Raw genomic sequence first — 57,671 nt, forward strand, 5'->3', positions numbered from 1 at the left:
TATTAGGCTGATGTTTTTTTTTGTATTAAATTGTCGACGTGTTTATAAATCATGTTCATCTAAGTAATTTTTTAGTAAAATCTAGAGGAAAAAAAGCTTCTTAAAAGAATTGTTAAACATATATATATTTATACTGATAAATAATACTCACCAATTAGTCAACCTGTAGGTGAAAATAGAAGAGTAATAGCACTTATACTTAATGCATAAAATCGGAAACTATATTGATCTTTCTTGATCGCTACCAACTTATCCTTTCTTAATCGTACAAAAAAAGATTAAGAGCAAAGTAGTTTGGAAAAAATGATAAAGAGATAATAGTTGAAATTTTTTATGAAAGGAATATAATAATAGTCAAAGATAGTCAAAGTCAGTAAAGGTGGTAAATAGGTGAAAAACATATCAGATATCATTGAACAATATCTAATGCACTACTTTGACATATCAGATAAAGAATATGTCGAAATAAAAAGAAGTGAAATAGCAAATAAATTTGACTGTGTTCCTTCTCAAATAAATTATGTAATAAATACAAGATTCACTTTAGAAAGAGGATACGTAGTTGAAAGTAAACGTGGTGGAGGAGGGTATATTCGAATTATTAAAGTGCAATTTCATGATAAAGCGAGTGTAATTGATCAAATATTAGACAGCTTTAGTAATAATATTGCACAGTCTAGCTCTGAAGACTATATTCGCTTACTGCTTGAGAATAGTGTAATTACCCAACGTGAAGCCAAGATGATGCTAAGTGTATTAGACCGTTCAGTAATAATGGTAAATTTACCTTATCGAGATGAGTTAAGAGCAAGAATGTTCAAAGCAATGCTAAGAAGCTTAAAGTTTAAATAGAATATGGAGGTTGCCCAAAATGATTTGTCAAGAATGTCAAGAACGTCCGGCAACATTACACTATTCTAAAATTATTAATGGTGAAAAAACAGATATACACCTATGTGAGAAATGCGCAACTGAATCAAACAATAAATATATTTTTTCTGAAATAGGTGGTTATTCTGTAAATGATCTGTTGGCTGGATTGTTTAAAGGAAATACTGGTATTTATGAAATGAAGAAAAATAAATTTCATCAAGATTCACATATTGAATGTCCCAGATGTAAGATGACTTTTCAAAAGTTTACTAAGATTGGACGTTTAGGTTGTTCAACTTGTTATGAAACATTTATGGATCAGATGAAACCAATTGTTAAAAGAATTCATAGCGGTAACGTAACGCACACAGGTAAGTTACCTCAAAAGATAAATGGTGCTATCTCTTTAAAGAGAAAGCTACAAGATTTGAAGTCTCAAATGAAAAATTTTATTGATAGTGAGAATTTTGAGCAGGCAATTAAGGTCCGGGATGAAATCCGTGATCTTGAGAAAGATTTACAAGCCCTTCAAAAGGAGGTGGAGTAAATTATGTCTATTGACCGTATTATTAATGAGGCAATAAGTCCATGGATGAAACAAGAAGGTCCTGATGACGATATAGTCTTAAGCAGCCGTATTAGGTTAGCTAGAAACTTTAATGCGTATTTGTACCCATCGCTACTTAGCCAAGATAAGGCTAAAGAAATTTGTCATTTAGTTAAACATTATTTTGAAGGAAGTACAGCTTTACCAAACGGACCTTTTGAATATATTGAAATTAATAAGTTAGAACCAGTAGAGAAAAGGGTACTAATTGAGAAGCATTTAATAAGTCCTAATCTAGTTCAAGAGTCCGTACACGGCGCATGTATACTATCCCAAGATGAACAAATTAGCATAATGATAAATGAAGAAGATCATTTACGTATTCAGGCTTTATTTCCTGGGTTACAACTTAGAGAGGCACTTACTCAAGCAAATCATATTGATAATTATATAGAAAGTCAGCTTGAATATGCTTTTGATGAAACAATAGGCTACTTAACGAGCTGCCCTACAAATGTTGGTACCGGATTAAGAGCTTCAGTGATGATGCATCTTCCGGCGCTAGTCATAACAAAACAATTTAACCGATTAATTCCTACAATTAACCAACTTGGATTAGTTGTAAGAGGAATTTACGGTGAAGGTAGCGAAGCTTTAGGTAATATCTTTCAGATTTCAAATCAAATTACTTTGGGGAAATCGGAAGAAGAGATAATAGAAGATTTAACGACAATTGTACAACAACTGATAAAACATGAAAAATCAGCAAGAGACGCACTTGCTAGAACCTCCTTAATTCGCTTAGAGGATCGAGTTTTTCGTTCTCTCGGTACTTTGAAGTACGGAAGAATAATAGAGACAAAGGAAAGTGCTAAATGTTTATCAGACGTACAATTAGGGATTGATTTAGGATTAATTCAAGGTTTGTCTAAAAACTTTTTACATGAATTAATGATATTAACTCAACCAGGTATTTTACAACAATACGTAGGTGATCAACTTACTCCTGAGGAAAGGGATATTAAGAGGGCATCACTAATACGCGAAAGACTATCTGATAAAAATAATTAATTATATGGGAGGAACCAATTATGATGTTTGGTCGATTTACAGAACGTGCTCAAAAAGTATTAGCTCTTTCTCAAGAAGAGGCAATCCGAATTGGACACTCAAATATAGGTACAGAACATATTTTACTAGGACTTGTTCGTGAAGGAGAAGGTATTGCAGCAAAGGCATTACTTGCTCTTGGATTAAGTCCAGAAAAAGTACAACAAGAAGTAGAAACATTAATCGGACGCGGCCAAGGAGTAGCTCAAACAGTTCATTACACACCGAGAGCTAAAAAAGTAATTGAATTATCAATGGATGAGGCTCGTAAATTAGGCCATTCTTATGTAGGAACAGAACATATTCTATTAGGTCTAATTAGAGAAGGAGAAGGCGTAGCAGCAAGAGTATTAAATAATCTTGGTGTTAGCTTAAATAAAGCTCGTCAACAAGTCCTTCAATTGTTAGGTAGTAATGAAAGTTCGTCTAATCATCAAAATGGTTCTGCAAACCAAGCAAATACTCCTACATTAGACAGCTTAGCTCGTGATTTAACAGTATCGGCTAGAGAAGGCCGCTTAGATCCAGTAATTGGACGTAGTAAAGAAATTCAACGAGTTATTGAAGTATTAAGTCGCCGTACAAAAAATAATCCAGTATTAATTGGTGAGCCAGGTGTAGGTAAAACTGCAATTGCGGAAGGATTGGCTCAGCAAATTGTTAATAATGAAGTGCCAGAAATTTTAAGAGATAAACGAGTAATGACTCTTGATATGGGTACTGTAGTAGCCGGAACTAAGTACCGTGGTGAATTTGAAGATCGTTTGAAAAAAGTAATGGATGAAATTCGCCAAGCTGGTAATATTATTCTTTTCATTGATGAACTTCATACATTAATTGGTGCAGGTGGAGCTGAAGGTGCAATTGATGCTTCTAATATCTTAAAGCCATCATTAGCACGTGGTGAGCTACAATGTATCGGCGCTACAACAATTGATGAATACCGAAAATATATTGAAAAGGATGCTGCATTAGAGCGTCGCTTCCAACCAATTCAAGTCGACCAACCAAGCGTAGAAGAGTCAATTCAAATTCTTCAAGGTTTACGTGACCGATATGAGGCGCATCATAGAGTATCAATTTCTGATCAATCAATTATTGAAGCTGTAAAACTATCAGACCGATATATTACAGACCGTTTCTTACCGGATAAAGCGATTGACGTAATTGATGAGGCAGGATCTAAAGTACGCCTACGTAGCTTTACAACACCGCCAAATTTAAAAGAGTTAGAATTAAAGCTAGAGGAAGTTCGTAAAGAAAAAGATGCAGCTGTTCAAAGTCAAGAGTTTGAAAAAGCAGCATCATTAAGAGATTCTGAACAAAGACTACGTGAGCAATTAGAAGATACGAAACGTCAGTGGAAAGAAAAACAAGGCAAAGAAAATTCTGAAGTAACAGTAGAAGATATCGCAAATGTTGTGTCATCATGGACGAATATCCCAGTTACAAAATTAGCACAAACAGAGGCAGATAAACTGTTAAATATGGAAAGTGTTCTTCATAAGCGAGTAATTGGTCAAGAAGAGGCTGTTGTTGCAGTTTCTAAAGCTGTACGACGTGCTAGAGCGGGATTAAAGGATCCAAAGCGTCCGATAGGTTCATTTATTTTCCTAGGGCCTACAGGGGTAGGTAAAACAGAACTAGCGCGTGCATTAGCTGAAACAATTTTCGGTGATGAAGATGCTATGATTCGAATTGATATGTCAGAGTACATGGAAAAACACGCAACTTCTCGTTTAGTAGGGGCACCTCCTGGATATGTAGGATATGATGAAGGCGGTCAATTAACTGAGAAGGTTAGACGTAAACCTTACTCAGTAATTCTACTAGATGAAATTGAGAAAGCTCATCCGGATGTGTTTAATATCTTACTTCAAGTATTAGAGGATGGTCGTTTAACTGATTCAAAAGGACGTACAGTTGACTTTAGAAATACACTTGTCATCATGACATCAAACGTTGGAGCAAGTGCATTAAAAACAAATAAATATGTTGGATTCAATATTAATGATGGTGAAAAAGATTATAAAGATATGAAAGGGAAAGTATTGGAGGAACTGAAAAAAGCATTCCGTCCAGAATTCCTAAACCGTATCGATGAAACAATTGTATTCCATTCATTAGAGAAGAAACATATTAAAGAGATTGTTCACTTAATGGTTAATAGCTTAACGAAACGTTTAAAAGAACAAGAAATTGATTTAGAGTTGTCAGATACAGCGATCGATAAAATTTCTGATGAAGGATTCGATGCTGAATATGGAGCTCGTCCATTAAGAAGAGCAATTCAAAAACAAGTAGAAGATCGTTTATCTGAAGAGTTATTAAAAGGTAATATTGAGAAAGGTCGAAAGGTCGTTCTTGATGTACAGGATAACGAATATGTTATTAGACCAGCAGTTGAAACTGTAAATCAATAAGTATGTATAAAGTTCATCCCTTTTTGTGAAGGAATTTTGAACATTTGATTGTAAAGTTATCTAATTTGTGAAAAAGGGCGTGAAGCCCTTTTTCTTATATCAAAAAAGCGTTAGGATAGACTTAGAATACATACTCTATTAATATAGAAAATCATGTAACAAAAGAGGTATACATATGGCTAAAAAGAAAACTAAATTCGTGTGTCAATCATGTGGGTGCGAATCGGTTAAGTGGGTCGGTAAGTGTCCTGCATGTAACGAATGGAATACAATGGTTGAGTTTATCGAACAACCTCCTAGTTCTAGGAGATTAACTTTTAATACAAATGCTACAACAGAAGGAACTAGACCCATTTCGATTATGGAAGTGGAATTAGGTAATGAAACTCGTATTGGAACTTCCTTCGAAGAGTTTAACCGGGTATTAGGTGGTGGAATCGTTTTAGGCTCATTGGTCTTAATTGGCGGTGATCCTGGGATTGGTAAATCTACGATGCTCTTACAGGTTTCATCTCAATTAGCTAAAAAGGATCATAAAGTTTTATATGTTTCAGGGGAAGAATCTCAGAAACAAATTAAATTAAGAGCAGAACGTCTAGGTGTCGCTACTCAAAACTTATATGTTTTATCAGAGACCGATTTGTCTTATATTGCGAGATATATGGATGAAATGGCACCAGATTTTGTAGTAATCGATTCGATTCAAACAATCTATTTACAAGAAGTAACATCTGCTCCAGGTAGCGTTTCTCAAGTTCGAGAATGTACGTCGGAATTAATGAAAATCGCAAAGACAAAAGGTATTCCGATCTTCATTGTAGGTCATGTGACAAAAGAGGGTGCAATTGCTGGCCCACGATTATTGGAACATATGGTAGATGCAGTGTTATATTTTGAAGGTGAAAGACATCATACATATCGCATATTAAGAGCGGTTAAAAATCGTTTTGGATCAACTAATGAGACTGGTATATTTGAGATGAAAGAGCTAGGATTGGTGGAGGTACTAAATCCATCTGAAATATTTCTAGAAGAAAGGCCATTTGGAGTAGCTGGTTCAACAGTTGTAGCATCGATGGAGGGAACTAGACCGGTACTTGTGGAGCTACAGGCACTAGTTTCACCTACAAGCTTTGGGAATGCAAGACGTATGGCAACAGGTATAGACCATAATAGAGTATCTCTAATAATGGCCGTTTTAGAAAAGAGAATGGGGCTTTTGTTGCAAAATCAAGATGCTTATTTAAAAGTTGCCGGAGGTCTGAAGTTAGACGAACCAGCCGTGGATTTAGCAGTCGCAGTAAGTATAGCTTCAAGCTTCCAAGATAAGCCCACAAATCCTACAGATGTAGTAATTGGTGAGATTGGTTTAACTGGAGAAGTGCGAAGAGTATCTAGAATTGAGCAAAGAGTACAAGAAGCGGCAAAGCTTGGATTTAAAAGAGCAATAATTCCATCAAAAAATATTGGAGGATGGAGTTTTCCTGAAGGAATGGAAATAATAGGTGTTAATACAGTACATGAAGCACTAAAATACGTGTTAGGAGGGTAGAAATGGAAGATCAAAAACAAAAAGCTAAATCAATGTTGCCAGTTTTACAAATGATCTCTCCGGGTACACCTTTGCGTGATGGCATAGACAATGTACTTCGGGCACAAACTGGCGGATTAATTGTACTTGGCTTTAATGATGAAACAAAGGAAATGGTCGATGGAGGATTTCATATTAATGACCCTTTCTCTCCAGCAAGTTTATATGAATTAGCAAAAATGGATGGAGCACTTATTTTAAATGAAAGTGGGACAAAAATCCTATTAGCTAATGCACAATTAATTCCGGATCAATCGATCTTTACAAAAGAAACTGGTATGCGCCATCGAACTGCAGAGCGTGTTTCACGGCAGACCGGAAACTTAGTAATCGCTATTTCACAAAGACGTAACGTTATTACACTCTATAAAGGGAACTTACGGTATACTTTGCGAGACATTGGCGTAATTTTAACAAAAGCAAATCAGGCAATTCAAACCCTTGAGAAATATAAGATTGTATGGAATCAAGGGATTACTTCACTTAGCATTTTAGAGTTTGAGGAATTAGTTACTTTATTTGAAGTCGTAAATGTTTTACATAGCGTAGAAATGGTACTTCGAATAAAAAATGAAATTAATAACTATGTAATTGAGCTTGGTGATGAAGGAAGGTTAATCGAACTACAGTTAATAGAGATAATTTCGGACCTTGAGGAGGAGGCATTACTTTTAATAAAGGATTATCATTATAATAAGGAACAGGATCCAAAGACAATCTTGTTAAAGCTACAAGAATTAGCCAATGAAGAATTGTTAGAGGACCATGCCATTATTAAATTGCTTGGTTATCCAAATAACACGAATCTCGAGGAAATGGTAGAACCAAGAGGTTACCGAATGTTGATGAAAATATCTAGATTACCGCCATTAGTAATTGAAAATTTAACACAACGGTTTAAGCATCTTAAAGGGATCTACAAAGCTACCCTTGCCGAGTTAGATGACGTAGATGGCATTGGCGAAATTCGTGCGAAGAAAATCAAAGAAGGTTTAAAGCGAATTCAGGAGCAACTGTATATCAATAGACATAACTAAGTTATTTCGTCTAAGATAGAGTTGATTATATTTTTAGTTAACCTATAATATATAATTATTTATTTAAAGGAGGTGGCGAAGTGATAAAGAGGATCGTTCAAGTTATTTATATCTTTGTCGGAAGTACGCTAGGTTTAGTGCTTTTTCCACTATTAGATAAACTGTTAAAAACAGATATGCCTAATATTTTGCATAATTCATATGTGCAAGCTTTAAGTGGAGCAGTGATCTTTTTTATTTTATCGCTTTGGTTAGTTGATCCAACAGTAACATTTATCAAGTATATTGAGGAAAAATTATTAAAAGCTCCTATTTCAATGATTTTGTTTGGTAGTTTAGGACTTGTTTTTGGACTTATTCTGGCATTTCTTATTTCATTGCCAATTGACTCAATTAGATTGCAATACGTTTCATCAATTATACAAATAGTTGTTACGATTTTATTAGGCTATTTAGGCTTTCAAGTTGGAATTAAAAAAAGAGAAGAATTATTAAGTTTGTTTACCTTATCTTCAAGGTCAGCTAAGAAAAAAGCCGCTGAAGAACAGGAAATAGCTGAAATACCAGTAAAAATATTAGATACAAGTGTAATCATCGATGGTCGAATTGCTGATATATGTCAGACTGGATTCATCGAAGGAACAATTGTGATTCCACAATTCGTATTAGCAGAACTACAATATATAGCAGATTCTTCAGATACATTAAAACGAAATAGAGGACGAAGAGGATTAGATATTCTAAACAGAATCCAAAAAGAGCTTGCTATGAAGGTAGAAGTCTACGAAGGGGATTTTGAAGATGTTCCTGAAGTTGACGCAAAGTTAGTTAAGCTTGCAAAATTAAAAAGTGGTATTTTAGTGACGAATGATTTTAATTTAAATAAAGTAAGTGAACTTCAACAAATTAAAGTTTGGAATATTAATGACCTTGCGAATGCAATTAAGCCAGTAGTGCTACCTGGAGAAGTATTAACGGCATTTGTCGTAAAAGAAGGTAAAGAAAAACTACAAGGTGTGGCTTATTTAGATGATGGCACAATGATTGTTGTAGAAGACGGTAAAGAATCGATTGGAAAACGAGTAGAAACAGTGGTTACGAGTGTACTACAAACTTCTGCAGGACGTATGATATTTGCAAAAGTAAAGTAAGTTAGAGGGGTAAACGTAAAATGCAATATAAGGTCATCATTCCAGCAGCGGGATCTGGCTCTCGTATGGGTGCAGGCTTCAATAAATTATTTATTAAAATAATGAACTCACCAATTATTGAATTGACTTTAAAAGTATTTGGTGAAGATGAGCGTTGTAGTGAGATTATCTTACCAATAAAAGAATCAGAGAATCAGTTCTTTGAATCGTTAAATTTACCACACTTTATTAAGCAAAAAATAACCTTTGTAAAGGGTGGCTCAGAAAGACAGGAAAGTGTCTATAACGGTTTAAATTCAATAAAAGATACTGAGAGCTTAGTTTTAGTACATGATGGAGCAAGACCTTTTGTGACTAACTCGGTTATTAATCGGATTCTTAGTAAGATGGAGGAACATCAGGCGGTTATCTGTGCGGTTCCGATGAAAGATACAATAAAGAAGGTTGTTAATCAAGAAGTAGTTGAAACAATCGATCGTTCTACATTATGGGGAGTACAGACTCCCCAAGCATTTACATATAAATGTTTACTTGAGGCGCATCAAAAAGCAACCCGGGCTGGATATTTAGGAACTGATGATGCAAGCTTAGTTGAATGGAACGGAAGTAAAGTTTTTGTAGTAAATGGAGATTATAATAATATTAAAGTAACAACAAAAGAAGATTTGTTTTTTGCCGAAACAATCTATGAACAATATAGAGGTTAGAAGGTGCTTATATGTTTAGAATAGGACAAGGATTTGATGTCCATGCATTTGCGGAAAATCGTCCTTTAATTATAGGTGGAATAGAAATCCCGTATGAATTAGGTTTATTAGGTCATTCTGATGCTGATGTACTCCTTCATACTATATCGGATGCTTTATTAGGAGCTGTTGGAGAAGGAGATATCGGAAAACATTTTCCAGATACAGATCCAGACTTCAAGGATGCTGACTCTGCAAAGCTACTACAGCATGTATTTCAAATTGTAAAAGAAAAAGGCTATGAGCTAGTAAATGCAGACTGCACAATCATTGCTCAAGCACCAAAAATGGCACCATATATACAAGTCATGAGAGAGCGAATAGCAGAATTGCTTGAAACGACAGCCGATCGTATTAATGTAAAAGCGACAACAACTGAAAAGTTAGGTTTTACAGGAAGAAAAGAAGGAATTGCTTCCCAAGCAGTTGTATTGTTACAGAAGAAGGCTTAAACTAATAAAGTATATTAATTATTCAGTGGAGAGTGTCTATAAATGTCAAATAGAGTAAGAGTTCGTTATGCACCTAGTCCAACGGGTCATTTACATATTGGAAATGCACGTACTGCGTTATATGTCTATTTATTTGCTAAACATTTTAATGGTGATATGGTACTACGTATAGAGGATACTGATATTGAGCGTAATGTTGAAGGTGGCGAAGAAAGCCAAGCGAAATATTTACGTTGGTTAGGTATTGATTGGAATGAAGGTCCAGATAAAGGTGGCGAGTACGGTCCTTATCGTCAGTTAGAAAGATTAGACTTATACAAGCAATATGCTAATGAGTTAATTGAAAGTGGACATGCGTATAAATGCTATTGTACAGAGGAAGAACTTACAGCAGAACGTGAAGCACAAATAGCTTCTGGACTTCCAACTACACGTTACAACGGAAAATGTCGTCATTTAACAGACGAAGATCGAGCTGCTAAAGAATCAGCGGGTGCAGAATATACGATTCGTTTTGCAGTTCCTGCTAATGATACTTATGAGTGGGAAGATATCGTTCGTGGAAATATTAAGTTCGAATCGAAAGATATTGGTGACTGGGTTCTTGTTAAAAAGAACGGAATTGCTACTTACAACTACGCGGTAGTAGTTGATGATGCATTAATGAAAATTAGTCACGTACTTCGTGGAGAAGAGCATATTTCAAATACGCCTAAACAAATAATGGTTTATCGTGCATTAAATTGGGATGCTCCAGGTTTCGGTCACATGGCGGTTATCGTAAACGAAAATCGTAAAAAGCTTTCAAAACGTGATGAATCTGTCTTACAATTTATTGAACAATATCAAAACCTTGGTTACTTACCAGAAGCGTTATTTAACTTTATTGCTCTTCTTGGCTGGTCACCAGTTGGTGAGGAAGAAATTTTCAGCGAAGAAGAATTTATTAAAATTTTCGATCCTAGCCGTTTAAGTTCTGCTCCAGCTATGTTTGATAAGCAAAAACTAACATGGATTAACAATCGATATATTAAAGAGCAGCCGTTAGAAAAAGTAGTAGAAATTTCATTACCACATCTAATTAAAGCTGGTTTTGTTAATGAAGAACGCACTGCGGATGAAAATCTATGGGTAACAAATTTAGTTGCTTTATATCAAGATCAAATGAGCTTTGGTGCTGAAATCGTTGAATTATCAAGTTTATTCTTTAAAGAAGAATTAACTTTTGGTGAAGAAGAACAAACTGTTATTTCAGAAGAGCAAGTGAAGGATGTACTTTCAGCATTAGTTGAAGAGCTTAACGCATCTGAAGAGTTTACAGTTGATTCAATCAAAGCAGCAATGAAATCAGTTCAAAAGTCAACTGGTCATAAAGGTAAAAAATTATTTATGCCAATTCGTGTTGCGACAACTGGTCAATGTCATGGTCCGGAATTACCAGCTGCGATGACTTTATTAGGAAAAGAAAAAGTAATTGCTCGTTTACAAAAAATTATTGGTTAACATTTTGTTAAATTTGTAATATATATAAGTAATATTCATATAAGTAAAATGTTGATAGGGAAAAGTACATGTTTACTCGTTACCCAGAGAGAATCACAATGGTGAAAGTGATTTTAACGATATTCATGGAAGTGCCCCCTTGAGTCCTTAGCCGAAAAAATTATTTAGTAGGCTTAGGCGGTGGAAACCGTTACATTACATGAGTTGAGATAAATTATTTTATCTAAACAGAGTGGAACCGCGCTATTAAAGCGTCTCTGTGTATTTAATTACACAGGGACGCTTTTTGTTATTTAGAGACAAAAGATCAAGTTTTTAATAAATTCTTTAAGGGGAAATGAAGATGCTAAAGTACATGAAGGAAGATGTAGCGACGATATTTGAACGCGATCCAGCCGCTACTAGCTATTTAGAAGTAATTCTTACTTATGCTGGTTTACATGCATTATGGCTTTATCGGTTTGCGCATTATTTCTATCGGAAAAAATGGCACTTTATTGCAAGAAGTATTTCACAGTTTGCTCGATTCTTAACAGGAATTGAGATTCACCCAGGGGCTAAAATTGGTAGACGATTTTTTATCGATCACGGAGCAGGAGTAGTAATTGGAGAAACATGTGAAATAGGTGATGATGTTACAATTTATCAGGGAGTAACATTAGGAGGAACTGGTAAGGAAAAAGGCAAAAGGCATCCAACCTTATTAAGTGGAGTACTAGTAGCAACCGGTGCAAAAGTACTAGGCTCAATAACAATCGGAGAAAATGCAAAGATCGGTGCAAACTCAGTTGTATTAAAGGATGTTCCAAATAATACTACGGTTGTTGGTATACCTGGTAAGATAGTTGTTCAAGATGGAATTAGAGTTAATAATCAATTTGATCATTGTGATTTACCTGACCCAGTAGCAGATCGACTACTTCAATTAGAAGCGGAACTAGAAGAGTTAAGAAGTTTAATGAGAATATCTGAAAGGAAGTAAAACTATGGCAATTCAAATTTATAATACATTAACTAGGAACAAGGAAGACTTTAAACCTTTAGAAGAAGGTAAGGTCAAAATGTATGTATGTGGACCAACTGTTTATAACTATATACACATTGGTAACGCAAGACCTGCTATCGTATTTGATACAGTGAGACGTTATTTCGAATACCGTGGATATGAAGTGAACTACGTTTCAAACTTCACTGATGTTGATGATAAGCTAATTAAAGCAGCAAATGAATTAGGCTCAGATGTTCCAACAATTGCAGATCGTTTTATTAATGCTTATTTTGAAGACGTGCAAGAGTTAGGATGCAAAACAGCAACGAATCATCCTCGTGTAATGGATAATATGGATATTATTATTGAGTTTATTGATGAACTTGTAAAAAAAGGTTATGCGTATGAATCTGAAGGTGATGTCTATTTCAAAACAAAGGAATTTAATGGATACGGTAAACTTTCACACCAATCAATTGAGGACCTTCGTATTGGTGAAAGAATTGAAATAGGTGAAAAGAAAGAAGATCCATTAGATTTCGCTCTATGGAAAGCAGCTAAACCAGGTGAAATATCTTGGGAAAGTCCATGGGGGAAAGGAAGACCGGGCTGGCATATTGAGTGCTCAGCAATGGCTAAAAAATATCTTGGCGAAACAATCGATATCCATGCAGGGGGCCAAGACTTATCATTTCCACATCATGAGAATGAGATTGCTCAGTCTGAAGCATTAAGTGGGAAAACTTTTTCAAACTATTGGATGCATAATGGTTATATCAATATTGATAATGAAAAAATGTCTAAGTCTTTAGGTAACTTTGTACTAGTACATGATATCATTAAGATCATTGATCCAATGTTATTACGTTTCTTCATGTTATCAGTTCATTATCGTCACCCGATTAACTATAGTGAAGAAATTTTACAAGAAGCAAAAAATGGTTTTGAACGTATTAAAACTGCATACCAAAATAGTAAACACCGTCTAGAAAGTAGTACTAATTTAACAGAAGATGACGCTAAGTGGTTAAAAGAAATTGAAGACGAAAAAGCAGTATTTGTAAAAGTAATGGATGATGACTTTAATACGGCTAATGCGATTTCAGTTTTATATCAATTAGTAAAAATAACTAATCAATATTTATTAGAAACTCATACTTCTACGAATGTATTAAATCAGTTAGTAGCAACTTTTGATGAATTATCAAGTGTTCTTGGTATTACATTAGTTAAAGAAGAAGCGATGTTAGATGATGAAATCGAAGCGTTGATTCAAAAACGTACAGATGCACGAAAAAATCGTGACTTTGCTTTAGCGGATCAAATTCGTGATCAATTAAAAGAAATGAATATTATCATTGAAGATACTCCACAAGGCATTCGCTGGAAAAGAGGATGACTTCATGATTGAAAGTAGTCAAAATATAGATGTTAAACAACTAAACAGTTTAGCACTAGCATATATTGGTGATGCTGTATATGAAATTTATGTACGTCATCACCTCCTTGAAAAAGGAACTGTTAGACCTAATCAACTTCATCGAGCAGCAACAAAATTCGTTTCAGCAAAAGGACAAGCTAAAGTGATAAGAGAAATACTTTCAACTGATTTCTTGTCCGAAGAGGAAATTGCAGTTGTTAAAAGAGGGCGTAATGCAAAATCAGGTACCGTACCAAAAAATACTGATGTGCAAACGTATCGATACGCAACAGCGATGGAGGCATTAATTGGGTACCATTATTTATTAAAAAATGAAGATAGACTCAATACAATTGTACAAGTTGCAATTCAGTTTATTGAGAATGATAAAGGAGTATAACATGTCTGAGGAATTTATTATAGGGCGTAATCCAGTTATGGAAGCAATACGTTCAGGTCGTGATATAAATAAAATATGGGTTAGTGAAGGAGCAAATAAAGGTCAAATCCATAAGCTCTTAGAATTAGCCAATCAAAACAAAGTAATCGTACAAACTGCACCGAATAAAAAATTGGATGGAATGGTTAAAGGAAACCACCAAGGTGTAGTAGCGCAAGTAGCTGCATATGAGTATGTGGAAATTGATGATTTATTCGATGTAGCGAATAGTCGTAATGAGCAACCATTCTTTTTAATCTTAGACGAAATTGAAGATCCACATAATTTAGGTTCAATTATGAGAACAGCCGATGCAGTTGGCGCACATGGTATTATCATTCCTAAAAGAAGAGCGGTAGGTTTAACTTCAGCGGTTGCAAAATCTTCAACAGGCGCAATTGAATACATTCCGGTTGCTCGAGTAACAAATTTAGCAAGAACAATAGATGAATTAAAAGAAAGAGGAGTTTGGATATTTGGTACAGATGCAAAAGGTGCAGATGACTATCGAAACATGGATGGCCAAATCTCTCTTGGTTTAATTATTGGTAGTGAAGGTAAAGGTATGAGCAGAATATTAAAGGAAAAATGTGATTTCTTAATTAAGCTACCTATGGTTGGTAAAGTTACATCATTAAATGCGTCTGTTGCGGCAAGTCTATTAATGTACGAAATACATCGTAAGAGACACCCGCTTGGATCATAAAAAGAAAGAAATTCTGATTGTAGATGGATATAACATGATAGGAGCTTGGCCGAATCTTAGAAAACTTCGCGAAATTGATTTTGATAAATCACGTGATTTTCTAATTACGCAACTTGCTGAATATAAGGCATACACAGGTATGTATATAATTGTTGTATTTGATGCTCATTTTGTAAATGGGATTGAAAAAAACGACAAGCATTCAAAAGTTGAAGTGATTTTTACTCGGAAAAGCCAAACGGCTGATGAAAAAATTGAAAAACTTGCAATAGAGCTCCGTCATGTTAACCATCAAATTTATGTCGCGACTTCGGACTTTACAGAGCAATGGCAAATATTTGGACAAGGTGCACTTCGTATACCTGCAATGGAATTATATAGATCAGTTACTCAAAATAAAAAGATGATAAGTACTCAGATTAGTGAAATACCTGATCAAAGACTGACAATTAGTAAAACATTAAATTCGAAACAAACAGAAATTTTAGAAAAATGGCGAAGAGGGGAACGATGACTTATTGTTTCCTTCTTCTTTGTGCTGTATAATTTAATTAAATTGTTAGGTCGGAGGTGCTAATTTTGAACGTTGAACAGGAATTGAAGCTAATGATTGAGTATGGACCCTTAGAAGATGAGGTAATTCTCGAATATGTTCGAGAGGGTGATCAAGAAGCACTAACATTTTTAATTCAAAAGTACCGAAACTTCGTAAAAGCAAAATCTAGGTCTTATTTCCTAATAGGTGCTGACCGCGAAGACATTATTCAAGAAGGTATGATTGGATTATACAAAGCAATTCGTGACTACAAAGAAGATAAACTTTCTTCATTTAAGGCGTTTGCAGAATTATGCATTACAAGACAAATTATTACAGCAATTAAAACAGCAACAAGACAAAAGCATATTCCATTAAATTCTTATGTATCATTGGACAAGCCTATTTATGATGAGGAATCTGACCGCACATTACTTGATGTGTTAACTGAGACAAAAAACATGGATCCAGAAGAACTTGTTATAAATCAAGAAGAAAATGTGGACATAGAGCTTAAAATGTCTGAATTATTGAGCGATTTAGAAAGGAAAGTATTATCACTCTATTTAGATGGTCGATCTTACCAAGAGATATCAGAAGAGTTAAATAGACATGTAAAATCAATTGATAATGCTTTACAACGCGTGAAAAGAAAGCTTGAAAGGTATATGGAAATAAGAGAATTGTCAGTGTGATTTTGATGAAAGAAATCAGTTTGACAGTTTATAGTTCGCATGGTACATTCTAAATGGATAATTATATAGGAATTAGGTTGGTGTATCCATGAGAAAAAAAGTTGTCCTGTCGTGCACTAATTGCAATAATAGAAACTACTCCACGATGAAGAATTCCACTTCTATAGAACGTTTGGAGATGAAAAAGTTTTGTAAAACGTGCAATGAACATACCACGCATAAAGAAACGAAATAATTGAAATAAGATATATGTAAAATACGAATGTCCTTAATCGGTAGATAAACTAATGAGCATGCTTCGTTTTTAGGGGCAAGTTGGACGGTTCGTAAATCTCTAAACTAGTATATGGGGGTTGCATCAGTGGGTCGTATCGGTAAGTTTTTTCGCGAAGTAAAAAGTGAAATGAAAAAAGTTTCATGGCCTAAGCGTAAGGAATTAGTTAATTCTACGGTTACAGTATTAGCTACAGTTTTCTTTTTTGTAGTATTCTTTGCTGTAATTGATTCTGGACTTTCTAAACTAATTCGACTTATTCTTGAATAAGTTAAAACTAATTGTGCTATAATGAGTGATAATGTTTTAAAAAAAAGCCCGGTGACGGGTTTTTTAATTTGCAAAGAAAGTTGACCGGGGAGGGAAGGACAAGTAGTCCTCTAACATGGAAAAAAGATGGTATGTAGTTCATACTTACTCAGGATATGAGAATAAAGTAAAAGCTAATTTAGAAAAACGTGTAGAAACAATGGGAATGCAAGATAAAATTTTCCGTGTAATCGTACCAGAAGAATCAGAAGTAGAAATGAAGAACGGTAAAGAGAAAGTAACAAAGCGCAAAGTATTTCCAGGTTATGTGTTAGTTGAATTAGTGATGACTGACGATTCTTGGTATGTAGTTCGTAATACACCAGGAGTAACTGGTTTCGTAGGTTCAGCGGGGTCTGGTTCAAAACCAACACCGCTTTTAGAAGAAGAAATTACACATATTCTAAAACATATGGGTCTAGATGAACAAGTTATTGACTTTGATTTAGATATAAATGAAGTCGTTCGCTTAAAAGAAGGTCCATTTGCAAACTATACTGGTTCAATTAAAGAAATCGATTTTGAAAAGAAAAAAGTAACTGTATTAGTAGAATTCTTTAATAAAGAAACGCCAGTTGAACTGGATTTACATCTTGTAGAAAAATTATAATACAAGACCTTGCAATTTTATTTTGAAAGTGTTAGACTTTTAAAGGTCAATATGCATCGAAAAGATGGTATTAACTTCTGAATAAGAATATGCATGCAAGTGCAAAACGATATGAGTGGGAGGGTTTAATAACCCGTTACCACATCACGGACTTAAGGAGGTGTGTCTCGTGGCTAAAAAAGTAATTAAAATGGTAAAATTGCAAATTCCTGCAGGAAAAGCAAACCCAGCACCACCAGTTGGTCCTGCATTAGGACAAGCAGGTGTTAACATCATGGGATTCTGTAAAGAGTTCAACGCTCGTACAGCTGACCAAGCTGGTCTAATTATTCCTGTTGAAATCACTGTATTCGAAGATCGTTCGTTTACATTTATTACGAAAACTCCTCCTGCTGCTGTACTTCTTAAAGTAGCGGCTGGTATTGAGTCTGGTTCTGGTGAACCAAATCGTAAAAAAGTAGCAACAGTAAAACGCGACAAAGTACGTGAGATTGCTGAACAAAAAATGCCTGACTTAAATGCTGCTTCTGTTGAAGCTGCTATGCGTATGGTAGAAGGTACTGCACGTAGTATGGGTATCGTTATTGAAGACTAATCCCATCTTCAGTAAGGTGTGATTGAGGAGGTTGCGAACATCGTATGATGTGTTTTATCGCAACCTTTATTCGTGGGAGGAAAATCCGTTAAAACCACATTAGGAGGAATAGAACATGGCTAACAAAGGTAAAAAATACCAAGAAGCTATTAAATTAGTAGATCGTACAGCTGTTTACGCAGTAAACGAAGCTGTAGAACTTGTTAAAAAGACTACAACTGTTAACTTTGATGCAACAGTTGAAGTAGCATTCCGTTTAGGAGTAGATCCAAAGAAAGCTGACCAACAAATTCGTGGTGCAGTAGTTCTTCCACACGGTACTGGTAAAGTACAACGTGTATTAGTATTCGCTAAAGGTGAAAAAGCTAAAGAAGCTGAAGCTGCTGGTGCTGATTTCGTAGGCGATGCTGACATGATTAACAAAATCCAACAAGGTTGGTTCGATTTTGATGTAGTAGTAGCAACTCCAGACATGATGGCTGAAGTTGGTAAATTAGGACGTGTATTAGGACCTAAAGGTTTAATGCCAAACCCTAAAACAGGTACAGTTACATTTGACGTAACAAAAGCTGTTAACGAAATCAAAGCTGGTAAAGTTGAATACCGTGTTGATAAAGCTGGTAACATTCACGTACCAATCGGTAAAGTATCTTTCGAAAACGAAAAGTTAGTAGAAAACTTTACAACAATCTTTGAAACTATGTTAAAAGTTAAACCTGCTGCTGCTAAAGGAACATACATGAAGAACGTAGCAATCACTTCAACTATGGGCCCTGGTATCAAAGTAGATCCATCTAGTTTCTAAGATATAAAAACAAAGTTGACAATTCGACAAGAACTCTCTATAATGGAGATTGTCTTGCTAATTAAATAGACTACCGTAGACAGTAGGTGCTTACGCTTAATATCCTACCGAGGTGTATAACTGATAAATTCGTGCATATACAACCTCCATGTCTTTTTTTGAAAAATTCGTGGAGGTTTTGCTATGGTTACACTTTTGCGGTATACACACTAAAATCCACAGGAGGTGTAATAAATGAGCGCAGTATTAGAAGCTAAAAAACAAGTTGTATCTGAAGTGGCTGCAAAATTACGTGATAGTAAATCAACAGTTGTTGTTGACTACCGTGGTTTAAATGTTGCTGAAGTAACTGAATTACGTAAGCAATTACGTGAAGCTGGCGTTGAGTTCAAAGTTTACAAAAACACTTTAACTCGTCGTGCTGCTGAAGAAGCTGGTTTAGCTGATTTAAACGAATCGTTAACTGGTCCAAACGCAATCGCGTTTAGTATGGAGGATGTAATCGCTCCTGCTAAAGTAATCAACGATTTCGCTAAGAAACATGAGGCTTTAGAAATTAAAGCTGGTGTAATCGAAGGAAATGTTGCTACTGTTGAAGAAGTTAAAGCTCTTGCTGAACTTCCATCTCGCGAAGGTTTACTTTCTATGTTGCTTAGCGTGCTACAAGCACCAATCCGCAACTTCGCTCTTGCAACTAAAGCAGTTGCAGAACAAAAAGAAGAACAAGGCGCTTAATGCCAAGATCGCTTAAAATATATAATTTATAGGTATAAACAAGGAGGAAATTAACAATGACTAAAGAACAAATCATTGAAGCAGTTAAAAACATGACTGTATTAGAATTAAATGACTTAGTAAAAGCAATCGAAGAAGAGTTCGGCGTAACTGCTGCTGCTCCTATGGTTATGGCTGGTGGAGCTGTTGAAGCTGCTGCTGAGCAAACTGAATTTGATTTAGTATTAGCTAGCCCTGGCGACCAAAAAATTAAAGTAATCAAAGTAGTTCGTGAAATTACTGGTTTAGGATTAAAAGAAGCTAAAGAATTAGTTGACAACACTCCTAAAGCAATTAAAGAAGGAATCAGCAAAGAAGAAGCTGAAGAAATGAAAGCTAAACTTGAAGAAGTTGGCGCTAACGTAGAAGTTAAGTAATTTCTAAAAACTTTTTAGAAAAGCTCGCATTTATGCGAGCTTTTTTTGTACATATGGAATTACTTTTGGGAAGACTATTGTTAAGTTTATATGGAAGAAGGATTTATTATGGCAGATCATTATTTTACAAATCAACCGAATAGTAAAACTGATAAAAAGGTATTTTCATTTACTTTAAGAGGTAATGATTTGAGGTTTCAATCTGATTCAGGCGTCTTTTCTAGGAATGAAGTAGATTTTGGGTCGCGAGTTTTAATAGACTCTTTCGAATTCCCCGAAATTGAAGGGAATATTTTAGATGTTGGTTGTGGTTATGGTCCGATCGGGTTATCGATTGCGAAAGATGATGCTGGTCGTATGGTAGAAATGATCGATGTGAATTTACGAGCGATTGAGCTTGCAAAAGACAACGCGAATGTAAATAAAATAGAAAATGTAAAAATCTATGAAAGTAGTATCTATGAAAATGTTACGGGTGAATATGCAGCTATTTTAACAAATCCTCCAATTCGAGCTGGTAAAGCTGTGGTTCATGAGATTTTGGCCGGTGCTCATGAAAAAATACTTCCTGGTGGAGAGTTATGGGTAGTGATTCAAAAGAAACAAGGAGCACCTTCAGCACTTGAATTGTTAAAGGGGATCTTTGATGAAGTAGAGGTTGTAAAAAAAGATAAAGGATATTATATCATAAAAAGTAAAAAAGATTGACTCTAAATTTTGCTTGTGATAGTATTATTAAATGCCAATATATATTTATTTTCAAAAATGATTTTTTTGGAAATATGTATATTTCTATATTCTTTGGAAATGATAGTAAAATGACTGTCGTTAAGTTTAATAAATGGTTTTCATTTTGAAACCATTTTATTTTTTGTTTAACAAGTAAGGGAGTTTTTTTGCTTATTTGTTACTATTTTTTTGTATTAAATACTCTTGATTTAAGGGGTGAATATGTTGACAGGTCAACTAGTTCAATATGGACGACACCGCCAACGCAGAAGCTATGCTCGTATCAGTGAAGTTTTAGAGTTACCTAACTTAATTGAAATTCAAACAGCATCTTACCAATGGTTTTTAGATGAAGGTTTGAGAGAAATGTTCCAAGACATTTCACCGATTGAGGATTTCACAGGTAATCTATCATTAGAATTCATTGATTACAGTTTAGGTGAGCCGAAGTATGTTGTAGAAGAATCAAAAGAGCGTGACGTAAACTACGCTGCTCCACTTCGAGTGAAAGTTCGCCTATTAAATAAGGAAACTGGCGAAGTTAAGGAGCAAGACGTTTTCATGGGTGATTTCCCATTGATGACAGACACAGGTACATTCATTATTAATGGTGCTGAACGTGTAATCGTTTCACAATTAGTACGTTCACCAAGTGTGTACTATAGTGGGAAGATCGACAAAAATGGTAAAAAAGGTTTTACTGCTACAGTTATTCCTAACCGTGGTGCTTGGTTAGAGTACGAAACGGACGCGAAGGATGTAGTTTATGTACGTATTGACCGTACGAGAAAATTACCTGTAACGGTACTACTACGTTCGCTTGGGTTTGGTACAGACCAAGAGATTCTAGACTTACTAGGCGAGAATGAATACCTACGTAATACGCTTGAAAAAGATAACACAGATAGCACTGAAAAGGCGCTTCTTGAAATCTATGAAAGATTACGTCCAGGTGAACCACCTACAGTAGAAAATGCTAAAAACTTATTAATTACTCGCTTCTTTGATCCGAAGCGTTATGATTTAGCTAGCGTTGGACGCTACAAAATAAATAAAAAATTACACATTAAAAATAGACTGTTTAACCAACGTATTGCAGAAACATTAGTGGATCCAGAAACTGGTGAAATTATTGTGGAAAAAGGGACAACTCTTGATCGTCGTACTTTAGACCGCATTATTCCGTTCTTAGAGAAGAATATCGGTGAAAAAATTGCTCACCCTGCTGCTGGCGTATTAGATGAAGAGATTACTCTACAATCTATTAAAATTTACGCTCCAGTTGAAGGTGATGGCGAACAAGTTATTCAAGTAATCGGAAATGCTAATGTAAGTAAAAGTGTGAAAAATATTTCACCTGCCGACATTATCGCTTCTATTTCTTACTTCTTTAACCTGCTACATAACGTAGGTGACACTGACGATATTGACCATTTAGGAAATCGTCGTTTACGTTCAGTTGGAGAATTACTTCAAAACCAATTCCGTATCGGTTTATCTCGTATGGAGCGTGTAGTTCGTGAACGTATGTCAATTCAAGATACAAATGCAGTTACTCCACAGGCGTTAATTAACATTCGCCCTGTAATTGCTTCAATAAAAGAATTCTTTGGTAGCTCACAGTTATCACAATTCATGGACCAAACAAACCCTCTTGCAGAATTAACTCATAAACGAAGACTATCAGCTTTAGGACCAGGTGGTTTAACGCGTGAGCGTGCAGGCTTTGAAGTGCGTGACGTCCATTACTCTCACTATGGTCGTATGTGTCCGATTGAAACGCCTGAGGGACCGAATATCGGGTTAATTAACTCGCTTTCTTCTTATGCAAAGGTAAATCAATTTGGATTTATTGAAACTCCATATCGTCGTGTAGACCCTGAAACAGGTCGTCTAACTGATAAAATTGATTACTTAACTGCTGATGAAGAGGATCTATACGTTGTAGCCCAAGCGAATGCTCGTTTAGGTGATGACGGAAGCTTCTTAGATGAAGATGTAGTAGCTCGTTTCCGTGGAGATAACACAGTTGTTAAACGTGAACGTATCGACTACATGGATGTATCTCCAAAACAAGTAGTATCAGCTGCGACAGCATGTATTCCTTTCTTAGAGAACGATGACTCTAACCGTGCCCTAATGGGAGCGAACATGCAACGTCAAGCAGTTCCATTGTTAAACCCTGAATCTCCAATCGTAGGTACAGGTATGGAATACGTATCAGCAAAAGACTCTGGTGCTGCAGTAATCTGTAAACATCCTGGTATTGTTGAACGTGTTGAAGCGAAAGAAGTTTGGGTACGTCGCTACTCAGAAGTAGATGGACAAAAAGTTAAAGGTGACCTTGATAAATACCGTATGTTAAAATTCGTACGTTCTAACCAAGGTACTTGTTATAACCAACGCCCAATCGTAAGTGTTGGTGATGAAGTAGTAAGAGGCGAAATTCTTGCAGATGGACCTTCAATGGAAAAAGGTGAATTAGCACTAGGACGTAACGTATTAGTAGCATTCATGACATGGGACGGTTACAACTACGAGGATGCGATCATTATGAGTCGCCGTCTAGTAAAAGAAGATGTTTACACTTCAGTTCATATTGAAGAATATGAATCAGAAGCTCGTGATACAAAATTAGGACCTGAAGAAATCACTCGTGATATTCCAAACGTTGGTGAAGATGCACTTAAAAATCTTGATGAGCGTGGAATCATCCGAATTGGTGCAGAAGTAAAAGATGGTGACTTATTAGTTGGTAAAGTAACACCTAAAGGGGTTACTGAGTTAACTGCTGAAGAACGTCTTCTACACGCAATCTTTGGTGAAAAAGCTCGTGAAGTTCGTGATACATCTTTACGTGTTCCACACGGTGGAGGCGGAATTATTCTTGATGTGAAAGTATTCACTCGTGAAAACGGTGATGAATTACCACCAGGAGTAAACCAACTTGTTCGTGTATATATCGTTCAGAAACGTAAAATCTCTGAAGGGGATAAAATGGCTGGACGACATGGTAATAAAGGGGTTATCTCTCGTATCTTACCAGAAGAAGATATGCCATTCTTACCTGATGGAACGCCAGTTGATATCATGTTAAACCCATTAGGGGTACCTTCTCGTATGAACATCGGTCAAGTATTAGAGCTACACTTAGGTATGGCTGCAAGATATCTTGGCGTTCATGTTGCTTCTCCAGTATTTGACGGAGCGCGTGAGGAAGATGTTTGGGGAACAATTGAAGAAGCTGGTATGGCACGTGATGCAAAAACTGTACTATATGATGGACGTAGTGGTGAGCCTTTCGATAACCGTGTTTCTGTAGGTGTCATGTATATGATCAAACTTGCGCACATGGTTGACGATAAGTTACATGCTCGTTCAACAGGACCTTACTCATTAGTAACGCAACAACCACTTGGTGGTAAAGCACAATTTGGTGGACAACGTTTTGGTGAGATGGAGGTTTGGGCACTTGAAGCATACGGTGCTGCATACACATTACAAGAAATCTTAACAGTTAAATCCGATGACGTTGTTGGACGTGTTAAAACATACGAAGCAATCGTTAAGGGTGAAAACGTACCAGAACCTGGTGTACCTGAATCATTCAAAGTATTAATTAAAGAATTACAGTCACTTGGTATGGATGTTAAGATGATGTCTGCTACAGATCAAGAAATCGAAATGCGCGATACTGAAGATGATGATGATCAAGCTTCAGAACATTTAGCGATGGATATGGAATACGTAAAAGAATAAGTAATATATTGGGTAAAACCTTAGGACAGAAAGGGAGGTAGGCCCCTTGATAGATGTAAATAAATTCGAGTATATGAAGATCGGACTTGCATCGCCTGACAAAATTCGCTCGTGGTCATACGGGGAAATTAAAAAACCTGAAACAATTAACTACCGTACGTTAAAACCAGAAAAAGATGGACTTTTTTGTGAACGTATTTTCGGTCCAACAAAAGACTGGGAATGTCATTGCGGTAAGTACAAACGTGTACGTTATAAAGGTGTAGTTTGTGATCGTTGTGGAGTTGAGGTTACTCGTGCAAAAGTACGTCGTGAGCGTATGGGTCACATTGAATTAGCTGCACCAGTTTCACATATTTGGTATTTCAAAGGTATTCCAAGCCGAATGGGACTTGTTTTAGACATGTCCCCTCGTGCTCTGGAAGAAGTAATCTACTTTGCTTCTTACGTAGTAACTGAAGCAGGAGATACTCCTTTAGAAAAGAAACAATTGCTTTCTGAAAAAGAATTCCGTGCTTATCGTGAGCGCTATGGTCAAACTTTCCAAGCATCTATGGGTGCAGAAGCAATTAAAAAATTATTAAGCGATATTAACCTTGAAAAAGATGTTGACTCTTTAAAAGAAGAGTTAAAAACTGCTCAAGGTCAACGTCGTACAAGAGCAATTAAACGTTTAGAAGTGTTAGAAGCTTTCCGTAACTCTGGTAATGAGCCATCTTGGATGATCTTAGATGTGCTACCAGTAATTCCACCTGAATTACGACCAATGGTTCAATTAGATGGTGGGCGTTTTGCAACATCAGATCTAAACGATTTATATCGTCGAGTAATTAACCGCAACAATCGTTTAAAACGTTTATTAGACCTTGGTGCACCTAGCATCATCGTACAAAACGAAAAACGTATGCTTCAAGAAGCTGTTGATGCGTTAATTGACAATGGTCGTCGTGGCCGTCCAGTTACTGGACCAGGTAACCGTCCATTAAAATCTCTTTCTCACATGCTTAAAGGTAAGCAAGGACGTTTCCGTCAAAACTTACTTGGTAAACGTGTTGACTACTCTGGTCGTTCGGTTATCGTTGTAGGACCAAACTTACAGATGTACCAATGTGGATTACCAAAAGAAATGGCAATTGAATTATTCAAGCCATTCGTGATGAAAGAATTAGTAGAGCGTGGATTAGCACATAACATTAAGTCAGCGAAACGTAAAATTGAGCGTTTACACCCAGAAATTTGGGATGTGTTAGAATCAGTTATTCGTGAGCATCCAGTGTTACTAAACCGTGCCCCAACTCTACACAGACTTGGTATCCAAGCGTTCGAACCTACATTAGTAGAAGGCCGCGCAATCCGTCTACATCCGCTTGTATGTACTGCATACAACGCCGATTTTGATGGTGACCAAATGGCTGTTCACGTACCGTTATCAAGTGAAGCTCAAGCAGAAGCTCGTATTTTAATGCTTGCAGCACAAAACATCCTGAACCCGAAAGATGGTAAACCAGTAGTTACACCATCTCAAGATATGGTATTAGGTAACTATTACCTAACTCTTGAGCGTGCAGGCGCAGTCGGTGAAGGTATGGTATTTAAAGATATTAATGAAGCGTTAATCGCATACCAAAATGGTTATGTACATTTACATTCTCGAGTTGCTGTTGCAGCAAATTCGTTAAATAATGAAACATTTACTGAAGAACAAAATAACTCATTATTAATCACAACGGTTGGTAAGCTAATCTTCAATGAAATCTTACCTACTTCGTTCCCGTTTATTAATGAACCTACTCAAAGTAACCTTGAGAAGGAAACTCCTCAGATGTATTTCGTGGCTAAAGGCGCGAATATTAAAGAGATTATCGAAAGTAGAGAAGAAATTGCTCCTTTCAAAAAGAAAATACTTGGAAATATCATCGCTGAAGTATTTAAACGTTTCAAAATTACTGAAACATCTAAAATGCTTGACCGCATGAAGGATCTTGGATTTAGACACTCTACTAAAGCTGGTATTACAGTTGGTGTATCCGATATCATCGTATTACCTGAGAAGCAATTAATTATTGCTGAAGCGCAAGAAAAAGTAGATAAAGTTCTAAAACAATTCCGTCGTGGTTTAATCACAGAAGATGAGCGTTACGATCGTGTAATCGCAATTTGGAGTGATGCGAAGGATGTAATTCAAGGGAAACTGATGGCTTCCCTAAATAAACGTAACCCAATCTTTATGATGAGTGACTCTGGTGCCCGTGGTAATGCATCGAACTTCACTCAGCTTGCAGGTATGCGTGGTCTGATGGCCAACCCGGCTGGACGTATTATTGAGTTACCAATCAAATCTTCATTCCGTGAAGGTCTAACGGTACTTGAATACTTCATCTCAACACACGGTGCGCGTAAAGGTCTTGCCGATACAGCACTTAAAACAGCCGATTCAGGTTACTTAACTCGTCGTCTTGTAGACGTTGCACAAGATGTAATTGTTCGTCAAGATGATTGTGGTACTGACCGCGGTTTACATGTAAAGGCGATTAAAGAAGGTAACGAAATTATTGAAGGATTGTATGATCGTCTAGTTGGTCGTCATTTACGTGCAACTATACGTCACCCAGAAACAGGTGTATTACTTGCGCAAGAAAACGATTTAATTACTGAAGACTTAGCTCGAGAAATTATCGATGCAGGTATTGAAGAAGTTAATATCCGTTCTGCATTTACATGTAATACTAGCCATGGAGTATGTAAAAAATGTTATGGTCGCAACTTAGCTACAGGTGCCGAGGTTGAAGTTGGTGAGGCAGTTGGTATTATCGCTGCTCAATCAATCGGTGAGCCAGGTACACAGTTAACGATGCGTACATTCCATACTGGTGGGGTAGCAGGAGACGATATCACTCAAGGTTTACCTCGTATTCAAGAGCTATTTGAAGCGCGTAATCCTAAAGGTCAAGCAGTTATATCTGAAATTGATGGTATTATTTCAATTTCTACTGATGCTAAAGACAAACAAGAAATTATTGTTCAAGGCACAGTTGAATCTAGAAATTACCCAGTTCCTTATGGTGCTAGACTAAAAGTTCAAGAAGGTGAAAAGATTGAACGCGGTCAAGTAATGACTGAAGGTTCAATTGATCCGAAAGAACTTCTAAAAGTAAAAGGTACAAATGCTGTTCAAGAATACTTACTACGTGAAGTACAAAAAGTATACCGTATGCAAGGGGTAGAAATTGGAGACAAACACGTAGAGGTAATGGTACGTCAAATGCTGAAAAAAGTTCGTGTAATGGATGCGGGTGAAACTGATTTATTACCTGGTACATTATTAGAACTACACCAGTTTACTGAAGCGAATAAAGAAGCTTTATTTGCAGGTAAACAACCGGCTACTGCACGCCCATTATTACTAGGTATTACAAAAGCATCATTAGAAACAGACTCATTCCTATCTGCTGCATCATTCCAAGAAACAACGCGTGTATTAACAGACGCTGCGATTAAAGGAAAACGAGATGAGTTGCTAGGATTAAAAGAGAATGTTATTATAGGTAAGTTGGTTCCAGCTGGTACTGGTATGAATAGATACCGCAGAGTAGATCTTGTTAAAGATTTAAATGAATCAGTTGAAATAAACGAAGAAGTATTAGTTGAAAAATAAACTTAAAATATTTTAAAACTTGAGTTGACATCATTTGATGAAAAATGATAAGATATTCAAGGTTGCTCCTAGACAATAGCACTGCTAATCTAAGCAGGTTAGATCCGGGGCTAATTTAGGAATATACAGTTAAAACTGTTTTTGTGAGAAGGAAGTCTTCTTCCTTCTTGCAAAAACTTTGTTTTCAACTTATTATGAACCACCTGGATGTGTGGTCTTATAAATATTTGAAGGGAGGAAAACTCATGCCTACTATTAACCAGTTAGTGCGTAATGGACGTACTTCTAAAGTATGGAAATCAAAATCACCAGCATTAAATAAAGGTTTCAACTCATTAAAGAAAAAATCAACTGATTTATCAGCTCCACAAAAACGTGGTGTTTGTACTCGTGTTGGTACTATGACTCCAAAGAAACCGAACTCAGCATTACGTAAATATGCTCGTGTACGTTTAACAAACCAAATCGAGGTAACTGCTTATATCCCAGGTATCGGACACAACTTACAAGAGCACAGTGTTGTTCTTATCCGTGGTGGACGAGTAAAAGATTTACCGGGGGTACGTTACCATATCGTTCGTGGTGCATTAGATACTGCAGGTGTTGACAAGCGTATGCAAGGTCGTTCTAAATACGGAACTAAGAGACCAAAAGCAGCTAAGAAGTAATAAATAACAACTAGCCGAAAGGAGGAAATAACATGCCACGTAAAGGTCCTGTTGCAAAAAGAGATGTATTACCAGATCCACTTTATAATTCAAAGTTAGTTTCTCGTTTAATCAACAAAATGATGATTGACGGAAAAAGAGGAAAATCTCAAGCTATCTTATACGGAGCATTTGAATTAATCCAAGAACGTTCTGGTAAAGAACCAATGGAAGTATTCGAAGCAGCTCTTAAAAATATCATGCCAGTTCTAGAAGTAAGAGCTCGTCGTGTTGGTGGTTCTAACTACCAAGTACCAGTTGAGGTACGTCCAGAGCGTCGTACTACTCTAGGTCTACGTTGGTTAGTAAACTATGCTCGTCTTCGTGGAGAAAAAACGATGGAAGAGCGTTTAGCTAACGAAATTCTTGACGCAGCTAACAACTCAGGTTCTGCAGTTAAGAAACGTGAAGATACACACAAAATGGCAGAAGCGAACAAAGCGTTTGCTCACTACCGTTGGTAAGATTAAAAGCAATTTAGTTATTTCTGCACATAATGAATGTTGGTTAAGTCGTTCACCTATTTATTATTTAGCTTGCTAGATAAAGTAGGTGAACGTCGGATTACATAACTTAGGATCATAATTGTTCTTTGATTGTAGTGCTTGCTTAACTTAATAACATGAGGTATGTATAGGAATAACTTTTTCTTGTACTAAAAAATCCTAACTAATACTGGAAGGGAGAAAGAACCCTGATGACAAGAGAGTTCTCCTTAAATAACACTCGTAATATTGGGATCATGGCTCACATTGATGCTGGTAAAACAACAACAACTGAGCGTATCCTTTATTACACAGGTCGTATTCACAAAATTGGTGAAACTCATGAAGGAGCTTCACAAATGGACTGGATGGAGCAAGAGCAAGAGCGTGGTATCACTATCACATCTGCTGCTACAACAGCTCAATGGGATAACCACCGTGTAAATATCATTGATACTCCAGGTCACGTAGACTTCACTGTAGAAGTTGAACGTTCACTACGTGTACTTGATGGCGCAGTAGCAGTACTTGATGCACAATCAGGTGTTGAGCCTCAAACTGAAACAGTTTGGCGTCAAGCAACTACTTACGGAGTTCCACGTGTAGTATTCGTTAACAAAATGGATAAAATCGGCGCGGATTTCTTATACTCTGTAGGTACTTTACATGACCGTTTACAAGCTAACGCACACCCAATCCAATTAGCGATGGGTGCTGAAGATAACTTCTGGGGTATTGTTGACCTAGTTGAAATGAAAGCTATTAAGTACAATAATGACTTAGGAACTGACATTGAAACTATCGAAATTCCTGAAGAATATCAAGAACTAGCTGATGAGTACCGTGGTCGTTTAATCGAAGCGGTAGCTGAGCTAGACGAAGAATTAATGATGAAATATCTTGAAGGTGAAGAAATCACACTTGCTGAATTAAAAGCTGCTATTCGTACAGCTACATGTTCAGTACAATTCTACCCAGTAGTTTGTGGCTCTGCTTTCAAAAACAAAGGTGTTCAATTAATGCTTGATGCAGTTATTGATTACCTACCATCTCCATTAGATGTACCAGCTATCAAAGGAACATTACCTGATACTGAAGAAGAGAAAGTAGTTCCATCAAGTGATGAAGAGCCTTTCGCAGCTTTAGCATTCAAAATCATGACTGATCCTTATGTTGGTAAATTAACGTTCTTCCGAGTTTACTCAGGTACGTTAGAATCTGGTTCATACGTTCAAAACTCTACAAAAGGTAAGCGTGAGCGTGTAGGACGTATCCTACAAATGCATGCTAACTCTCGTCAAGAGATTTCGAAAGTATATGCTGGAGATATCGCTGCGGCTGTAGGTCTTAAAGATACTACAACTGGAGATACTTTATGTGATGAAAAGAATCTAGTAATTCTTGAGTCTATGGAGTTCCCAGAACCAGTTATCTCGATCGCAATCGAGCCAAAATCTAAGGCTGACCAAGATAAAATGGGTCAAGCATTAGTTAAATTAACTGAAGAAGATCCAACATTCCGTGCACATACTGACCAAGAAACTGGTCAAGTAATCATCGCTGGTATGGGTGAACTTCACCTTGATATCATCGTTGACCGTATGCGTCGTGAATTCAAAGTAGAAGCTAACGTTGGTGCTCCTCAAGTAGCATACCGTGAAACTTTCCGTTCTTCTGCACAAGTAGAAGGGAAATTCGTTCGTCAGTCAGGTGGACGTGGACAATTCGGACATGTTTGGATTGAATTCTCACCTAACGAAGAAGGAAAAGGCTTTGAATTTGAAAATGGTATCGTTGGTGGTGTTGTTCCTCGTGAATACATCCCAGCAGTAGCTGCAGGTCTTGAAGACTCTCTTAAAAATGGTGTATTAGCTGGATTCCCACTAATCGACATTAAAGCTCGTCTTTTTGACGGTTCATACCATGATGTTGACTCAAACGAGATGGCGTTTAAAGTAGCTGCTTCTTTAGCTCTTAAAAACGCTGTTAAGAAATGTAACCCAGTTCTACTTGAACCATTAATGAAAGTAGAAGTTGTTATCCCTGAGGAATACTTAGGAGATATCATGGGTGATATTACTTCTCGTCGTGGACGCGTTGAAGGTATGGAAGCACGTGGTAACGCTCAAGTTGTTCGTGCTATGGTACCTCTTTCTGAAATGTTTGGTTATGCAACTTCATTACGTTCTAACACTCAAGGTCGTGGAACGTTCTCAATGGTATTTGACCACTATGAAGATGTACCAAAATCAATTTCAGAAGAAATTATCAAAAAATATAAAGGTGAGTAATTGATTATTTAGTTCTCATCATGTATAACTATTTATGTTAGCTACAAAGGGTGTCTCACCCTCTTGTAGCATAATAATAAAACTAAAAATTAATTTTCTTAATTATAAGGAGGATTTTTACAATGGGTAAAGCTAAATTCGAACGTGTAAAACCACACGTTAACATTGGTACAATCGGACACGTTGACCATGGTAAAACTACATTAACTGCTGCTATTACAACTGTATTAGCTAAAGTAGGTGGAGCTGAAGCTCGCGCTTACGATCAAATCGATGGTGCTCCAGAAGAAAGAGAACGTGGTATCACAATCTCTACTGCACACGTTGAGTACGAAACTGAAACTCGTCACTATGCACACGTTGACTGCCCAGGTCACGCTGACTATGTTAAAAACATGATCACTGGTGCTGCTCAAATGGACGGTGGTATCTTAGTAGTATCTGCTGCTGATGGTCCAATGCCTCAAACTCGTGAGCACATTCTTTTATCTCGTCAAGTAGGTGTACCTTACATCGTAGTATTCATGAACAAATGTGACATGGTTGACGACGAAGAATTACTTGAATTAGTTGAAATGGAAATCCGTGATCTTTTATCAGAATACGAATTCCCTGGCGATGACATTCCAGTAATCAAAGGTTCTGCACTTAAAGCTCTTGAAGGAGATGCTGAGTGGGAAGCTAAAATTCATGAATTAATGGCTGAAGTTGATTCTTACATCCCAACACCAGCTCGTGAAACTGACAAGCCTTTCTTAATGCCAGTTGAGGATGTATTCTCAATCACTGGTCGTGGAACAGTAGCTACTGGTCGTGTTGAGCGTGGAGTAGTTAAAGTTGGTGAAGTAATCGAAATCATCGGTTTCACTGAAGAGCCAAAATCAACTACTGTAACAGGTGTTGAAATGTTCCGTAAACTTCTTGATCAAGCAGAAGCTGGAGATAACATCGGTGCACTTCTTCGTGGGGTTGCTCGTGACGATATCCAACGTGGTCAAGTTTTAGCTAAACCAGGTTCAGTTAAACAACACACTAAGTTTAAAGCTGAAGTTTACGTTTTATCTAAAGAAGAAGGTGGACGTCACACTCCATTCTTCGCTAACTACCGTCCACAATTCTATTTCCGTACAACTGACGTAACTGGAATCATCCAATTACCAGAAGGCGTTGAAATGGTTATGCCTGGTGACAACATCGAAATGACTGTTGAGTTAATCAACGCAATCGCTGTTGAAGAAGGTACTAAGTTCTCTATCCGTGAGGGTGGACGTACTGTAGGCGCTGGTGTAGTTGCTACAATCGTTGAATAATTAAACTTAAAAGCTTAGAAGATTTATTCTTCTAAGCTTTTTTTTATGTAAATTGGAAATATTTTTATTATAATAGAAAACCGATTCTTGCTTGATTTTAATAAACGAAGATAATATAATAACTAAGTACTAAAGACGGCAAAACATTAATTTATTTAAACTTATAACAAATGCTTGCAATAGCATTATTTTTTATGTATAATAGATGATGTTGGTCTTTGACTGCGTAGAAATGGAAGGTTGCTGATACACCCGGCCGCTTTGCCATGGCGAGTGTAAGGAAATTTCCATGGAGTATGTCTATTACTTAAATAGGCGAAAAAGGAGGGAAAATTATGGCAAAAGAAAAAATTCGTATTCGTTTAAAAGCTTATGATCACCGTATTTTAGATCAATCTGCAGAGAAAATCGTTGAAACAGCGAAACGTTCTGGTGCTTCTGTATCTGGTCCGATTCCATTACCAACTGAGAAATCAGTTTACACGATCCTTCGTGCGGTTCATAAATACAAAGATTCTCGTGAGCAATTCGAAATGCGCACACACAAACGTTTAATCGATATCGTGAATCCAACTCCACAAACAGTTGATTCATTAATGAGACTAGATTTACCATCTGGCGTTGATATTGAAATCAAACTTTAATAACATTATATATAAATTCAGGAGGTGTGACTTATGACTAAAGGAATCTTAGGGAAAAAGATCGGTATGACACAAGTATTTGCTGAAAACGGTGAGTTAATTCCAGTAACTGTAATCGAAGCTACTCCAAACGTGGTTTTACAAAAGAAAACTACTGAAACTGACGGTTATGAAGCAATCCAAATCGGATTTGCTGACAAACGTGAGAAATTAGCTAACAAACCAGAAAAAGGACACTCTGCTAAAGCAAACACTGCACCTAAGCGCTTCGTTCGTGAACTTCGCAATGCTGACGTAACAGCTTATGAAGTTGGTCAAGAAGTCAAAGTAGATATTTTTGCAAATGGTGACATCGTTGATGTAACTGGTACTTCAAAAGGTAAAGGATTCCAAGGTAGCATTAAACGCCACAACCAATCTCGTGGACCAATGTCTCACGGTTCTCGTTACCACCGTCGTCCAGGTTCAATGGGTCCTGTTGCTCCGAACCGTGTATTCAAAAACAAAGCTTTACCTGGTCAAATGGGTGGAGAAAAAGTAACTGTACAAAACCTACAAATCGTTAAAGTTGACGTTGAACGTAACTTACTTTTAGTAAAAGGTAATGTACCTGGTTCTAAAAAATCTTACGTAACAATCCGTACTGCGGTTAAATCTAAATAATTAATTTAGAAGAAAGGAGGAAATGAAATGCCTAAAGTTACTATGTTTAATCAAACAGGTGCTCAAGTAGGAGAGATCGAATTAGCAGATGCTGTTTTCGGAATTGCTCCAAACGAACACGTTTTATTTGATGCTGTAATGATGCAACGTGCGTCTTTACGTCAAGGTACTCACAAAGTAAAAACACGTTCTGAAGTACGTGGTGGTGGTCGTAAACCATGGAGACAAAAAGGAACTGGCCGTGCTCGTCAAGGTTCAATCCGTTCTCCACAATGGCGTGGTGGTGGTATCGTATTCGGTCCAGCTCCAAGATCATATTCATATAAATTACCTAAAAAGGTACGTCGCTTAGCGATTAAATCTGCTTTATCTACAAAAGTATTAGAGCAAAGCATGTTAGTGCTTGAAGATTTAGCGTTAAACGCACCAAAAACAAAAGATATGGTTACTGTATTACAAGGCTTATCAGTTCAAAAGAAAGTCTTAATCGTAACAGCTGACCTAAATGAAAACGTAGCTTTATCTGCTCGCAACTTACCTGGTATTACAGTTCTTGCGGCTAATGAAGTAAACGTAATCGACGTTTTACATCATGATACTCTAATCATGACTAAAGCTGCGGTGCAAAAAGTAGAGGAGGTGCTTGTATAATGAAGGATCCTCGCGATATTATCAAACGCCCAGTTATCACTGAAGCTTCTATGGAAGCAATTTCTGAAAAAAAATACACTTTTGAAGTTGATGTAAGAGCTAATAAAACTGAAGTTAAAGATGCTATTGAAGCAATCTTCGGTGTTAAAGTAGAGAAAGTTAACGTAATGAACTACAAAGGTAAGTTTAAACGTATGGGTAAACATGCTGGTTACACTAACCGTCGTAGAAAAGCAATCGTTAAATTAACTACTGATAGCCAAGAAATCACATTATTCGAAGGCGTTTAATACTAATTACTAGAAAAGGAGGGAAATTACGATGGGAATCAAAAAGTATAAACCAACCACTAACGGTCGCCGTGGTATGACTACTAATGATTTTGCTGAGATCACTACTGATAAACCAGAAAAATCATTACTAGCACCACTTAGCAAAAAAGCTGGCCGTAACAACCAAGGTAAAATTACTGTTCGTCACCAAGGTGGTGGACACAAACGTCAATACCGTATCATCGATTTCAAACGAGATAAAGATGGTATACCAGGACGCGTTGCTACAATCGAGTACGATCCAAACCGTTCTGCAAACATTGCTTTAATTAACTACGCTGATGGAGAAAAACGTTACATCCTAGCTCCTAAAAATTTAGTAGTAGGAATGGAAATCGTTTCAGGTTCTGAAGCTGATATTAAAGTAGGTAACGCTTTACCACTTGTAAACATTCCAGTAGGTACTACAATTCACAACATCGAGTTAAAACCAGGTCGTGGAGGACAATTAGTACGTTCAGCTGGTACTTCTGCACAAGTATTAGGTAAAGAAGACCGTTATGTACTAGTTCGTTTAAACTCTGGTGAAGTACGTATGATCTTAGCTACTTGCCGCGCGACAGTAGGTCAAGTAGGTAACGAACATCACGAACTTATTAACATCGGTAAAGCAGGTCGTTCTCGTTGGATGGGTAAACGCCCAACTGTACGTGGATCTGTAATGAACCCAGTTGATCACCCACACGGTGGTGGTGAAGGACGCTCTCCAATCGGACGTAAATCACCAATGTCTCCATGGGGTAAACCAACTCTTGGTTACAAAACTCGTAAGAAAAACAAAGCGTCAGACAAATTTATCGTTCGTCGTCGTAAAAAATAACGCGGTTGTGCTACGGTTCACTAGAACCGTAGGTCAATCACGAAGGGAGGTACCACAATGGGACGCAGCCTGAAAAAAGGTCCATTTATTGATGATCACTTATTAACTAAAGTTGAGAAATTAAACGAAACTGACTCTAAGCAAGTTGTAAAAACTTGGTCACGTCGTTCGACTATTTTCCCACAATTTATCGGACATACTATTGCAGTATACGATGGTCGTAAACACGTACCTGTATATGTATCGGAAGATATGGTAGGTCACAAACTTGGTGAATTTGCTCCAACTCGTACTTACAAAGGTCACGATGCGGATGACAAGAAAACTAGAAGATAATGAGAGGAGGCACTCCAATGCAAGCTAAAGCTGTACTGAGAACAGTTCGTATCGCTCCTCGTAAAGTTCGTCTAGTAGTCGATTTAATCCGAGGTAAACAAGTGGGCGAAGCGATCGCAATCCTTCGACACACACCGAAAACTGCTTCTCCTGTTGTAGAAAAATTATTAAAATCTGCTATTGCTAACGCAGAGCATAACTATGATATGGATGTTAATAACTTATACATCGAAAAAGTATTCGTTGATGAAGGTGCTACTTTAAAACGTTTCCGCCCTCGTGCACAAGGACGTGCTAGCGCAATCAACAAACGTACAAGCCACATTACAATCGTGGTATCAGAGAAGAAGGAGGGATAATCGATGGGACAAAAGGTAAATCCAGTCGGACTTCGAGTTGGTATTATTAAAGATTGGGAATCTAAATGGTACGCTGAAAAAGACTACGCTGATCTTTTACATGAAGATATCAAAATTCGTGAATACATTAGCACTCGTTTAAAAGATTCTGCTGTATCTAAAGTAGAAATCGAAAGAGCTGCTAACCGTGTAAACATCACTGTACACACTGCAAAACCAGGTATGGTAATCGGTAAAGGTGGTTCAGAAGTTGAAGCTCTTCGTAAGGCTTTAAACAAACTTACTGGCAAACGTGTTCATATTAACATCATCGAAATTAAAAGAGCAGATCTTGATGCTAAATTAGTAGCTGAAAACATCGCTCGTCAATTAGAAAACCGTGTTTCATTCCGTCGTGCTCAAAAGCAAGTACTTCAACGTGCTATGCGTGCTGGTGCATTAGGTATTAAAACACAAGTTTCTGGTCGTCTTGGCGGAGCAGATATTGCTCGTGCAGAATCATATAGTGAAGGTACAGTGCCACTTCATACATTACGTGCGGATATCGATTATGCAACTGCAGAAGCAGATACAACATACGGTAAACTAGGCGTAAAAGTATGGATCTACAAAGGTGAAGTTCTTCCTACAAAAAAGAAAGCTTCTGAGGAAGGAGGAAATTAATTATGTTAATGCCTAAACGTGTTAAATATAGAAGAGAACATCGTGGAAAAATGCGTGGACGTGCCAAAGGTGGTACTGAAATTGCATTCGGTGAATTCGGTTTACAATCAACTGAAGCTTCTTGGATTACTAACCGTCAAATTGAAGCAGCGCGTCGTGCAATGACTCGTTACATGAAACGTGGCGGTAAAGTATGGATTAAGATCTTCCCTTCTAAACCTTACACTGCTAAACCTCTTGAGGTTCGTATGGGTAGTGGTAAAGGTGCTCCAGAAGGTTGGGTTGCAGTTGTTAAACCTGGCAAAATTATGTTCGAAATCGCTGGTGTATCTGAAGAGGTAGCTCGTGAAGCACTTCGCTTAGCTGCTCACAAATTACCAGTTAAATGTAAATTCGTAAAACGCGAAGACAATGGTGGTGATTCTAATGAAAACTAATGAGATTCGCGATCTTACTACTGCTGAAATTGAATTAAAAGTGAAATCTCTTAAAGAAGAGTTATTCAACCTTCGTTTCCAATTAGCTACAGGTCAATTAGAGAACACTGCGCGTATTCGTGAGGTTCGTAAAGGTATTGCTCGTATGAAAACTGTAGTACGTGAAAGAGAAATTAACTCTAATAATTAATAATGAGGGGAGGTTTGCACAGTGAGCGAACGTAACCAACGTAAAGTTTACACAGGACGTGTAGTTTCTGACAAGATGGATAAGACAATTACTGTTGTAGTTGAAACTTATAAAACACATAAACTATACGGAAAACGCGTTAAATATTCTAAGAAATATAAAACGCACGATGAGCTAAACGCTGCAAAAGTTGGCGATATCGTAAAAATCATGGAGACTCGTCCATTATCAGCTACAAAACGTTTCCGTTTAGTTGAAATCGTACAAGAAGCTGTTATTATCTAATAGATGATCGGATATCATTCTTAATCCGAAAGGAGGTCAATTTGACATGATCCAACAAGAAACTCGTTTAAAAGTTGCTGACAATTCAGGTGCACGTGAATTACTTACTATTAAAGTATTAGGTGGTTCAGGCCGTAAAACTGCAAACATTGGTGATATCATAGTTTGTACAGTGAAACAAGCAACACCAGGTGGCGTTGTTAAAAAAGGTGATGTAGTCAAAGCTGTTATCGTTCGTACGAAACGTGGTGTTCGTCGTCCAGATGGTACTTACATCCGTTTTGATGAAAACGCAGCTGTTATCATTAAAGATGATAAGAGCCCACGTGGTACTCGTATTTTCGGACCAGTTGCACGTGAATTACGTGATAGCAACTTCATGAAAATCGTATCATTAGCTCCAGAAGTACTTTAATTAATGTACTTTAATAAATACTTCAGAAAGCCTTATTAAGGAGGTGCACGAAGAAGATGCATGTAAAAAAAGGTGATAAAGTTCAAGTTATCTCTGGTAAAGACAAAGGAAAACAAGGTGTGATCCTTGCTGCTTTTCCAAAGAAAAACCGCGTACTTGTTGAGGGTGTTAACATCATTAAAAAACACTCAAAACCTACTCAAGCTAACCCACAAGGTGGCATCATCGAGAAAGAAGCACCAATCCATGTTTCTAATGTTATGGCATTAGATCCAAAAACTGGAGTACCTACACGCGTAGGTTACCAATTAGTGGATGGTAAAAAAGTACGTATTGCAAAAAAATCAGGCGAATTACTTGATAAATAATAGAAATTTGTGAAAGGAGGTCAACTGAATGAACCGCCTAGTCGAGAAATATCAAAACGAAATCACTCCTGCTCTTGTGAGCAAGTTTAACTATAAATCAGTTATGCAAGTGCCAAAAATTGAAAAGATCGTCATCAACATGGGTGTTGGTGAGGCTGTTTCAAATTCAAAAGCATTAGATACTGCTGTTGAGGAATTAACTTTAATCGCAGGTCAAAAGCCTGTTGTAACTAGAGCTAAAAAATCAATCGCTCAATTCCGTCTTCGTGAAGGAATGCCTATCGGTGCGAAAGTTACATTACGCGGTGAGCGTATGTACGAATTCTTTGAAAAATTAGTTGCTGTTACTTTACCTCGTGTACGTGACTTCCGTGGGATCTCTAAAAAGTCATTCGATGGCCGTGGAAACTACACATTAGGTGTTAAAGAGCAATTAATCTTCCCAGAGATTGATTATGATAAAGTAAACAAAGTACGTGGTATGGACATCGTTATTGTAACTACTGCAAATACTGATGAAGAAGCTCGTGAAATGCTAACATTATTTGGAATGCCTTTTCAAAAATAATGAAAGCCAGCGCTAAAGAAGAGGAGGCGAAAACGTGGCTAAAAAATCAATGATTGCGAAACAAAAACGTGCTCAGAAATTTAAAGTACAAGAGTATACACGTTGCGAACGTTGCGGACGTCCACACTCAGTATTACGTAAATTTAAACTTTGCCGTATTTGTTTCCGTGAACTTGCTTATAAAGGACAAATCCCTGGCGTTAAAAAAGCTAGTTGGTAATTCAATAGATATTAGGAAGGAGGTTATCTGAACATGGTCATGACAGATCCTATTGCAGATATGCTTACTCGCATTCGTAATGCGAACATGGTACGTCACGAGAAATTAGAATTCCCAGGTTCTAACCTAAAGAAAGAAGTTGCTGAAATTCTAAAACGTGAAGGTTTCATCCGTGACGTTGAGTACATTGAAGATGATAAACAAGGTATCATCCGTATTTTCTTAAAATATGGTGTGAACAACGAACGTGTTATCACTGGATTAAAAAGAATCTCTAAGCCTGGCTTACGTGTTTACGCGAAAGCTGACGAAGTACCTCGCGTACTTAACGGTTTAGGTGTTGCAATTATTTCAACATCTAAAGGTGTAATGACAGATAAAGAAGCTCGTCAAGCTAAAACTGGTGGCGAAATCTTAGCATACGTTTGGTAATAAAACACAGAGAGAATGGAGGTGTAGTGAATGTCTCGTGTTGGTAAAAAAGAACTTGTAATTCCTGCTGGAGTTACTCTTACTAATAACAACAATACTATTACAGTAAAAGGACCTAAAGGTGAGTTAACTCGTACTTTTAGTCCTGATATGACAATCGAATTAAACGAGAATGTATTAACAGTTGCACGTCCAACTGATAATAAAGAGCACCGTGCTCTTCATGGTACAACTCGTGCTATCTTAGGAAACATGGTTGAAGGTGTAACTAATGGTTATACTCGTAACCTTGAACTAGTTGGGGTAGGTTACCGTGCTACAAAAACAGGTGACAAACTTGTTTTAGCTGTTGGTTTCTCTCACCCAGTTGAGATCACTCCTGAGAATGGTGTTGAAATCGAAGTACCTTCAAATACTAAAATCAGTATTAAAGGTATCGACAAAGAACGTGTAGGCGCACTTGCTGCTTACATCCGTCAAGTACGTCCACCAGAGCCTTACAAAGGTAAAGGTATCCGTTACGAAGGCGAAATGGTTCGTCGTAAAGAAGGTAAAACTGCGAAGTAATCTATAACTAGATAAGAGAAAGGAGTGACCAAGATGATCTTTAAGGCTGATAAAAATGCAGTACGTAAAAAAAGACATGCTCGTGTTCGTACTAAATTATCTGGTACTCAAGAACGTCCACGTTTAAACGTTTATCGTTCAAACAACCATATCTATGCTCAAATCATTGATGATGTTAATGGTGTTACATTAGCAAGTGCATCAACTTTAGATAAAGAATTAACTTTAAATGGTACTGGTAATATCGATGCAGCATCTTTAGTAGGTGGATTAGTTGCAAAACGCGCTACTGAAAAAGGTGTTACTGAAGTTGTATTCGACCGCGGTGGTTACTTATATCATGGTCGCGTAAAAGCTTTAGCTGAAGCTGCTCGTGAAGCTGGTTTACAATTTTAATAAAAGAAGGAGGGACATACATGCGTCGCATTGATCCTAATAAATTAGAGCTTGAAGAACGCTTAGTTACGATCAACCGTGTTGCTAAAGTTGTAAAAGGTGGACGTCGTTTCCGCTTTGCAGCATTAGTAGTTGTTGGTGACAAAAACGGTCATGTTGGTTTTGGTACTGGTAAAGCTCAAGAAGTACCTGATGCAATCCGTAAAGCTGTTGAAGATGCTAAGAAAAATCTAATTAATGTACCAATCGTTGGAACAACAATTCCTCACGTAATTACTGGTCGTTTTGGAGCTGGTGAAGTATTCTTAAAACCTGCTTCTGAAGGTACTGGAGTTATCGCAGGAGGTCCTGTTCGTGCGGTATTAGAACTTGCTGGAGTACATGATATTTTATCTAAATCTCTTGGTTCAAACACACCAGTAAACATTGTACGTGCTACTATCGAAGGTTTAAGTAACTTGAAACGTGCGGATGAAGTTGCTAAATTACGTGGTAAATCTGTAGAAGAATTACTAGGTTAATAAGGAGGGATAACGATGGCTAAACAGTTAGAAATTACCCTTACTCGTAGTGTTATTGGTCGTAAACAAGATCAAATAGCAACAGTTCGTGCTTTAGGAATTACTAAAACAAACCAAACTGTTGTTAAAGAAGATAACGCTGCAATGCGTGGGATGATTAACAAAGTTTCTCACCTTGTATCTGTAAAAGAAATTTAATGAAACATGAATAAGTAAGGAGGTGCCCTAATGAAACTTCATGAATTAAAACCTACAGAAGGTTCTCGTAAAGTATCTAAACGTATCGGTCGTGGTATCGGTTCTGGTACTGGTAAAACTGCTGGTAAAGGTCATAAAGGACAAAACGCTCGTTCAGGTGGCGGTGTTCGTCTTGGATTTGAAGGTGGTCAAACTCCTTTATTCCGTCGTTTACCAAAACGTGGTTTCACTAACATCAACCGTAAAGATTACGCAATCGTTAATGTTGAAACGTTAAACCGCTTCGAAAACGGAACTGAAGTAACTCCTGAGTTACTGATTGAAACTGGTATTGTTCGTAAAGAATTATCTGGTATTAAAATTTTAGGTAATGGTAAGTTAGAAGTTAAACTTACTGTTAAAGCTCACAAGTTCTCATCTTCTGCAGTAGAGGCAATCGAAGCAGCTGGTGGAAATGCTGAGGTGATCTAAAATGTTCCGGACAATCTCCAACTTTATGCGCATTGCAGATATTAGAAAAAAAATATTCTTTACGTTATTAATGTTAATTGTATTTCGTATTGGAACGTTTATACCTGTTCCAAACGTCAACGCTGAGGTTTTAGCTTCTCAAGATAGCTCATTGAGCGTATTTGGAGTTCTAAATACTTTCGGTGGAGGAGCTCTTAAACAGTTCTCGATTTTTGCAATGGGTATAATGCCTTACATTACTGCTTCAATCATTATCCAGTTACTTCAAATGGACGTAGTTCCTAAATTAACTGAATGGTCGAAGCAAGGTGAGATTGGTCGACGTAAACTAACTCAACTGACTAGATACATCACAATTATTCTTGGTTTTGTAGAAGCAATTGGGTTATCAATCAGTATGAATAATGTTACTGGCGGAATGTTAATAGAAAATCCAGGTTGGTCAACCTATCTTTATATAGCAATTGTACTAACAGCTGGAACATCTTTCTTATTGTGGTTAGGTGAGCAGATTACTGCTAAAGGTGTTGGGAACGGTATATCAGTTATCATCTTTGGTGGTATAGTTGCTGCTATACCTAATACAATGAACCAAGTCTATCAGCAACAATTTAAAGGTGCTGGAGACGCGCTATTCTTAAACATTGTGAAAGTTGGCTTAGTTGTTTTAGTTTTACTATTAGTAATCGTAGCTGTAATTTACATCCAACAAGCTAATCGTAAAATTCCGATTCAATATGCTAAACGAAACAATGGTAATAATAGTTATGTTGGAGGACAATCTACTCACTTGCCATTAAAAGTAAATGGTGCTGGGGTTATTCCGGTAATCTTCGCTGTTTCATTTTTAATCACTCCATCAACAATCGCTTCGTTTTTACCTAGTAACAACGTAACTGATTGGATTAAAACGCATTTTACGTATAACAATCCATGGGGAATGGCATTTTATTTAATCTTGATCATTGCATTCACTTATTTTTATACTTTTGTTCAGGCTAACCCAGAACAAATGGCTGAAAACTTACAGAAGCAAGGTGGCTATATCCCAGGCATTCGCCCAGGTAAAAGCACTCAAGAATATATCATTAAAGTCTTATATCGCTTAACTTTCGTAGGAGCTATTTTCTTAGCTGTCATCGCTTTATTACCAATTGTATTTGGTAAAATTGCGAACTTACCACCTTCAGCTCAAATTGGAGGAACAAGTTTACTAATCGTAGTCGGAGTTGCACTTGAAACAATGAAACAATTAGAAAGTCAGCTTGTTAAGAGAAACTACAAAGGCTTTATTAAAGATCGAGCGTAGGGAATTGATTATTTTCCCTATTGCTCACCTAATTTAGAGGAGGATTAACCATGAATTTAATTCTAATGGGACTTCCTGGTGCAGGCAAAGGCACACAAGCTGAGAAAATTGTCGAAAAATACGGCATTCCTCATATATCTACTGGCGATATGTTCCGTGCAGCGATTAAAGACGGCACAGAACTAGGTCTTCAAGCAAAATCGTTTATGGATCAAGGTCATCTTGTTCCCGATGAGGTAACAATTGGTATTGTACGTGAACGATTAGCAAAAGATGATTGCCAAAACGGTTTCTTATTGGATGGCTTTCCTAGAACAGTTGCGCAGGCTGAAGCACTAGAAGAGACTCTGAAAGTAATGAATCGTAAAATTGACTTCGTGTTAAACATTCATGTAGACCAACAACTTTTAATTGAACGTTTAACAGGTCGTCGTATTTGCAAAGAATGTGGAGCTACTTATCACTTAATTTTCAATCCTCCTGTTGAAGAAGGTATTTGCCCAAAATGTGGTGGAGAACTTTATCAACGTGCGGATGATAATGAAGAAACAGTTGCGAACCGTCTTGAAGTAAATATCAAACAAACTCAGCCTTTACTTGATTTTTATAATAACCTTGGTTATGTAAAAACAATTCAAGGTGAACAAGAGATTAACAAAGTTTTTACGGACATTGATAATCTTTTAAAAGAGTTAGTTTAATAATTGAACGATAGGATCGTCGTTCCATGGGTATGACGTTTTGTCGTTTCGTCAAAACTGATACTATTATTTAAAAGCTTAAACTTAGCTTTGCTTGGAACGATTGATATAACATAGGTCTTTTGTAGGCCAAAAAATCTCCAACTTATCAGAGCACTTTGGCTTAATGTTCCTAAGCGTATGTTTGCCTACAAGCAAGCTACTGATTTGAAGAAAGGAGAATGCCCTAATGGCGAAAGATGATGTAATTGAAATTGAAGGTACCGTTACGGAAACACTTCCGAATGCGATGTTCAAAGTTGAATTAGAAAATGGTCATGTAGTTCTTGCACACGTTTCTGGTAAAATTCGTATGAACTTCATTCGTATTCTTCCAGGTGACAAGGTAACTGTTGAACTATCTCCATATGATTTAACTCGTGGCCGTATTACGTACCGTTTTAAATAATAAATATGCACTCCGTAATCTACAAGGAGGTTGAAATCATGAAAGTGAGACCATCAGTAAAACCAATCTGTGAAAAATGTAAAGTTATCCGCAGACGTGGTAAAGTAATGGTAATTTGTGAAAATCCAAAACATAAACAAAAACAAGGTTAATAAAGAAGGAGGTGCACTAGAATGGCTCGTATTGCTGGTGTAGATATTCCTCGCGACAAACGCGTGGTTGTTTCTTTAACTTATGTATACGGAATCGGTCGTGCAACTTCTGAAAAAATCTTAGCTGAAGCTGGTATTTCAGAAGACACACGTGTACGTGATTTAACAGAAGAAGAATTAGGTAAAATTCGTGAATTAGTCGACAAGTTAAAAGTTGAAGGGGATCTTCGTCGTGAAGTTTCTTTAAACATTAAACGTTTAATCGAAATTGGTTCATATCGTGGTATTCGCCACCGTCGTAACTTACCTGTTCGTGGTCAAAACACTAAAAACAATGCTCGTACTCGTAAAGGCCCACGCCGTACGGTAGCGAACAAGAAGAAATAATATTTTTTAAGTAAAGGAGGGTATTCAACATGGCACGTAAAACAAATGTACGTAAACGTCGTGTGAAAAAGAATATTGAAGCTGGTACAGCTCATATTCGTTCAACTTTCAATAACACAATCGTAACAATCACTGATGTTCATGGTAACGCAATTTCTTGGTCAAGTGCTGGAGCATTAGGTTTCAGAGGTTCTCGTAAATCTACTCCTTTTGCTGCACAAATGGCTGCTGAAACTGCTGCTAAAACTTCTATGGAACATGGTTTAAAAACTCTTGACGTAACGGTTAAAGGTCCGGGTGCTGGTCGTGAGGCTGCTATCCGTGCTCTTCAAGCTGCTGGTCTTGAAGTAACTGCTATCAGAGACGTTACTCCAGTTCCACATAACGGATGCCGTCCACCAAAACGTCGTCGTGTATAATTTGTCTGTATAAATTTTCAAAAATTGTCTATAATGGATTATGATATATGTTTGGCAAATATTAACAGACATCTCTTGTTGTGCACAATTAGGAACTGCCTAATAGGGACTTTCGGTTAGCATCGTCTAACCGAGGGTTTCGACGTTTTGAAGGAGGGTTTAAAAAATGATTGAAATCGAAAAGCCGAAAATCGAAACGGTTGAGATCAGTGACGATTCCAAATATGGTAAATTCGTTATTGAACCACTTGAGCGTGGATATGGTACAACGCTGGGTAACTCCTTACGTCGTATCCTTTTATCCTCACTTCCTGGTGCCGCTGTAACTGCTATTCAAATTGATGGCGTGCTACATGAGTTCTCTACAGTTGAAGGTGTTGTAGAAGACGTTACAACAATTATTCTTAATGTGAAAAAACTTGCTCTGAAAATTTATTCAGATGAAGAAAAAACATTAGAAATTGATGTACGCGGAGAAGGACCAATTACTGCGGCCGATATTACGCATGATAGCGATGTTGAAGTTCTAAATCCAGATCTTCATATTGCAACTCTTGCTAAAGATGCTCATTTACGTATGCGTCTAACTGCTAGACGTGGTCGTGGATACATCCCTGCAGATGGTAACAAAAGAGAGGATCAAGCAATAGGTGTTATTCCTATCGACTCGATTTACACTCCAGTGTCTCGTGTCACATACCAAGTTGAAAATACACGTGTGGGACAGGTTTCAAATTTCGATAAGTTAACACTTGATGTTTGGACTGACGGAAGCATTGGACCTAAAGATGCAATCGCACTTGGTTCAAAAATTCTTACTGAACACTTAAACATTTTTGTAGGTTTAACTGACGAAGCTAAAAATGCAGAAATCATGGTCGAAAAAGAAGAAGATCAAAAAGATAAAGTCCTTGAAATGACGATTGAAGAACTTGATCTTTCTGTTCGTTCATATAACTGCTTAAAGCGAGCAGGTATTAATACAGTACAAGAGCTTGCTAATAAGACAGAAGAAGACATGATGAAAGTACGTAACTTAGGTCGTAAGTCTTTAGAAGAAGTAAAACATAAGTTAGAAGAGTTAGGTCTAGGCCTGCGTAAAGAAGACTGATTGTAGCTTCGATAAAGGGAGAGGCGTTCTCTTCATGTCTATATGACCCAATTTTGATACTACTTACAAAGGAGGGAACTAGAAATGGGATACAGAAAATTAGGACGTACTAGCTCACAACGTAAAGCTATGTTACGTGACTTAGCTACTGACTTAATCATTAACGAACGTATTCAAACAACTGAAACACGTGCGAAAGAATTACGTTCAGTTGTTGAAAAAATGATTACTTTAGGTAAACGTGGAGATTTACATGCTCGTCGTCTAGCTGCTGCTTACATCCGTAATGAAGTTGCTAACGCTGAAACTAATCAAGACGCTTTACAAAAGTTATTTGCTGACATCGCTCCTCGTTACACTGAGCGTCAAGGTGGATACACTCGTATCGCAAAAATTGGTCCTCGTCGCGGAGACGCAGCACCAATGGTTGTTATCGAATTAGTTTAATATTCGTATACAAAAGGGCTCGACGTTTCTTGTAAACATGTCGTTGCCCTTTTTTTCTGTTTACTTTTAGACTATTATATATCTATAAACAATGAGAAATTATAGGTGAAATAATGAGAAAAGATAGTATTAAAGTAGATAACATATCTTTTAAATATCCACAGGCACAATCGAATGCAGTTCATTCTGTATCATTTAACATAAAGGAAAATGAATGGATTGCAATCGTAGGTAGAAATGGGTCGGGAAAGTCAACATTAGCAAAACTTTTGAATGGATTAATTTTACCCGAAGAAGGCCAAATAGTGATTGATGAGGAGATTACCTTATCAGAGCAAACAATATGGGATGTTCGAAAGAAAATAACGATGGTATTTCAAAATCCTGATAACCAATTTGTTGGGACAACAGTAATTGATGATATAGCATTTGGATTAGAGAACCATGGTGTCGATAAAGCAGAAATGGATCGTCGCATCGAAGCGGTTCTTAATATCGTCAAAATGAATGATTTTAAACTTCATGAACCACATTCACTTTCTGGTGGTCAAAAGCAAAGAGTAGCGATAGCAGGATCATTAGCGATTCAGCCTAGTATATTAATATTGGACGAAGCTACTTCAATGTTAGATCCCTTTGGAAGAAAAGAAGTAATCGAAACTATTCGTAATTTACATAAGGAAATTAATATGACAGTTATTTCGATTACACATGATATAGAAGAAGCTATACATGCAGACCGTATTTTAATTATGCATGATGGTCATTTAGTTCAAAGCGTCACTCCAGAAGAGCTTTTAAAGACAGAGTTTTCCCTAGAGTCGCTTGGATTAGCATCTCCTTTTACAAATAACCTTTCTAATTTATTGATAGAAAAAGGTTTACCTTTGAGACAAGACCATCTAGAGCAAGAAAGCTTGGTGAGCGAATTATGCAAATTACTTTTGAAAAAGTAGGATATACTTATCAGCCGAAGACACCGTTTGAGCATCGTGCTCTTTACGATATAGATGTAACGATACCTGATGGGTCTTACTACGCTGTAATTGGTCACACAGGCTCAGGTAAATCTACCTTTCTGCAACATTTAAATGGCCTCTTACAACCAACTGAGGGAATCGCCAAAATAGACGATATAACCCTTGTATCAAATAAGAAAAACAAAAATTTAAAATCATTAAGAAAAAAAGTAGGATTAGTATTTCAATTTCCAGAACAGCAATTGTTTGAAGAAACCGTTGAAAAAGATATTTGCTTTGGTCCGATGAATTTTGGTGTTTCTGAAGACGAAGCCAAAAAAAGAGCAAAGGATTTAATTGAAAAAGTAGGTTTAAGTGAAGATTTTTTAATGAAGTCACCATTTGAGCTAAGTGGTGGTCAAATGAGAAGGATTGCCATAGCTGGAGTATTAGCAATGGAACCGGATGTACTTGTATTAGATGAACCGACTGCTGGACTTGATCCTAGTGGCCAAAAGGCGTTAATGGATATGTTTTATGAATTACACAAAGAAAAGGGGCTTACGATCATTTTAGTGACCCATAGCATGGAAGATGCAGCAAGGTATGCTGATACAATCCATGTGCTTCAAAAAGGTACTACGTACTTAAAGGGAAGTCCTTTAGAAGTATTTTCATTCGAAAGTGAATTAGAGGAAATTGGCTTACAAATACCACTTTCTTTAAAATTCCATCAAGAGCTAAATCAAAAATTAGGTATTAACGAAAAAGCAACAAGCTTAACAATTGAACAACTCGCTGATTATATAGCGAGTCTTTATAATGGGGAAACAACATGAATAGTCTAATAATCGGAAAATATATACCAATCGATTCACTCATTCATCGTCTAGATGCTAGAGCAAAACTTCTAACAATGTTTTTATTTATATTTATTGTTTTCTTTGCAAATAATTTTGTTACCTACGGTGTTTTATTACTATTCTCGATTATCACAGTATCACTATCGAGAGTACCGCTTAATTATTATTTAAAAGGATTAAGAGCAATCTGGTTGTTAGCAGCGTTTACGTTTTTATTGCATGTATTTACAAATAAAGAAGGGCCTTTGATTTATCATTTTGGTTGGATTGAAATCCATAAAGAAGGTATTATCCAAGGGATTTATATATCGGCGAGATTTTTTCTTTTAGTTTCAATTACAACTTTACTGACATTAACAACAAATCCAATCGAAATTACAGATGGGCTGGAGTCATTATTTAACCCTTTTAAAAGATTTGGTCTACCAGTGCATGAAATGGCTTTAATGATGTCCATTTCATTGCGATTTATACCAACGCTTATGGAAGAGACCGAAAAGATTATGAAGGCACAGTCATCAAGAGGAGTGGATTTCTCATCGGGTCCAATAAAAGACAGATTAAAAGCGTTAGTCTCCTTACTTGTACCGTTATTTATTCATTCATTTAAACGAGCTGAAGACTTAGCAGTTGCGATGGAAGCTAGAGGTTACCAAGGTGGAGAAGGACGATCAAAGTTTCGGGTAATGAAGTGGCATTTACGTGATACAGCATGTTTACTTGCATTACTGATTTTATTTTTATTATTATTGTTTTTACGTAAGTGATGGAGATTGATAAGTTATGAATCGAATTAAATGTATAATTTCATATGATGGCACCTTATTTAGTGGATACCAAGTTCAACCAAACCAGAGAACCATTCAAACTGATATTGAAACAGTTCTAACTAAAATGCATAAAGGGAACCCTATAAAAATCCATGCCTCAGGTAGAACAGATACTGGCGTACACGCAGTAGGTCAAGTTATTCATTTTGATAGTGAATTTAATCTTTTACCTGAAGCATGGAAGAGAGCCTTAAATGCACAACTACCTAAAGATATTTATATTAAATCGGTAGAAATTGTTGATGACAAATTTCATTCTAGATTTGATGTTGTTCGGAAAGAATATCGATACTTTATTTGGAATGAGAAGGACGAAAATATTTTTTCGAGAAATCAGCATTATTTTTTCCCATTTGAGCTAGATATTGTTAAAATGCAAGAGGCACTTAATTGTTTATTAGGTACTCATGATTTTAGTTCATTTTGTGCATCGAATACCGATATAAAGGAAAAAGTACGCACCATATACAAAGGTACCATTAATAAATCAGAGCAAGGAATTGTCATTGCTCTTGAAGGAAATGGATTTCTATATAATATGGTAAGAATAATTGTTGGAACACTAATTGAAGTTGGTCAAGGAAAACGCGACGTAATTAGTGTGAAAAACGCATTATTAGCATGCGATCGAGCCAAGGCTGGCAAGACTTCACCGCCTAATGGATTATTTTTATGGAAAGTTGATTATAACAACTAATCCTGGTGTAACATTTGCTTGACATTAGAAGGTAGAAAGTTTAATATTAAATACGGTATTGTTTTAAGAACCACGATTAGCCCCGGAACCAGTCGTGTTATAGATAAACAATAAAAACAATTTTACTTTATGTATATTGTATTAGGAGGAAATTAGAATGCGCACAACTTATATGGCAAAAGCTAGCGAAGTTGAACGTAAGTGGTTCGTTGTAGACGCTGAAGGAAAAACTTTAGGTCGTCTTGCAACTGAAGTAGCTACTTTACTTCGCGGTAAGCACAAACCAACTTTCACACCACACGTTGATACAGGTGATAACGTAATCATCATCAATGCTGAGAAAGTTGAATTAACAGGAAACAAATTAAACAATAAAATTTACTACCGTCACACAATGTATGCTGGTGGTTTAAAAGAGCGTACAGCTTTAGAAATGCGTACTAACTACCCAGTTAAAATGCTTGAATTAGCTGTTAAAGGTATGCTTCCAAAAGGACGTCTTGGACGTGCTCAAGTTAAAAAATTACACGTGTATGCTGGTAACGAGCATCCACACCAAGCACAAAAACCAGAAGTTTACGAACTTCGCGGATAATTATAAAAGGAGGGCATTCACATGGCACAAGTACAATACTATGGCACAGGACGTCGTAAAAGCTCAGTAGCTCGTGTACGTTTAGTTCCTGGCGAAGGACGCGTTATCATTAACGGTCGTGATTTTGAAGATTACATCCCATTCGCTGCATTAAGAGAAGTTGTTAAACAACCACTTGTTGCAACTGAAACTTTAGGTAGCTATGATATTTTAGTAAACGTTAACGGTGGTGGATACACTGGTCAAGCTGGTGCAATTCGTCACGGTATCTCAAGAGCTTTATTACAAGTTGATCCTGAATACCGCGGAACTTTAAAACGCGCTGGATTATTAACTCGTGATGCACGTATGAAAGAGCGTAAAAAATACGGTCTTAAAGGTGCACGTAGAGCTCCTCAGTTCTCAAAACGTTAATTTTCATATACGTTCAAAACTCCTTTCCACAATGTGGACAGGAGTTTTTTTATTTTTTTAATGCTTTTCACTAGTATTAGTACTTTCTTGATTACTGTCCTTTCTAACGTTCGCCAATTTATTGTCCCTCCTATTCATACGTCGTCGAAGCATTTTATGAAACTTTTTCAAATAATTTCAAAAGTCCTTGTAGGTTTTTGTATTGTTTTGTAGGTTTACATATAGAATTAGGTATGTATTTCATTAAAATGTTTGAAAGCGTTAACAAGGGGGATTTATATATGAAAAAATTTGGTTTAGCTACTCAAATTTTTATAGCGTTGATATTAGGTATTATTGTTGGGGCACTAGTATATGGAAATGAAACGGCCACTTCGTATATTCAGCCAATCGGTGATATTTTTATTCACTTAATCAAAATGATCGTTATGCCAATAGTTATTTCAGCATTAATAGTTGCTGTGGCTGGAGTAGGGGATATTAAGAAGTTAGGAAAACTTGGGGGAAAGACACTTCTTTATTTTGAAATTATTACGACGATCGCACTTGGAGTTGGGTTGTTAGCGGCAAACTTATTCCATCCTGGTAAAGGTGTAGATATGAGCCATCTACAAAAAGGTGACATTTCAGCATATGAACAAACAGCAACTGCAACACAACAAAGTGGTTTTGCAGAAACAATCGTTCATATCTTCCCAAAAAATGTGTTTGAGTCGATGGCACAAGGTGATCTTTTACCGATTATTTTCTTCTCTGTTCTTTTCGGTTTAGGAGTAGCAGCAATCGGAGAAAAAGGAAAGCCTGTTTTAGGATTTTTTGAAGGCGTATTAGAAGCAATGTTTTGGGTGACAAATCAAGTTATGAAAACTGCTCCAATCGGAGTATTCGCGTTAATTGCAGTAACAGTTGCAAAGTTCGGTGTAGGTACTTTATTACCACTTGGGAAGCTTGTTATAGCTGTTTATATAACTGTAGCATTTTTTGCTATTGTTATTTTAGGTATTAATGCTAAAATGACAGGGACGAATATTTTTACGCTAATTAAGATTTTAAAGGACGAGCTGATTCTTTCCTTTACAACAGCAAGTTCGGAAGCAGTACTTCCAAACATTATGAAAAAAATGGAGCAAATGGGTTGTCCAAAGGCAATCGTATCTTTCGTTATTCCGACTGGATATTCGTTTAATTTAACGGGGTCAGCTATCTACCAAGCTCTTGCTGCGTTATTTGTTGCTCAGATGTATAATATACACATGACATTTATGGAGCAGGTTACGTTATTATTTGTACTAATGCTTACATCAAAAGGGATGGCCGGTGTCCCTGGTGCATCGTTCGTAGTTGTACTGGCAACACTAGGTTCAATGGGATTACCTTTAGAAGGAATCGCATTAATTGCAGGTATTGACCGTATTTTAGACATGGTTCGTTCTGCAGTAAATGTATTAGGAAACTCATTAGCGGCAATCACAATGGCTAAATGGGAAGGCGAATACGATAAAGATAAAGCGCAAGCATTTATTGATTCATATAAGGAATCAAAAGTTGCGTAAAGATGGGAGAAAAACAAATGGCGGCTACTGAAATTAAACCAAACATACGTATTGAAAAAGATTTCTTAGGGGAAAAAGAAATTCCAGCAGATGCCTACTATGGTGTCCAAACATTACGTGCAGTTGAAAATTTTCCGATTACTGGATATAAAATTCACGAAGAGCTTATTAAGGCTTTAGCAATTGTAAAGAAGGCAGCTGCACTTGCTAATGTGGAAACAAAACGTCTTTATGAGGGAAATGGTAATGCAATTGCAGAAGCTGCTCAAGAAATTATTGATGGCAAATGGCATGATCAGTTCATTGTAGATCCTATTCAAGGTGGCGCAGGTACATCAATGAATATGAATGCAAATGAGGTTATTGCTAATCGTGCGCTTGAAATTTTAGGCAAAGAAAAAGGTGACTATTTCTGTATTAGTCCAAACACCCATGTAAATATGTCGCAGTCTACAAATGATGCATTTCCAACTGCAATTCACATCGCGACTTTAAATATGTTAGATAAATTATTAAATACGATGAAATATATGCACGATGTATTTGAGTTAAAGGCAAAAGAATTTGATCATGTTATTAAAATGGGTCGTACTCACTTACAAGATGCTGTACCGATTCGTTTAGGACAAGAGTTCGAAGCTTATTCTCGAGTTCTTGCACGTGATATAAAACGTATCGAACAATCACGTCAGCACTTATACGAGGTAAATATGGGAGCTACAGCGGTTGGGACAGGCTTAAATGCTGATCCTCGCTATATTGAACTTGTTGTTAAGCAACTTGCTGAAATTAGTGGCTTATCACTTGTTGGAGCTGAGCATCTTGTTGATGCTACTCAAAACACTGATGCTTACACAGAAGTATCGGCTGCTCTTAAAGTATGTATGATGAATATGTCTAAAATTGCGAATGATTTACGTTTAATGGCTTCTGGTCCACGTGCAGGCCTTGGTGAAATTTCATTACCAGCACGTCAACCAGGTTCATCCATTATGCCAGGAAAAGTAAATCCTGTAATGGCTGAAGTAATTAACCAAGTTGCATTCCAAGTAATCGGTAATGATCATACAATTTGTTTAGCATCAGAAGCAGGACAATTAGAATTAAATGTTATGGAGCCTGTACTAGTATTCAATTTACTTCAATCAATTAACATTATGAATAATGCATTCCGTGCATTTACTGATAACTGTTTAAAAGGAATTGAAGCAAATGAAGACAGAATGAAAGAATATGTAGAGAAGAGCGTTGGACTAATCACAGCTGTTAATCCACATATCGGCTATGAAGTTGCTGCAAGAATTGCGAGGGAAGCAATTCTAACAGGAAAGCCAATTCGTGAACTTTGCTTAAAATATGATGTGTTATCAGAAGATGAGCTGGATTTAATTTTAGACCCATTTGAAATGACTCACCCAGGTATTGCTGGTGCAGTTCTTTTAGAGCGTCAATAAATCACTCAGACAGCATTCTTTGTTGGTTAGCCTGTTTGAGGCGCTTGTTACCATTCAACGGTAACTCTGCGCTTCTACAGGCTTAGCTTATTGAAAGACAAATGTTTTTCAATCAGAATGACAATTTTTAAAAGGGAAGGGCGAAGAGCCCTTTTTTGCTTAACTTAAATAGATAAATATAAAAAGAAAAAGATAAGGGATGGGATTGTATGCATAAATTCAAGGTAGGTTCGAATGGTGAGGTAGAGACTACCTTGCGAGGTGCCGAATTATTAGGTGTGCCAATGCTTAATAAAGGAGTTGCATTTACTCAAGAGGAACGAAAAGAGTTAGGTTTAACAGGATTATTACCGCCAGCTGTACTAACACTGGAGGAGCAAGCTAAACGAGCTTACGCGCAATTCTCGTCACAGCCTACTGATTTGCATAAGAATGTAACATTATCAGCTTTACATGATCGTAATGAAACATTATTTTATCGTATACTAACTGATCACTTACCTGAAATGCTTCCGGTTGTCTATACACCGACAGTTGGTCTAGCAATTCAGCGTTATAGTCATGAATATAGAAGACCTCGTGGATTGTATCTATCGATCAATGAAGCAGATAGTATTGAACAAGTTTTTGATAATTACGGAGCAAATGCAGACGAAATTGATTTAATCGTTATTACTGACGGTGAGGGAATATTAGGAATTGGTGACTGGGGAGTTGGAGGTATTAATATTGCAATCGGTAAATTAGCAGTTTATACAGCTGCAGCAGGTATCGATCCAGCACGTGTAATGCCAGTTATTTTAGATGTTGGTACAGATCGTGAAGAACTACTAAATAACCCATTTTATGTAGGAAATCGTCACCCTCGTATTCGCGATAGTCGCTATGATGAATTCATCGATAAGTTTGTAAATGCGGCCGTGGAAAAATATCCAAATGCATTATTACATTGGGAAGATTTTAGCTCTAAAAATGCAAGAAATATTTTAGATAAGTATCGTCATCAAGTTTGTACTTTCAATGATGATATTCAAGGTACTGGAGCAGTATCACTTGCCGCTGTACTAGCAGCAGTAAACGCATCTGGTATCCCATTAAGTGAACACAGAGTAGTTGTATTCGGTTCAGGAGCGGCTGGTATTGGGATCGCTGATCAGGTACGTGATGCAATGGTACGTGAAGGTCTTTCGTTAGAATCAGCAAACCGTTGTTTCTGGTGTATTGATCGCAATGGTTTGCTTGCTGATGATATGGACGGGTTGTTCGACTTCCAACAACCTTATGCACGCCCAGCTGAAGAAAATAATTCAGGTGCAAGCTTAGCTGAGGTCGTTAGTCAAGTTCACCCTACAATATTAATTGGTACTTCAACTGTTGCTGGTGCTTTCACAGAAGAAATTGTTAAAGAAATGGCTGCACATGTTGAAAGACCTGTAATTTTACCAATGTCAAACCCTACACCACTTGCGGAAGCAAAACCTTCTGATCTAATCAAATGGACTGAAGGAAGAGCGTTAGTCGCGACAGGTAGTCCTTTCGCTCCTGTAACATATAACAAAACTGTTTATGTCATTGGGCAATCAAACAATGCTCTTGTTTTCCCAGGGTTAGGACTTGGAACAAATGTTTCAAGAGCAAGTGTAATAACAGATGGCATGTTTGCAGCGGCGGCAGAAGCGGTAGCTCAAATGATCGACGTTAGTAAGTTAGGTGCACCTTTACTACCACAAATCGAGAATCTACGTACTATTTCAGAAGTGGTTGCAATCGAAGTAGCAAAAGCAGCAGTTGCAGATGGCGTCGCACGAGTAGTACATGACGATATTGAGCAAGCTGTACGAAGCGCAATGTGGGAGCCTGCTTACAGACCTATTAAAGCAGCCAAAGAATTAGTTACTGTATAAAAGACCTAAATACAGCTTGTAAATCAAGCTGTATTTTCTTATGACATTTAGTAGTACGGAGGAACATTGTGTTAGCATCTACAAGGCGATATACTAGTAGCAAAAATCAGGAAGTGACAGATTTGAAATCTAATGAACTAGAGATTAAAGATTTCTGGATAGTTGTTGCACTGATGGTTATTATTCCAATAGCAGGGGAACTTAACTTTCATCCATTTGATAATATATTTCGAGTTAGTTTTGGAACACCTATTTTCTTCTTTTCATTATTGTACTTCCGGAATATACACTCTGTTATATTTGGTCTGTTAATAGGAGTATCCGTTTTTGTATTTCGCTTCGGACTTGATTGGTTTGTATTGACGGATTTTAATTTAACTTCATCCTTTTCAGTTAGATTTCCTACTTTTCTATATTATTTCTCCTATTCTGTTTTATTTTATTTATTAAAGCTGAATCGGTACCAACACCCAATGCTCATAGGAATTTTTGGTATTACTATTGAGATTACTTCAAGTTTAATTGAACTAATCCTTCAATTGTATGGAATGGGAGCTACACTTACCGTAGAAGAATTAAACAAAATTATCATTATTGCTGTGTTTAGAAGTTTTTTTGTATTAGCTTTTATCAATATGATGAAGCTTTACGAATTAAGGCTAAAGGAGTCACAAACTCGAAAAGAAAATGAGAATATGCTTATGCATTTATCTAATTTGTATGTAGAGTCTGCTTATTTAAGAAAGACGCTGCAAAATGCAGAAACAATAACGAAAGAATCTTACAATTTATATAGAAACATGAATAAATATAAACATGAATTAGAAGTCCCTATTGAGGAGTGGGGGAGCAAGGCTTTAAGAATTGCTGGAGAGGTACATGAAATTAAGAAGGATAATCAAAGGATTTTTGCTGGACTCTCTAAATTAATTACGAGTGAAAGTTTACCTGAATATATGGGGGTAAATGATTTAGCAACAATGATTATTAGAATCA

The 57,671-nt window shown here is 36.9% G+C and carries 69 protein-coding genes and 2 other annotated features (1 of these 71 running past the window's edge); all 69 genes read left to right on the forward strand.

Going from position 1 to position 57,671, the window contains the following annotated elements; translation table 11 throughout:
• Positions 1-426 precede the first annotated feature (426 nt).
• The gene (locus tag CN692_RS24940; protein WP_373604989.1) at positions 427-852 is read left to right on the forward strand and encodes a CtsR family transcriptional regulator; all 426 of its coding nucleotides are present in this window, start codon (positions 427-429) and stop codon (positions 850-852) included.
• Between the two features lie 19 nt (positions 853-871).
• The gene (locus CN692_RS24945) at positions 872-1,420 is read left to right on the forward strand and encodes a UvrB/UvrC motif-containing protein (RefSeq protein WP_098121831.1); all 549 of its coding nucleotides are present in this window, start codon (positions 872-874) and stop codon (positions 1,418-1,420) included.
• 3 nt (positions 1,421-1,423) lie between these two features.
• Positions 1,424-2,491, forward strand: a complete 1,068-nt coding sequence (locus tag CN692_RS24950) for a protein arginine kinase (RefSeq protein WP_098121832.1) — start codon at positions 1,424-1,426, stop codon at positions 2,489-2,491.
• Between the two features lie 20 nt (positions 2,492-2,511).
• Positions 2,512-4,953, forward strand: a complete 2,442-nt coding sequence (clpC, locus tag CN692_RS24955) for an ATP-dependent protease ATP-binding subunit ClpC (RefSeq protein WP_098121833.1) — start codon at positions 2,512-2,514, stop codon at positions 4,951-4,953.
• A 175-nt stretch (positions 4,954-5,128) separates the two neighbouring features.
• Positions 5,129-6,505 (forward strand): DNA repair protein RadA, encoded by a 1,377-nt coding sequence (radA, locus tag CN692_RS24960; RefSeq protein ID WP_098121834.1) that lies wholly within the window; start codon positions 5,129-5,131, stop codon positions 6,503-6,505.
• Positions 6,506-6,507: 2 nt separating this feature from the next.
• On the forward strand, positions 6,508-7,581 hold the full coding sequence (gene disA / locus CN692_RS24965) for a DNA integrity scanning diadenylate cyclase DisA (protein WP_098121835.1): 1,074 nt from the start codon (positions 6,508-6,510) through the stop codon (positions 7,579-7,581).
• Between the two features lie 80 nt (positions 7,582-7,661).
• Complete coding sequence (locus tag CN692_RS24970; protein WP_098121836.1) at positions 7,662-8,732, forward strand: PIN/TRAM domain-containing protein; 1,071 nt, start codon at positions 7,662-7,664, stop codon at positions 8,730-8,732.
• 20 nt (positions 8,733-8,752) lie between these two features.
• A complete protein-coding gene (ispD, locus tag CN692_RS24975) occupies positions 8,753-9,439 on the forward strand; it encodes a 2-C-methyl-D-erythritol 4-phosphate cytidylyltransferase (RefSeq protein WP_098121837.1) in 687 nt (228 codons plus the stop codon).
• Positions 9,440-9,450: 11 nt separating this feature from the next.
• On the forward strand, positions 9,451-9,930 hold the full coding sequence (gene ispF / locus CN692_RS24980) for a 2-C-methyl-D-erythritol 2,4-cyclodiphosphate synthase (RefSeq protein WP_098121838.1): 480 nt from the start codon (positions 9,451-9,453) through the stop codon (positions 9,928-9,930).
• 42 nt (positions 9,931-9,972) lie between these two features.
• Complete coding sequence (gene gltX, locus CN692_RS24985) at positions 9,973-11,433, forward strand: glutamate--tRNA ligase (RefSeq protein WP_098121839.1); 1,461 nt, start codon at positions 9,973-9,975, stop codon at positions 11,431-11,433.
• A gap of 42 nt (positions 11,434-11,475) precedes the next feature.
• Positions 11,476-11,695, forward strand: a binding site (T-box leader).
• Between the two features lie 81 nt (positions 11,696-11,776).
• Complete coding sequence (gene cysE, locus CN692_RS24990) at positions 11,777-12,415, forward strand: serine O-acetyltransferase (protein ID WP_097978211.1); 639 nt, start codon at positions 11,777-11,779, stop codon at positions 12,413-12,415.
• A 4-nt stretch (positions 12,416-12,419) separates the two neighbouring features.
• Positions 12,420-13,820, forward strand: coding sequence for a cysteine--tRNA ligase (cysS, locus tag CN692_RS24995; protein WP_098121840.1), 1,401 nt, complete (start codon positions 12,420-12,422; stop codon positions 13,818-13,820).
• 4 nt (positions 13,821-13,824) lie between these two features.
• Positions 13,825-14,241: a Mini-ribonuclease 3 gene (locus CN692_RS25000; protein ID WP_098121841.1), complete on the forward strand. Its 417-nt coding sequence runs from the start codon at positions 13,825-13,827 to the stop codon at positions 14,239-14,241.
• A 1-nt stretch (position 14,242) separates the two neighbouring features.
• Positions 14,243-14,986, forward strand: a complete 744-nt coding sequence (gene rlmB / locus CN692_RS25005; RefSeq protein WP_098121842.1) for a 23S rRNA (guanosine(2251)-2'-O)-methyltransferase RlmB — start codon at positions 14,243-14,245, stop codon at positions 14,984-14,986.
• 34 nt (positions 14,987-15,020) lie between these two features.
• Positions 15,021-15,500 carry an NYN domain-containing protein gene (locus CN692_RS25010; protein ID WP_098121888.1) on the forward strand — a complete coding sequence of 160 codons (480 nt, stop codon included), beginning with the start codon at positions 15,021-15,023 and terminating at the stop codon, positions 15,498-15,500.
• Positions 15,501-15,565: 65 nt separating this feature from the next.
• A complete protein-coding gene (gene sigH, locus CN692_RS25015) occupies positions 15,566-16,216 on the forward strand; it encodes an RNA polymerase sporulation sigma factor SigH (RefSeq protein WP_056467364.1) in 651 nt (216 codons plus the stop codon).
• Between the two features lie 88 nt (positions 16,217-16,304).
• The gene (gene rpmG, locus CN692_RS25020) at positions 16,305-16,451 is read left to right on the forward strand and encodes a 50S ribosomal protein L33 (RefSeq protein ID WP_098121843.1); all 147 of its coding nucleotides are present in this window, start codon (positions 16,305-16,307) and stop codon (positions 16,449-16,451) included.
• Between the two features lie 126 nt (positions 16,452-16,577).
• Complete coding sequence (secE, locus tag CN692_RS25025; RefSeq protein WP_098121844.1) at positions 16,578-16,760, forward strand: preprotein translocase subunit SecE; 183 nt, start codon at positions 16,578-16,580, stop codon at positions 16,758-16,760.
• A 115-nt stretch (positions 16,761-16,875) separates the two neighbouring features.
• The gene (nusG, locus tag CN692_RS25030; RefSeq protein WP_098121845.1) at positions 16,876-17,409 is read left to right on the forward strand and encodes a transcription termination/antitermination protein NusG; all 534 of its coding nucleotides are present in this window, start codon (positions 16,876-16,878) and stop codon (positions 17,407-17,409) included.
• 169 nt (positions 17,410-17,578) lie between these two features.
• The gene (gene rplK, locus CN692_RS25035; RefSeq protein WP_056467373.1) at positions 17,579-18,004 is read left to right on the forward strand and encodes a 50S ribosomal protein L11; all 426 of its coding nucleotides are present in this window, start codon (positions 17,579-17,581) and stop codon (positions 18,002-18,004) included.
• 115 nt (positions 18,005-18,119) lie between these two features.
• A complete protein-coding gene (rplA, locus tag CN692_RS25040; RefSeq protein WP_098121847.1) occupies positions 18,120-18,809 on the forward strand; it encodes a 50S ribosomal protein L1 in 690 nt (229 codons plus the stop codon).
• A 55-nt stretch (positions 18,810-18,864) separates the two neighbouring features.
• Positions 18,865-19,000 (forward strand) — a sequence feature (ribosomal protein L10 leader region).
• 43 nt (positions 19,001-19,043) lie between these two features.
• A complete protein-coding gene (gene rplJ / locus CN692_RS25045; protein ID WP_098121848.1) occupies positions 19,044-19,544 on the forward strand; it encodes a 50S ribosomal protein L10 in 501 nt (166 codons plus the stop codon).
• A gap of 56 nt (positions 19,545-19,600) precedes the next feature.
• Positions 19,601-19,960, forward strand: a complete 360-nt coding sequence (gene rplL / locus CN692_RS25050; protein ID WP_098121849.1) for a 50S ribosomal protein L7/L12 — start codon at positions 19,601-19,603, stop codon at positions 19,958-19,960.
• Between the two features lie 108 nt (positions 19,961-20,068).
• On the forward strand, positions 20,069-20,668 hold the full coding sequence (locus CN692_RS25055; protein WP_098121850.1) for a class I SAM-dependent methyltransferase: 600 nt from the start codon (positions 20,069-20,071) through the stop codon (positions 20,666-20,668).
• Positions 20,669-20,914: 246 nt separating this feature from the next.
• Positions 20,915-24,448, forward strand: coding sequence for a DNA-directed RNA polymerase subunit beta (rpoB, locus tag CN692_RS25060; RefSeq protein WP_098121851.1), 3,534 nt, complete (start codon positions 20,915-20,917; stop codon positions 24,446-24,448).
• 46 nt (positions 24,449-24,494) lie between these two features.
• The gene (rpoC, locus tag CN692_RS25065) at positions 24,495-28,103 is read left to right on the forward strand and encodes a DNA-directed RNA polymerase subunit beta' (RefSeq protein WP_098121852.1); all 3,609 of its coding nucleotides are present in this window, start codon (positions 24,495-24,497) and stop codon (positions 28,101-28,103) included.
• Between the two features lie 245 nt (positions 28,104-28,348).
• Positions 28,349-28,771, forward strand: coding sequence for a 30S ribosomal protein S12 (gene rpsL / locus CN692_RS25070; protein ID WP_056467392.1), 423 nt, complete (start codon positions 28,349-28,351; stop codon positions 28,769-28,771).
• 32 nt (positions 28,772-28,803) lie between these two features.
• Positions 28,804-29,274 (forward strand): 30S ribosomal protein S7, encoded by a 471-nt coding sequence (gene rpsG, locus CN692_RS25075; protein ID WP_056467395.1) that lies wholly within the window; start codon positions 28,804-28,806, stop codon positions 29,272-29,274.
• 233 nt (positions 29,275-29,507) lie between these two features.
• Complete coding sequence (fusA, locus tag CN692_RS25080; protein ID WP_098121853.1) at positions 29,508-31,586, forward strand: elongation factor G; 2,079 nt, start codon at positions 29,508-29,510, stop codon at positions 31,584-31,586.
• Positions 31,587-31,708: 122 nt separating this feature from the next.
• Positions 31,709-32,896 (forward strand): elongation factor Tu, encoded by a 1,188-nt coding sequence (tuf, locus tag CN692_RS25085; RefSeq protein WP_098121854.1) that lies wholly within the window; start codon positions 31,709-31,711, stop codon positions 32,894-32,896.
• Between the two features lie 335 nt (positions 32,897-33,231).
• Positions 33,232-33,540, forward strand: a complete 309-nt coding sequence (gene rpsJ / locus CN692_RS25090) for a 30S ribosomal protein S10 (protein ID WP_056467407.1) — start codon at positions 33,232-33,234, stop codon at positions 33,538-33,540.
• Positions 33,541-33,573: 33 nt separating this feature from the next.
• Positions 33,574-34,203, forward strand: a complete 630-nt coding sequence (rplC, locus tag CN692_RS25095) for a 50S ribosomal protein L3 (protein WP_098121855.1) — start codon at positions 33,574-33,576, stop codon at positions 34,201-34,203.
• Positions 34,204-34,230: 27 nt separating this feature from the next.
• Positions 34,231-34,854: a 50S ribosomal protein L4 gene (gene rplD / locus CN692_RS25100; RefSeq protein WP_098121856.1), complete on the forward strand. Its 624-nt coding sequence runs from the start codon at positions 34,231-34,233 to the stop codon at positions 34,852-34,854.
• Complete coding sequence (rplW, locus tag CN692_RS25105) at positions 34,854-35,144, forward strand: 50S ribosomal protein L23 (protein ID WP_098121857.1); 291 nt, start codon at positions 34,854-34,856, stop codon at positions 35,142-35,144. Before rplD ends, rplW begins: the two co-directional genes overlap by 1 nt.
• A 31-nt stretch (positions 35,145-35,175) precedes the next feature.
• Complete coding sequence (gene rplB, locus CN692_RS25110; RefSeq protein ID WP_098121858.1) at positions 35,176-36,006, forward strand: 50S ribosomal protein L2; 831 nt, start codon at positions 35,176-35,178, stop codon at positions 36,004-36,006.
• 57 nt (positions 36,007-36,063) lie between these two features.
• Positions 36,064-36,342 (forward strand): 30S ribosomal protein S19, encoded by a 279-nt coding sequence (gene rpsS / locus CN692_RS25115; RefSeq protein ID WP_056467422.1) that lies wholly within the window; start codon positions 36,064-36,066, stop codon positions 36,340-36,342.
• A gap of 17 nt (positions 36,343-36,359) precedes the next feature.
• A complete protein-coding gene (gene rplV / locus CN692_RS25120) occupies positions 36,360-36,701 on the forward strand; it encodes a 50S ribosomal protein L22 (protein ID WP_056467425.1) in 342 nt (113 codons plus the stop codon).
• A 3-nt stretch (positions 36,702-36,704) separates the two neighbouring features.
• Positions 36,705-37,364, forward strand: coding sequence for a 30S ribosomal protein S3 (gene rpsC / locus CN692_RS25125; protein ID WP_098121859.1), 660 nt, complete (start codon positions 36,705-36,707; stop codon positions 37,362-37,364).
• A 2-nt stretch (positions 37,365-37,366) separates the two neighbouring features.
• Positions 37,367-37,801 carry a 50S ribosomal protein L16 gene (gene rplP, locus CN692_RS25130; RefSeq protein ID WP_056467431.1) on the forward strand — a complete coding sequence of 145 codons (435 nt, stop codon included), beginning with the start codon at positions 37,367-37,369 and terminating at the stop codon, positions 37,799-37,801.
• Positions 37,791-37,991: a 50S ribosomal protein L29 gene (rpmC, locus tag CN692_RS25135; RefSeq protein ID WP_088044553.1), complete on the forward strand. Its 201-nt coding sequence runs from the start codon at positions 37,791-37,793 to the stop codon at positions 37,989-37,991. The genes rplP and rpmC overlap by 11 nt, the downstream gene beginning before the upstream one ends.
• Before the next feature lie 21 nt (positions 37,992-38,012).
• A complete protein-coding gene (rpsQ, locus tag CN692_RS25140; protein WP_098121860.1) occupies positions 38,013-38,276 on the forward strand; it encodes a 30S ribosomal protein S17 in 264 nt (87 codons plus the stop codon).
• Positions 38,277-38,322: 46 nt separating this feature from the next.
• Complete coding sequence (gene rplN / locus CN692_RS25145; protein ID WP_088003815.1) at positions 38,323-38,691, forward strand: 50S ribosomal protein L14; 369 nt, start codon at positions 38,323-38,325, stop codon at positions 38,689-38,691.
• A 56-nt stretch (positions 38,692-38,747) separates the two neighbouring features.
• Positions 38,748-39,059 carry a 50S ribosomal protein L24 gene (rplX, locus tag CN692_RS25150; protein WP_098121861.1) on the forward strand — a complete coding sequence of 104 codons (312 nt, stop codon included), beginning with the start codon at positions 38,748-38,750 and terminating at the stop codon, positions 39,057-39,059.
• 28 nt (positions 39,060-39,087) lie between these two features.
• Positions 39,088-39,627, forward strand: a complete 540-nt coding sequence (rplE, locus tag CN692_RS25155) for a 50S ribosomal protein L5 (protein WP_098121862.1) — start codon at positions 39,088-39,090, stop codon at positions 39,625-39,627.
• A gap of 34 nt (positions 39,628-39,661) precedes the next feature.
• Complete coding sequence (locus CN692_RS25160; RefSeq protein WP_056467450.1) at positions 39,662-39,847, forward strand: type Z 30S ribosomal protein S14; 186 nt, start codon at positions 39,662-39,664, stop codon at positions 39,845-39,847.
• Positions 39,848-39,880: 33 nt separating this feature from the next.
• The gene (gene rpsH, locus CN692_RS25165) at positions 39,881-40,279 is read left to right on the forward strand and encodes a 30S ribosomal protein S8 (protein ID WP_098121863.1); all 399 of its coding nucleotides are present in this window, start codon (positions 39,881-39,883) and stop codon (positions 40,277-40,279) included.
• Positions 40,280-40,309: 30 nt separating this feature from the next.
• Positions 40,310-40,846: a 50S ribosomal protein L6 gene (gene rplF / locus CN692_RS25170; RefSeq protein ID WP_098121864.1), complete on the forward strand. Its 537-nt coding sequence runs from the start codon at positions 40,310-40,312 to the stop codon at positions 40,844-40,846.
• A gap of 33 nt (positions 40,847-40,879) precedes the next feature.
• Positions 40,880-41,242 carry a 50S ribosomal protein L18 gene (rplR, locus tag CN692_RS25175; protein WP_098121865.1) on the forward strand — a complete coding sequence of 121 codons (363 nt, stop codon included), beginning with the start codon at positions 40,880-40,882 and terminating at the stop codon, positions 41,240-41,242.
• Positions 41,243-41,262: 20 nt separating this feature from the next.
• Positions 41,263-41,763, forward strand: a complete 501-nt coding sequence (gene rpsE / locus CN692_RS25180; protein WP_056467462.1) for a 30S ribosomal protein S5 — start codon at positions 41,263-41,265, stop codon at positions 41,761-41,763.
• A 15-nt stretch (positions 41,764-41,778) separates the two neighbouring features.
• Complete coding sequence (rpmD, locus tag CN692_RS25185; protein ID WP_088070790.1) at positions 41,779-41,961, forward strand: 50S ribosomal protein L30; 183 nt, start codon at positions 41,779-41,781, stop codon at positions 41,959-41,961.
• Between the two features lie 30 nt (positions 41,962-41,991).
• Entirely contained in the window at positions 41,992-42,432 is a 441-nt protein-coding gene (rplO, locus tag CN692_RS25190) for a 50S ribosomal protein L15 (RefSeq protein WP_098121866.1), read from the forward strand.
• 1 nt (position 42,433) lies between these two features.
• Complete coding sequence (gene secY, locus CN692_RS25195) at positions 42,434-43,741, forward strand: preprotein translocase subunit SecY (RefSeq protein WP_098121867.1); 1,308 nt, start codon at positions 42,434-42,436, stop codon at positions 43,739-43,741.
• Between the two features lie 50 nt (positions 43,742-43,791).
• A complete protein-coding gene (locus tag CN692_RS25200) occupies positions 43,792-44,442 on the forward strand; it encodes an adenylate kinase (protein WP_098121868.1) in 651 nt (216 codons plus the stop codon).
• A gap of 229 nt (positions 44,443-44,671) precedes the next feature.
• Positions 44,672-44,890 (forward strand): translation initiation factor IF-1, encoded by a 219-nt coding sequence (gene infA, locus CN692_RS25205; RefSeq protein WP_056467475.1) that lies wholly within the window; start codon positions 44,672-44,674, stop codon positions 44,888-44,890.
• A gap of 38 nt (positions 44,891-44,928) precedes the next feature.
• Entirely contained in the window at positions 44,929-45,042 is a 114-nt protein-coding gene (gene rpmJ / locus CN692_RS25210) for a 50S ribosomal protein L36 (protein ID WP_000868344.1), read from the forward strand.
• A gap of 21 nt (positions 45,043-45,063) precedes the next feature.
• Positions 45,064-45,429, forward strand: a complete 366-nt coding sequence (gene rpsM, locus CN692_RS25215; protein ID WP_098121869.1) for a 30S ribosomal protein S13 — start codon at positions 45,064-45,066, stop codon at positions 45,427-45,429.
• 29 nt (positions 45,430-45,458) lie between these two features.
• Positions 45,459-45,848, forward strand: coding sequence for a 30S ribosomal protein S11 (rpsK, locus tag CN692_RS25220; RefSeq protein ID WP_098121870.1), 390 nt, complete (start codon positions 45,459-45,461; stop codon positions 45,846-45,848).
• A gap of 166 nt (positions 45,849-46,014) precedes the next feature.
• Complete coding sequence (locus CN692_RS25225) at positions 46,015-46,959, forward strand: DNA-directed RNA polymerase subunit alpha (protein ID WP_056467484.1); 945 nt, start codon at positions 46,015-46,017, stop codon at positions 46,957-46,959.
• Between the two features lie 84 nt (positions 46,960-47,043).
• A complete protein-coding gene (gene rplQ / locus CN692_RS25230) occupies positions 47,044-47,406 on the forward strand; it encodes a 50S ribosomal protein L17 (RefSeq protein ID WP_098121871.1) in 363 nt (120 codons plus the stop codon).
• Between the two features lie 113 nt (positions 47,407-47,519).
• Entirely contained in the window at positions 47,520-48,362 is an 843-nt protein-coding gene (locus CN692_RS25235) for an energy-coupling factor ABC transporter ATP-binding protein (RefSeq protein WP_098121872.1), read from the forward strand.
• Entirely contained in the window at positions 48,338-49,204 is an 867-nt protein-coding gene (locus CN692_RS25240; RefSeq protein WP_098121873.1) for an energy-coupling factor ABC transporter ATP-binding protein, read from the forward strand. Before CN692_RS25235 ends, CN692_RS25240 begins: the two co-directional genes overlap by 25 nt.
• Positions 49,201-49,995, forward strand: a complete 795-nt coding sequence (gene cbiQ, locus CN692_RS25245; protein ID WP_098121874.1) for a cobalt ECF transporter T component CbiQ — start codon at positions 49,201-49,203, stop codon at positions 49,993-49,995. The genes CN692_RS25240 and cbiQ overlap by 4 nt, the downstream gene beginning before the upstream one ends.
• A 16-nt stretch (positions 49,996-50,011) precedes the next feature.
• Positions 50,012-50,755 (forward strand): tRNA pseudouridine(38-40) synthase TruA, encoded by a 744-nt coding sequence (truA, locus tag CN692_RS25250; protein WP_098121875.1) that lies wholly within the window; start codon positions 50,012-50,014, stop codon positions 50,753-50,755.
• Between the two features lie 157 nt (positions 50,756-50,912).
• The gene (rplM, locus tag CN692_RS25255) at positions 50,913-51,350 is read left to right on the forward strand and encodes a 50S ribosomal protein L13 (RefSeq protein WP_098121876.1); all 438 of its coding nucleotides are present in this window, start codon (positions 50,913-50,915) and stop codon (positions 51,348-51,350) included.
• A gap of 21 nt (positions 51,351-51,371) precedes the next feature.
• Positions 51,372-51,764 carry a 30S ribosomal protein S9 gene (gene rpsI / locus CN692_RS25260; protein ID WP_056467505.1) on the forward strand — a complete coding sequence of 131 codons (393 nt, stop codon included), beginning with the start codon at positions 51,372-51,374 and terminating at the stop codon, positions 51,762-51,764.
• A 281-nt stretch (positions 51,765-52,045) separates the two neighbouring features.
• Entirely contained in the window at positions 52,046-53,317 is a 1,272-nt protein-coding gene (locus CN692_RS25265; protein ID WP_098121877.1) for a cation:dicarboxylate symporter family transporter, read from the forward strand.
• A gap of 17 nt (positions 53,318-53,334) precedes the next feature.
• Positions 53,335-54,771 (forward strand): aspartate ammonia-lyase, encoded by a 1,437-nt coding sequence (gene aspA / locus CN692_RS25270; protein WP_098121878.1) that lies wholly within the window; start codon positions 53,335-53,337, stop codon positions 54,769-54,771.
• 209 nt (positions 54,772-54,980) lie between these two features.
• Positions 54,981-56,675 (forward strand): NAD-dependent malic enzyme, encoded by a 1,695-nt coding sequence (locus tag CN692_RS25275; protein WP_098121879.1) that lies wholly within the window; start codon positions 54,981-54,983, stop codon positions 56,673-56,675.
• A 122-nt stretch (positions 56,676-56,797) separates the two neighbouring features.
• On the forward strand, positions 56,798-57,671 hold the 5' portion of the coding sequence (locus CN692_RS25280) for a sensor histidine kinase (RefSeq protein WP_098121889.1). Its footprint extends 422 nt past the window's final position; only the first 874 of its 1,296 coding nucleotides appear in the window; it begins with the start codon at positions 56,798-56,800; its stop codon lies off the right edge, out of view.

The organism is Bacillus sp. AFS002410, assembly GCF_002556365.1.
In the GTDB taxonomy this organism is placed as follows: domain Bacteria; phylum Bacillota; class Bacilli; order Bacillales; family Bacillaceae_G; genus Gottfriedia.

Bases quoted from the DNA above. Each gene is read 5' to 3' on its own strand.
- CN692_RS25010 (WP_098121888.1), top strand. From the start codon at position 15,021: ATGATAGGAGCTTGGCCGAATCTTAGAAAACTTCGCGAAATTGATTTT.
- rplC (WP_098121855.1), top strand. From the start codon at position 33,574: ATGACTAAAGGAATCTTAGGGAAAAAGATCGGTATGACACAAGTATTT.
- infA (WP_056467475.1), top strand. From the start codon at position 44,672: ATGGCGAAAGATGATGTAATTGAAATTGAAGGTACCGTTACGGAAACA.
- rpsL (WP_056467392.1), top strand. From the start codon at position 28,349: ATGCCTACTATTAACCAGTTAGTGCGTAATGGACGTACTTCTAAAGTA.
- rplR (WP_098121865.1), top strand. From the start codon at position 40,880: ATGATCTTTAAGGCTGATAAAAATGCAGTACGTAAAAAAAGACATGCT.
- secY (WP_098121867.1), top strand. From the start codon at position 42,434: ATGTTCCGGACAATCTCCAACTTTATGCGCATTGCAGATATTAGAAAA.
- rlmB (WP_098121842.1), top strand. From the start codon at position 14,243: ATGTCTGAGGAATTTATTATAGGGCGTAATCCAGTTATGGAAGCAATA.
- clpC (WP_098121833.1), top strand. From the start codon at position 2,512: ATGATGTTTGGTCGATTTACAGAACGTGCTCAAAAAGTATTAGCTCTT.
- truA (WP_098121875.1), top strand. From the start codon at position 50,012: ATGAATCGAATTAAATGTATAATTTCATATGATGGCACCTTATTTAGT.
- rplO (WP_098121866.1), top strand. From the start codon at position 41,992: ATGAAACTTCATGAATTAAAACCTACAGAAGGTTCTCGTAAAGTATCT.
- rplV (WP_056467425.1), top strand. From the start codon at position 36,360: ATGCAAGCTAAAGCTGTACTGAGAACAGTTCGTATCGCTCCTCGTAAA.
- CN692_RS25200 (WP_098121868.1), top strand. From the start codon at position 43,792: ATGAATTTAATTCTAATGGGACTTCCTGGTGCAGGCAAAGGCACACAA.
- rplP (WP_056467431.1), top strand. From the start codon at position 37,367: ATGTTAATGCCTAAACGTGTTAAATATAGAAGAGAACATCGTGGAAAA.
- CN692_RS25235 (WP_098121872.1), top strand. From the start codon at position 47,520: ATGAGAAAAGATAGTATTAAAGTAGATAACATATCTTTTAAATATCCA.
- rplJ (WP_098121848.1), top strand. From the start codon at position 19,044: ATGAGCGCAGTATTAGAAGCTAAAAAACAAGTTGTATCTGAAGTGGCT.
- fusA (WP_098121853.1), top strand. From the start codon at position 29,508: ATGACAAGAGAGTTCTCCTTAAATAACACTCGTAATATTGGGATCATG.
- cbiQ (WP_098121874.1), top strand. From the start codon at position 49,201: ATGAATAGTCTAATAATCGGAAAATATATACCAATCGATTCACTCATT.
- rpsM (WP_098121869.1), top strand. From the start codon at position 45,064: ATGGCTCGTATTGCTGGTGTAGATATTCCTCGCGACAAACGCGTGGTT.
- rpmC (WP_088044553.1), top strand. From the start codon at position 37,791: ATGAAAACTAATGAGATTCGCGATCTTACTACTGCTGAAATTGAATTA.
- rpsE (WP_056467462.1), top strand. From the start codon at position 41,263: ATGCGTCGCATTGATCCTAATAAATTAGAGCTTGAAGAACGCTTAGTT.
- CN692_RS25275 (WP_098121879.1), top strand. From the start codon at position 54,981: ATGCATAAATTCAAGGTAGGTTCGAATGGTGAGGTAGAGACTACCTTG.
- disA (WP_098121835.1), top strand. From the start codon at position 6,508: ATGGAAGATCAAAAACAAAAAGCTAAATCAATGTTGCCAGTTTTACAA.
- rplB (WP_098121858.1), top strand. From the start codon at position 35,176: ATGGGAATCAAAAAGTATAAACCAACCACTAACGGTCGCCGTGGTATG.
- rpsH (WP_098121863.1), top strand. From the start codon at position 39,881: ATGGTCATGACAGATCCTATTGCAGATATGCTTACTCGCATTCGTAAT.
- nusG (WP_098121845.1), top strand. From the start codon at position 16,876: ATGGAAAAAAGATGGTATGTAGTTCATACTTACTCAGGATATGAGAAT.
- rpmG (WP_098121843.1), top strand. From the start codon at position 16,305: ATGAGAAAAAAAGTTGTCCTGTCGTGCACTAATTGCAATAATAGAAAC.
- rpsG (WP_056467395.1), top strand. From the start codon at position 28,804: ATGCCACGTAAAGGTCCTGTTGCAAAAAGAGATGTATTACCAGATCCA.
- CN692_RS25240 (WP_098121873.1), top strand. From the start codon at position 48,338: ATGCAAATTACTTTTGAAAAAGTAGGATATACTTATCAGCCGAAGACA.
- CN692_RS25265 (WP_098121877.1), top strand. From the start codon at position 52,046: ATGAAAAAATTTGGTTTAGCTACTCAAATTTTTATAGCGTTGATATTA.
- ispF (WP_098121838.1), top strand. From the start codon at position 9,451: ATGTTTAGAATAGGACAAGGATTTGATGTCCATGCATTTGCGGAAAAT.
- rplE (WP_098121862.1), top strand. From the start codon at position 39,088: ATGAACCGCCTAGTCGAGAAATATCAAAACGAAATCACTCCTGCTCTT.
- cysE (WP_097978211.1), top strand. From the start codon at position 11,777: ATGCTAAAGTACATGAAGGAAGATGTAGCGACGATATTTGAACGCGAT.
- rpsC (WP_098121859.1), top strand. From the start codon at position 36,705: ATGGGACAAAAGGTAAATCCAGTCGGACTTCGAGTTGGTATTATTAAA.
- CN692_RS24950 (WP_098121832.1), top strand. From the start codon at position 1,424: ATGTCTATTGACCGTATTATTAATGAGGCAATAAGTCCATGGATGAAA.
- aspA (WP_098121878.1), top strand. From the start codon at position 53,335: ATGGCGGCTACTGAAATTAAACCAAACATACGTATTGAAAAAGATTTC.
- rplL (WP_098121849.1), top strand. From the start codon at position 19,601: ATGACTAAAGAACAAATCATTGAAGCAGTTAAAAACATGACTGTATTA.
- rplW (WP_098121857.1), top strand. From the start codon at position 34,854: ATGAAGGATCCTCGCGATATTATCAAACGCCCAGTTATCACTGAAGCT.
- rplX (WP_098121861.1), top strand. From the start codon at position 38,748: ATGCATGTAAAAAAAGGTGATAAAGTTCAAGTTATCTCTGGTAAAGAC.
- rpsK (WP_098121870.1), top strand. From the start codon at position 45,459: ATGGCACGTAAAACAAATGTACGTAAACGTCGTGTGAAAAAGAATATT.
- CN692_RS25225 (WP_056467484.1), top strand. From the start codon at position 46,015: ATGATTGAAATCGAAAAGCCGAAAATCGAAACGGTTGAGATCAGTGAC.
- rpmJ (WP_000868344.1), top strand. From the start codon at position 44,929: ATGAAAGTGAGACCATCAGTAAAACCAATCTGTGAAAAATGTAAAGTT.
- radA (WP_098121834.1), top strand. From the start codon at position 5,129: ATGGCTAAAAAGAAAACTAAATTCGTGTGTCAATCATGTGGGTGCGAA.
- rplF (WP_098121864.1), top strand. From the start codon at position 40,310: ATGTCTCGTGTTGGTAAAAAAGAACTTGTAATTCCTGCTGGAGTTACT.
- tuf (WP_098121854.1), top strand. From the start codon at position 31,709: ATGGGTAAAGCTAAATTCGAACGTGTAAAACCACACGTTAACATTGGT.
- rplM (WP_098121876.1), top strand. From the start codon at position 50,913: ATGCGCACAACTTATATGGCAAAAGCTAGCGAAGTTGAACGTAAGTGG.
- gltX (WP_098121839.1), top strand. From the start codon at position 9,973: ATGTCAAATAGAGTAAGAGTTCGTTATGCACCTAGTCCAACGGGTCAT.
- rpsI (WP_056467505.1), top strand. From the start codon at position 51,372: ATGGCACAAGTACAATACTATGGCACAGGACGTCGTAAAAGCTCAGTA.
- rplQ (WP_098121871.1), top strand. From the start codon at position 47,044: ATGGGATACAGAAAATTAGGACGTACTAGCTCACAACGTAAAGCTATG.
- CN692_RS25055 (WP_098121850.1), top strand. From the start codon at position 20,069: ATGGCAGATCATTATTTTACAAATCAACCGAATAGTAAAACTGATAAA.
- ispD (WP_098121837.1), top strand. From the start codon at position 8,753: ATGCAATATAAGGTCATCATTCCAGCAGCGGGATCTGGCTCTCGTATG.
- rplD (WP_098121856.1), top strand. From the start codon at position 34,231: ATGCCTAAAGTTACTATGTTTAATCAAACAGGTGCTCAAGTAGGAGAG.
- rpsS (WP_056467422.1), top strand. From the start codon at position 36,064: ATGGGACGCAGCCTGAAAAAAGGTCCATTTATTGATGATCACTTATTA.
- cysS (WP_098121840.1), top strand. From the start codon at position 12,420: ATGGCAATTCAAATTTATAATACATTAACTAGGAACAAGGAAGACTTT.
- CN692_RS24945 (WP_098121831.1), top strand. From the start codon at position 872: ATGATTTGTCAAGAATGTCAAGAACGTCCGGCAACATTACACTATTCT.
- rplA (WP_098121847.1), top strand. From the start codon at position 18,120: ATGGCTAACAAAGGTAAAAAATACCAAGAAGCTATTAAATTAGTAGAT.
- rplN (WP_088003815.1), top strand. From the start codon at position 38,323: ATGATCCAACAAGAAACTCGTTTAAAAGTTGCTGACAATTCAGGTGCA.
- rpmD (WP_088070790.1), top strand. From the start codon at position 41,779: ATGGCTAAACAGTTAGAAATTACCCTTACTCGTAGTGTTATTGGTCGT.
- rpsJ (WP_056467407.1), top strand. From the start codon at position 33,232: ATGGCAAAAGAAAAAATTCGTATTCGTTTAAAAGCTTATGATCACCGT.
- CN692_RS24940 (WP_373604989.1), top strand. From the start codon at position 427: ATGCACTACTTTGACATATCAGATAAAGAATATGTCGAAATAAAAAGA.
- CN692_RS25000 (WP_098121841.1), top strand. From the start codon at position 13,825: ATGATTGAAAGTAGTCAAAATATAGATGTTAAACAACTAAACAGTTTA.